49 protein-coding genes, 1 tRNA gene and 1 pseudogene (2 of these 51 running past the window's edge) are annotated in these 57,193 nt (G+C 65.0%); 35 read left to right on the forward strand and 16 right to left on the reverse strand.

Annotated features, from left to right (window positions below; all coding sequences use genetic code 11):
• The 14 genes from AB0H22_RS17795 to AB0H22_RS17860 form a co-directional block, all read left to right on the forward strand.
• On the forward strand, window positions 1-634 hold the 3' portion of the coding sequence (locus AB0H22_RS17795) for a hypothetical protein (RefSeq protein ID WP_180751410.1). It extends 341 nt beyond the left edge of the window; only the last 634 of its 975 coding nucleotides appear in the window; the start codon falls outside the window, past its left edge; it ends in the stop codon at window positions 632-634.
• A complete protein-coding gene (locus tag AB0H22_RS17800) occupies window positions 631-2,559 on the forward strand; it encodes a penicillin-binding protein 2 (RefSeq protein WP_180751409.1) in 1,929 nt (642 codons plus the stop codon). The genes AB0H22_RS17795 and AB0H22_RS17800 overlap by 4 nt, the downstream gene beginning before the upstream one ends.
• Before the next feature lie 168 nt (window positions 2,560-2,727).
• Window positions 2,728-4,215: a UDP-N-acetylmuramoyl-L-alanyl-D-glutamate--2,6-diaminopimelate ligase gene (locus AB0H22_RS17805; RefSeq protein ID WP_358147979.1), complete on the forward strand. Its 1,488-nt coding sequence runs from the start codon at window positions 2,728-2,730 to the stop codon at window positions 4,213-4,215.
• Complete coding sequence (gene murF / locus AB0H22_RS17810) at window positions 4,208-5,722, forward strand: UDP-N-acetylmuramoyl-tripeptide--D-alanyl-D-alanine ligase (protein WP_358147739.1); 1,515 nt, start codon at window positions 4,208-4,210, stop codon at window positions 5,720-5,722. Before AB0H22_RS17805 ends, murF begins: the two co-directional genes overlap by 8 nt.
• Complete coding sequence (gene mraY, locus AB0H22_RS17815) at window positions 5,719-6,798, forward strand: phospho-N-acetylmuramoyl-pentapeptide-transferase (RefSeq protein WP_180751406.1); 1,080 nt, start codon at window positions 5,719-5,721, stop codon at window positions 6,796-6,798. Before murF ends, mraY begins: the two co-directional genes overlap by 4 nt.
• A 6-nt stretch (window positions 6,799-6,804) precedes the next feature.
• Window positions 6,805-8,253, forward strand: coding sequence for a UDP-N-acetylmuramoyl-L-alanine--D-glutamate ligase (murD, locus tag AB0H22_RS17820; protein ID WP_180751405.1), 1,449 nt, complete (start codon window positions 6,805-6,807; stop codon window positions 8,251-8,253).
• A gap of 12 nt (window positions 8,254-8,265) precedes the next feature.
• Complete coding sequence (ftsW, locus tag AB0H22_RS17825; RefSeq protein ID WP_180751404.1) at window positions 8,266-9,813, forward strand: putative lipid II flippase FtsW; 1,548 nt, start codon at window positions 8,266-8,268, stop codon at window positions 9,811-9,813.
• Window positions 9,814-9,846: 33 nt separating this feature from the next.
• A complete protein-coding gene (gene murG / locus AB0H22_RS17830) occupies window positions 9,847-11,019 on the forward strand; it encodes an undecaprenyldiphospho-muramoylpentapeptide beta-N-acetylglucosaminyltransferase (protein WP_358147742.1) in 1,173 nt (390 codons plus the stop codon).
• On the forward strand, window positions 11,016-12,488 hold the full coding sequence (murC, locus tag AB0H22_RS17835; RefSeq protein ID WP_358147745.1) for a UDP-N-acetylmuramate--L-alanine ligase: 1,473 nt from the start codon (window positions 11,016-11,018) through the stop codon (window positions 12,486-12,488). Before murG ends, murC begins: the two co-directional genes overlap by 4 nt.
• A complete protein-coding gene (locus AB0H22_RS17840) occupies window positions 12,485-13,429 on the forward strand; it encodes an FtsQ-type POTRA domain-containing protein (protein ID WP_358147747.1) in 945 nt (314 codons plus the stop codon). The genes murC and AB0H22_RS17840 overlap by 4 nt, the downstream gene beginning before the upstream one ends.
• Before the next feature lie 264 nt (window positions 13,430-13,693).
• Window positions 13,694-14,848 (forward strand): cell division protein FtsZ, encoded by a 1,155-nt coding sequence (gene ftsZ, locus AB0H22_RS17845; RefSeq protein WP_180751400.1) that lies wholly within the window; start codon window positions 13,694-13,696, stop codon window positions 14,846-14,848.
• Between the two features lie 20 nt (window positions 14,849-14,868).
• Entirely contained in the window at window positions 14,869-15,579 is a 711-nt protein-coding gene (gene pgeF, locus AB0H22_RS17850) for a peptidoglycan editing factor PgeF (RefSeq protein WP_180751399.1), read from the forward strand.
• The gene (locus AB0H22_RS17855) at window positions 15,576-16,286 is read left to right on the forward strand and encodes a YggS family pyridoxal phosphate-dependent enzyme (protein ID WP_358147749.1); all 711 of its coding nucleotides are present in this window, start codon (window positions 15,576-15,578) and stop codon (window positions 16,284-16,286) included. The genes pgeF and AB0H22_RS17855 overlap by 4 nt, the downstream gene beginning before the upstream one ends.
• 88 nt (window positions 16,287-16,374) lie before the next feature.
• Entirely contained in the window at window positions 16,375-17,001 is a 627-nt protein-coding gene (locus tag AB0H22_RS17860) for a cell division protein SepF (protein ID WP_180751397.1), read from the forward strand.
• Window positions 17,002-17,073: 72 nt separating this feature from the next.
• Here AB0H22_RS17860 and AB0H22_RS17865 read toward each other — a convergent pair whose 3' ends face one another.
• From AB0H22_RS17865 to AB0H22_RS17875, 3 genes are read right to left on the reverse strand one after another with little or no spacing between them, the layout of a single operon-like run.
• Window positions 17,074-17,832, reverse strand: coding sequence for a DUF899 domain-containing protein (locus tag AB0H22_RS17865; protein WP_180751396.1), 759 nt, complete (start codon window positions 17,830-17,832; stop codon window positions 17,074-17,076).
• Between the two features lie 3 nt (window positions 17,833-17,835).
• Window positions 17,836-18,246 carry a metalloregulator ArsR/SmtB family transcription factor gene (locus AB0H22_RS17870; RefSeq protein WP_358147752.1) on the reverse strand — a complete coding sequence of 137 codons (411 nt, stop codon included), beginning with the start codon at window positions 18,244-18,246 and terminating at the stop codon, window positions 17,836-17,838.
• Complete coding sequence (locus tag AB0H22_RS17875) at window positions 18,243-18,707, reverse strand: SRPBCC family protein (protein ID WP_358147755.1); 465 nt, start codon at window positions 18,705-18,707, stop codon at window positions 18,243-18,245. The genes AB0H22_RS17870 and AB0H22_RS17875 overlap by 4 nt, the downstream gene beginning before the upstream one ends.
• 210 nt (window positions 18,708-18,917) lie before the next feature.
• Here AB0H22_RS17875 and AB0H22_RS17880 point away from each other — a divergent pair, with 210 nt between their 5' ends.
• The 4 genes from AB0H22_RS17880 (at window position 18,918) to AB0H22_RS17895 (ending at window position 21,408) form a co-directional block, all read left to right on the forward strand.
• On the forward strand, window positions 18,918-19,211 hold the full coding sequence (locus AB0H22_RS17880; protein WP_180751596.1) for a YggT family protein: 294 nt from the start codon (window positions 18,918-18,920) through the stop codon (window positions 19,209-19,211).
• Between the two features lie 229 nt (window positions 19,212-19,440).
• Window positions 19,441-20,268 carry a DivIVA domain-containing protein gene (locus AB0H22_RS17885; protein WP_180751393.1) on the forward strand — a complete coding sequence of 276 codons (828 nt, stop codon included), beginning with the start codon at window positions 19,441-19,443 and terminating at the stop codon, window positions 20,266-20,268.
• A 45-nt stretch (window positions 20,269-20,313) separates the two neighbouring features.
• Window positions 20,314-20,790 (forward strand): hypothetical protein, encoded by a 477-nt coding sequence (locus AB0H22_RS17890; RefSeq protein ID WP_358147757.1) that lies wholly within the window; start codon window positions 20,314-20,316, stop codon window positions 20,788-20,790.
• A gap of 15 nt (window positions 20,791-20,805) precedes the next feature.
• The gene (locus AB0H22_RS17895; protein ID WP_358147759.1) at window positions 20,806-21,408 is read left to right on the forward strand and encodes a M15 family metallopeptidase; all 603 of its coding nucleotides are present in this window, start codon (window positions 20,806-20,808) and stop codon (window positions 21,406-21,408) included.
• Window positions 21,409-21,574: 166 nt separating this feature from the next.
• Here the strand turns inward: AB0H22_RS17895 and AB0H22_RS17900 are convergent.
• A tRNA-Leu gene (locus tag AB0H22_RS17900) sits at window positions 21,575-21,660 on the reverse strand.
• A 133-nt stretch (window positions 21,661-21,793) separates the two neighbouring features.
• Between AB0H22_RS17900 and AB0H22_RS17905 the strand changes: the two genes are divergently transcribed.
• Together AB0H22_RS17905 and AB0H22_RS17910 are read left to right on the forward strand one after the other, a co-directional pair.
• Complete coding sequence (locus AB0H22_RS17905) at window positions 21,794-23,149, forward strand: M20/M25/M40 family metallo-hydrolase (RefSeq protein ID WP_180751390.1); 1,356 nt, start codon at window positions 21,794-21,796, stop codon at window positions 23,147-23,149.
• Window positions 23,150-23,182: 33 nt separating this feature from the next.
• Window positions 23,183-23,704, forward strand: coding sequence for a YbhB/YbcL family Raf kinase inhibitor-like protein (locus AB0H22_RS17910; protein ID WP_180751389.1), 522 nt, complete (start codon window positions 23,183-23,185; stop codon window positions 23,702-23,704).
• A 73-nt stretch (window positions 23,705-23,777) separates the two neighbouring features.
• Here AB0H22_RS17910 and AB0H22_RS17915 read toward each other — a convergent pair whose 3' ends face one another.
• The 3 genes from AB0H22_RS17915 to AB0H22_RS17925 are packed head-to-tail and all read right to left on the reverse strand — an operon-like array spanning window position 23,778 to window position 26,154.
• On the reverse strand, window positions 23,778-24,839 hold the full coding sequence (locus AB0H22_RS17915) for a quinone-dependent dihydroorotate dehydrogenase (RefSeq protein ID WP_358147762.1): 1,062 nt from the start codon (window positions 24,837-24,839) through the stop codon (window positions 23,778-23,780).
• Window positions 24,839-25,099 (reverse strand): DUF5703 family protein, encoded by a 261-nt coding sequence (locus AB0H22_RS17920; RefSeq protein ID WP_180751387.1) that lies wholly within the window; start codon window positions 25,097-25,099, stop codon window positions 24,839-24,841. The genes AB0H22_RS17915 and AB0H22_RS17920 overlap by 1 nt, the downstream gene beginning before the upstream one ends.
• Window positions 25,096-26,154 (reverse strand): hypothetical protein, encoded by a 1,059-nt coding sequence (locus AB0H22_RS17925; protein ID WP_358147764.1) that lies wholly within the window; start codon window positions 26,152-26,154, stop codon window positions 25,096-25,098. Before AB0H22_RS17925 ends, AB0H22_RS17920 begins: the two co-directional genes overlap by 4 nt.
• 89 nt (window positions 26,155-26,243) lie before the next feature.
• Between AB0H22_RS17925 and AB0H22_RS17930 the strand changes: the two genes are divergently transcribed.
• From AB0H22_RS17930 to AB0H22_RS17960, 7 genes are all read left to right on the forward strand, one after another.
• On the forward strand, window positions 26,244-26,558 hold the full coding sequence (locus tag AB0H22_RS17930; RefSeq protein WP_180751385.1) for a hypothetical protein: 315 nt from the start codon (window positions 26,244-26,246) through the stop codon (window positions 26,556-26,558).
• A 56-nt stretch (window positions 26,559-26,614) separates the two neighbouring features.
• Window positions 26,615-27,445, forward strand: a complete 831-nt coding sequence (locus AB0H22_RS17935) for an undecaprenyl-diphosphate phosphatase (RefSeq protein WP_180751595.1) — start codon at window positions 26,615-26,617, stop codon at window positions 27,443-27,445.
• Window positions 27,442-28,134, forward strand: a complete 693-nt coding sequence (locus AB0H22_RS17940; RefSeq protein WP_358147767.1) for a histidine phosphatase family protein — start codon at window positions 27,442-27,444, stop codon at window positions 28,132-28,134. The genes AB0H22_RS17935 and AB0H22_RS17940 overlap by 4 nt, the downstream gene beginning before the upstream one ends.
• Before the next feature lie 21 nt (window positions 28,135-28,155).
• The gene (locus AB0H22_RS17945) at window positions 28,156-28,743 is read left to right on the forward strand and encodes a DUF3090 domain-containing protein (RefSeq protein WP_180751383.1); all 588 of its coding nucleotides are present in this window, start codon (window positions 28,156-28,158) and stop codon (window positions 28,741-28,743) included.
• Window positions 28,727-29,518, forward strand: a complete 792-nt coding sequence (locus AB0H22_RS17950; protein WP_180751382.1) for an SCO1664 family protein — start codon at window positions 28,727-28,729, stop codon at window positions 29,516-29,518. Before AB0H22_RS17945 ends, AB0H22_RS17950 begins: the two co-directional genes overlap by 17 nt.
• Window positions 29,519-29,588: 70 nt before the next feature.
• Window positions 29,589-30,467 (forward strand): hypothetical protein, encoded by an 879-nt coding sequence (locus AB0H22_RS17955; protein WP_180751381.1) that lies wholly within the window; start codon window positions 29,589-29,591, stop codon window positions 30,465-30,467.
• Window positions 30,468-30,561: 94 nt separating this feature from the next.
• Window positions 30,562-30,894, forward strand: a complete 333-nt coding sequence (locus AB0H22_RS17960) for a DUF732 domain-containing protein (RefSeq protein ID WP_180751380.1) — start codon at window positions 30,562-30,564, stop codon at window positions 30,892-30,894.
• 3 nt (window positions 30,895-30,897) lie between these two features.
• Here the strand turns inward: AB0H22_RS17960 and AB0H22_RS17965 are convergent, their stop codons facing one another.
• Window positions 30,898-31,743, reverse strand: coding sequence for an LLM class flavin-dependent oxidoreductase (locus AB0H22_RS17965; protein ID WP_358147770.1), 846 nt, complete (start codon window positions 31,741-31,743; stop codon window positions 30,898-30,900).
• Between the two features lie 55 nt (window positions 31,744-31,798).
• Between AB0H22_RS17965 and AB0H22_RS17970 the strand changes: the two genes are divergently transcribed.
• Window positions 31,799-32,563, forward strand: a complete 765-nt coding sequence (locus tag AB0H22_RS17970; RefSeq protein ID WP_180751378.1) for a 3'(2'),5'-bisphosphate nucleotidase CysQ — start codon at window positions 31,799-31,801, stop codon at window positions 32,561-32,563.
• Here the strand turns inward: AB0H22_RS17970 and AB0H22_RS17975 are convergent.
• Together AB0H22_RS17975 and AB0H22_RS17980 are read right to left on the reverse strand one after the other, a co-directional pair.
• The gene (locus AB0H22_RS17975; protein ID WP_358147772.1) at window positions 32,560-32,958 is read right to left on the reverse strand and encodes a DUF2834 domain-containing protein; all 399 of its coding nucleotides are present in this window, start codon (window positions 32,956-32,958) and stop codon (window positions 32,560-32,562) included. The genes AB0H22_RS17970 and AB0H22_RS17975 overlap by 4 nt on opposite strands.
• A gap of 4 nt (window positions 32,959-32,962) precedes the next feature.
• A complete protein-coding gene (locus AB0H22_RS17980; RefSeq protein WP_358147774.1) occupies window positions 32,963-34,681 on the reverse strand; it encodes an NAD(P)/FAD-dependent oxidoreductase in 1,719 nt (572 codons plus the stop codon).
• Between the two features lie 220 nt (window positions 34,682-34,901).
• Here AB0H22_RS17980 and mshC point away from each other — a divergent pair, with 220 nt between their 5' ends.
• From mshC to AB0H22_RS17995, 3 genes are all read left to right on the forward strand, one after another.
• Window positions 34,902-36,140 (forward strand): cysteine--1-D-myo-inosityl 2-amino-2-deoxy-alpha-D-glucopyranoside ligase, encoded by a 1,239-nt coding sequence (gene mshC / locus AB0H22_RS17985; RefSeq protein WP_180751375.1) that lies wholly within the window; start codon window positions 34,902-34,904, stop codon window positions 36,138-36,140.
• Between the two features lie 9 nt (window positions 36,141-36,149).
• Entirely contained in the window at window positions 36,150-37,019 is an 870-nt protein-coding gene (locus AB0H22_RS17990; protein WP_358147777.1) for an SDR family oxidoreductase, read from the forward strand.
• Between the two features lie 67 nt (window positions 37,020-37,086).
• A complete protein-coding gene (locus AB0H22_RS17995; RefSeq protein WP_358147779.1) occupies window positions 37,087-37,467 on the forward strand; it encodes a hypothetical protein in 381 nt (126 codons plus the stop codon).
• Here the strand turns inward: AB0H22_RS17995 and AB0H22_RS18000 are convergent.
• Entirely contained in the window at window positions 37,464-37,709 is a 246-nt protein-coding gene (locus AB0H22_RS18000) for a DUF1942 domain-containing protein (RefSeq protein WP_358147782.1), read from the reverse strand. The two genes, AB0H22_RS17995 and AB0H22_RS18000, sit on opposite strands and share 4 nt — an antisense overlap.
• A gap of 196 nt (window positions 37,710-37,905) precedes the next feature.
• Here AB0H22_RS18000 and AB0H22_RS18005 point away from each other — a divergent pair.
• Window positions 37,906-39,846 (forward strand): annotated as a pseudogene (locus AB0H22_RS18005) (heavy metal translocating P-type ATPase).
• Between the two features lie 3 nt (window positions 39,847-39,849).
• Here the strand turns inward: AB0H22_RS18005 and AB0H22_RS18010 are convergent.
• Genes AB0H22_RS18010 through AB0H22_RS18030 form a run of 5 tightly spaced genes read right to left on the reverse strand, consistent with a single transcriptional unit; the run spans window position 39,850 to window position 46,095 of the window.
• Window positions 39,850-40,407, reverse strand: coding sequence for an RES family NAD+ phosphorylase (locus AB0H22_RS18010; protein ID WP_358147784.1), 558 nt, complete (start codon window positions 40,405-40,407; stop codon window positions 39,850-39,852).
• The gene (locus tag AB0H22_RS18015) at window positions 40,408-40,887 is read right to left on the reverse strand and encodes an MbcA/ParS/Xre antitoxin family protein (protein WP_358147786.1); all 480 of its coding nucleotides are present in this window, start codon (window positions 40,885-40,887) and stop codon (window positions 40,408-40,410) included. It abuts the gene before it with no gap.
• A gap of 36 nt (window positions 40,888-40,923) precedes the next feature.
• Window positions 40,924-44,016, reverse strand: a complete 3,093-nt coding sequence (gene nbtC, locus AB0H22_RS18020) for a nocobactin polyketide synthase NbtC (protein ID WP_358147788.1) — start codon at window positions 44,014-44,016, stop codon at window positions 40,924-40,926.
• Window positions 44,009-45,334, reverse strand: a complete 1,326-nt coding sequence (locus tag AB0H22_RS18025) for a polyketide synthase (RefSeq protein ID WP_358147790.1) — start codon at window positions 45,332-45,334, stop codon at window positions 44,009-44,011. The genes nbtC and AB0H22_RS18025 overlap by 8 nt, the downstream gene beginning before the upstream one ends.
• The gene (locus AB0H22_RS18030) at window positions 45,331-46,095 is read right to left on the reverse strand and encodes an alpha/beta fold hydrolase (RefSeq protein WP_358147793.1); all 765 of its coding nucleotides are present in this window, start codon (window positions 46,093-46,095) and stop codon (window positions 45,331-45,333) included. The genes AB0H22_RS18025 and AB0H22_RS18030 overlap by 4 nt, the downstream gene beginning before the upstream one ends.
• Before the next feature lie 229 nt (window positions 46,096-46,324).
• On the opposite strand from AB0H22_RS18030, the gene AB0H22_RS18035 reads away from it, so the two are divergent.
• The 3 genes in view from AB0H22_RS18035 to AB0H22_RS18045 are tightly spaced (at most 19 nt apart) and all read left to right on the forward strand, a layout consistent with a single transcriptional unit that may run on beyond the window.
• Window positions 46,325-51,364, forward strand: a complete 5,040-nt coding sequence (locus tag AB0H22_RS18035) for an amino acid adenylation domain-containing protein (RefSeq protein ID WP_358147795.1) — start codon at window positions 46,325-46,327, stop codon at window positions 51,362-51,364.
• Window positions 51,361-55,929, forward strand: coding sequence for an amino acid adenylation domain-containing protein (locus AB0H22_RS18040; RefSeq protein ID WP_358147797.1), 4,569 nt, complete (start codon window positions 51,361-51,363; stop codon window positions 55,927-55,929). Before AB0H22_RS18035 ends, AB0H22_RS18040 begins: the two co-directional genes overlap by 4 nt.
• A gap of 19 nt (window positions 55,930-55,948) precedes the next feature.
• On the forward strand, window positions 55,949-57,193 hold the 5' portion of the coding sequence (locus AB0H22_RS18045; protein ID WP_358147799.1) for an amino acid adenylation domain-containing protein. 2,232 nt of this gene lie beyond the right edge of the window; the window shows 1,245 of its 3,477 coding nt (coding positions 1-1,245); the start codon lies at window positions 55,949-55,951; its stop codon lies off the right edge, out of view.

Raw genomic sequence — 57,193 nt, forward strand, 5'->3', positions numbered from 1 at the left:
CGCGCTTGGCGTCGGCCTGGCGATCACGCTGTGGTTGTCGACCGATGCCGCGGAGCGCTCGTATCAGCTGGGTAGCCAGCGTCGCTCCAACGAGCAGCTGCTCCAGCGCAAAGAGGCCCTCGAACGTGATGTCTTACGCGCGGAATCTGCGCCTGTGCTGGCAGATTCGGCGCGCGATCTCGGCATGATCCCGTCTCGCGATATTGCGCACCTGGTGCGCGACGAGCGGGGCAACTGGCTGTTAGTGGGTGCTCCGAAGCCGGCTGAAGGTGTCGCGCCGCCGTCGCTGAACACGACTATCCCCGATGATGCCGATGCCGTTCCGAAGCCCGGTAATTCGGTCGAGATGCCGGTCCAGCTACCGCCCGTGCCGCCTCCGGTGGCGGTGGTGCCGCATATGGCCCCACCGGCGGTCGTGCCCGCACCCGTCGCGGAAGCACCTGCCGCACAGGAACCCGTCCTCGCGCCGCCCGCGGCTCAGGCGCCCGTGCCGGTTGTGGCCGTGCCGGATCTCGCGGCAGCGATACCGCCCCCCGTGGCCGACGCGCCGCAAGCATCAAATATCACGAATTCTCCAGTGAGCGGGGAACAATTCAATCCCGTGGCAACAACGAATCCCCACCCGACGGCGTGAACCGGCAGGATCGATCGCGGCCAGTCGGCGCCCGCCGCACCCGGCGGCCCGTCGCTGCCGTATCGCGGACAGCCGGATTCGCCTTCCGGCACCGTACGGGCAACATCATCATCTTCCTGACGCTGGCCATCGCCGCCATCCAGCTGTTCACCCTGCAGGGGCCCCGTGCCGCCGGTCTACGCGCCGAAGCCTCGGGCCAGCTGAAGGTCACCGAGACCGAGAAGGCGTTGCGCGGCACCATTGTCGACCGCGCGGGCAACAAACTGGCCTTCACCATCGAGGCGCGTGCCCTCACCTTCCAGCCGAAGAAGATTCGCGAACAGCTCGCCAAGGCCTGGGAAAAAAGCCAAATGACCCTCAAGGACCCTGGGAAGAGCGACGCCGATAAGGCCGCGGCGGCGAAAATAAGGGCCGTTGAGCCGGAACGGCGGCTGCAGGACATCGCGGCCGGGGTGTCGGCCAAGCTCGGCAACAAACCCGATGCGAAGAGCCTTCTGAAGAAGCTCCGTAGTGACGACAACTTCGTGTACCTGGCGCGCTCGGTCGATCCGGCGATCGCCGCCGAGATCATCAAGGAATTCCCCGAGGTCGGCGCGGAGCGGCAGGACATCCGTCAGTATCCCGGTGGCTCGCTGGCCGCCAACATCGTGGGCAGCATCGACTGGGAGGGTTACGGTCTTCTCGGCCTTGAGGATTCCCTGGACAGTGCGCTGGCGGGTAAGGACGGAGCACTGACCTATGACCGTGGTTCCGACGGCGCGGTGATCCCCGGCAGCTATCGGGATCGCCACGACGCCGTCAACGGGTCCACCGTCGAACTCACGCTCGACAACGACATCCAGTACTACGTGCAGCAGCAGGTCCAACAGGCCAAGGACCTCTCCGGCGCGCGGAACGTATCCGCGGTCGTGCTCGATACCAAGACCGGTGAGGTCCTGGCGATGGCCAATGACAACACCTTTGACCCGTCACAGAACCTTGGCAAGCAGGGCGACCGTGAGATGGGCAATCTCTCGGTCTCCTCGCCATTCGAGCCGGGATCTGTCAACAAGATCATCACCGCCTCGGCGGTCATCGAGAATGATTTATCCAATCCCGATGAGGTGCTACAGGTTCCGGGCTCTATCAACATGGGTGGGGTCACCGTCCGCGATGCCTGGGTGCACGGAACCATGCAGTACACCACCACCGGAGTATTCGGAAAGTCTTCCAACGTGGGCACGCTTATGCTGGCCCAGCGGGTAGGGCCGGAGCGCTTCATGGATCTGGTGGACAAGTTCGGTCTGGGTCAGCGCACCGGCGTCGGTCTGCCCGGCGAGAGCGAGGGCCTGGTGCCGCCGATCGAGCAGTGGTCGGGTAGTACTTTCTCGAATCTGCCTATCGGCCAAGGCTTGTCAATGACGCTGTTGCAGATGGCGGGCATGTACCAGACGATCGCCAACGACGGCGTGCGGATACCGCCACGCATCGTCAAAAGCGTCACCGCGCCCGATGGCACGCGTAAGGAAGAACCGCGCCCCCAGCCGGTACAGGTGGTCAACGCGGGTACTGCGCGCACCGTCCGGAACATGCTGCGCGCGGTACTGCAACCGGATCCGCGCGGCATCCAGAACGGAACCGGGGCACCCGGGGCGGTCGAGGGCTACCAGCTGAGCGGCAAAACCGGCACCGCCCAGCAGATCAACCCGGCCTGCGCGTGCTACTTCGACGACGTGTACTGGATCACCTTCGCGGGCATCGCGACCACGGATGATCCCCGTTATGTCGTCGGCATCATGATGAACGCGCCGCACCGAGCCGCAGATGGTCGCCCGGGTAACACCGCCGCGCCGTTGTTCCACAACATCACGTCCTGGTTGATGCGGCGCCAAAACGTGCCACTGTCACCCGATCCCGGACCACCACTCGTTCTCCAGGCCGTCTGAGCGCGTCCTTATCCGGTCGGGGACGGCCGTACACGCCCGGTAGTGTCGTTTGACGCCCGAGGGACACGGGGCGGCACAATACGCAGGAGGTGATCGCAGGTGGTGGCATCCGGAACCCGCCGGTTCCTCCCGCTGACGCGCCCGCACCCGGTCACCGACCTCGCCTCCTTGGTATCGGCCGAACTGCGAGGAGGGGGCGCCGCCACGACCGTCTCCGGCGTCACGCTCAGGGCACAGGACGCTCGCCCGGGTGATCTCTTCGCGGCGTTGCCCGGCAGCAGTGCGCATGGCGCGCAGTTCGCGTCCGAGGCGGTCGCTGCGGGTGCGACGGCCGTGCTCACGGACGAGGCCGGAGCCCGGCTGCTGGGGGAACAGGGCTCGGATATCGCGGTGTTGGTCCACCCGATCCCGCGTGCGGTTCTCGGCACGCTCGCAGCCACTGTCTACGGGGACCCGTCTCGGCACCTGCGGGTGGTAGGTGTCACCGGAACCTCTGGCAAGACCACCACCACCTATCTGGTGGAGGCCGGTCTGCGGGCAGCCGGGAAACGGGTGGGTCTGATCGGTACGGTCGGGGTGCGGATCGACGGCGAGGATGTCCCCAGCGCGCTGACCACCCCCGAGGCTCCGGCGTTGCAGGAACTGCTGGCGGAAATGGTGCAGCGCGGCGTGGACACCGTGGTCATGGAGGTGTCCAGCCATGCGCTGGCGCTCAACCGTGTTGACGGCACCCACTTCACGGTGGGGGCGTTCACCAATCTTTCGCGAGATCACCTCGACTTTCATCCCAATATGGAGGATTACTTCGCCACCAAGGCCCGCCTGTTCCAGCGTGAGTCGCCGTTGCGGGCGCAGCGTTCCGTTATCTGTGTCGACGACGACGCCGGTCGCGCTATGGCCGATGTGGCGCGGTCGGGTGGCACCCAGGTGCTCACGGTGAGCTCGCAGGCCGGCGCCGTCGCAGACTGGATATGTTCGGGAGTGGCGGTGGGCTACGACGGCGGTCAGCGGTTCGTTGCGAATGGTCCGGAATGCAGCGCAGAACTCGATATCGCGCTACCGGGTCACTACAATATCGCCAATTGTCTTGTTGCCGTTGCTATCTTGGATCTGCTCGGGGTTTCGGCCGCGACCGCGGCGCCGGGCATCGCCACCGCCGGGGTGCCGGGCCGCATGGAGTCGGTGGTCGCCGGCCAGCCTTTCCTGGCCGTCGTTGACTACGCCCACAAGCCCGGCGCACTGCGCGCCGTCCTGGAGAGCCTGCGCACGCACCGCAAGGGCCGGCTTGCCGTGGTCTTCGGTGCGGGTGGCAACCGCGACCGCGGTAAGCGTGCCGATATGGGGCAGGTCGCTGCGGAGCTCGCCGATCTCGTGGTGGTTACCGACGATAATCCGCGGGATGAGGAACCGGCTGCGATACGCGCCGAGATTCTTTCCTGTGCAACGGAATCGGCCGGAACTACGCAGATCGTCGAGATCGGGGATCGGCGCGCGGCCATCGACTACGCGACCCGCTGGGCACAACCGGGGGACACCGTGTTGGTTGCCGGGAAGGGGCATGAGAGTGGGCAGCGCGTGGGCGCGGTCACCGTCCCGTTCGACGACCGGGTGGAGCTGCGCGCGGCGCTGGAAGGGCTTGGGAACATAGATGATTGAGTTGAGCATCGCCGAGATCGCCGAGATCGTCGGTGGGCGTCTCGACGGGATCAGCCTCGAGGAGGCTCGGAACACGCGCGTCACCGGCACCGTCGAATTCGACTCTCGCGAGATCGGTCCGGGCGGGTTGTTCCTGGCACTGCCGGGAGCCCGCGTCGACGGGCACGACCATGCCGAGGGTGCCATCGCCTCCGGGGCAGTCGCCGTGCTGGCCGCCAGGCCAGTGGGGGTGCCCGCCATTGTGGTGTCGCCGACCGGCGTCGCGCGCACCGAAGTGTCGGCACTGGAACATGATTCGGATGGTTCGGGTGCTGCGGTGCTCGCCGCGACGGCCGCGTTGGCGGCTGAGGTGGCCCGTCGGCTCACGGCGCAGGGACTGCGCATCGTCGGAGTCACCGGGTCGTCGGGAAAGACGTCGACAAAGGATCTCATTGCCGCGGTACTCAGCCCGCTCGGCGAGGTGGTGGCTCCTCCCGGATCCTTCAATAACGAGCTCGGCCATCCCTGGACGGTTCTGCGCGCGACGGAATCGACCAAATTCCTGGTGCTGGAGCTTTCGGCCCGGCGTCCCGGAAACATTGCGGACCTGGCCGCCATCGCACCGCCGTCGATCGGGGTTGTGCTCAATGTCGGCACGGCTCATCTGGGCGAGTTCGGATCCCGCCAGGCCATTGCCGATACGAAGGGTGAACTACCGCAATCGCTTTCGGGTGACGGTGTGGCGGTGCTGAATGCCGACGACTCCGCGGTGGCTGCGATGGCTCACAAGACATCGGCTCGGGTGGTGCGCACCAGCGTGAACAACCCTGCCGATATCTGGGCGGCCGAGGTGAGCGTCGACGACCTGGCCCGGGCTCGATTCACCCTGCACTACGGAACAAGCTCGGTGCCGGTCGAGTTGGCGGTGCATGGCGAGCATCAGGTGAGCAATGCGCTGGCGGCCGCCGCGGTCGCGTTGGAATGCGGCGCCACGCTCGCGCAGGTCGCCGCCGCGCTCGCGGACGCCGGTCCGGTGTCGCGGCGGCGCATGGAGGTGAGCACCCGCGCGGACGGCGTGACCGTGATCAACGACGCCTATAACGCCAACCCGGATTCGATGATGGCAGGGCTGAAGGCCCTGGTCTCCATGGCCCGCCACGGCCAACAGGCGCGTCGCAGCTGGGCGGTGCTGGGTGAGATGGGCGAGCTGGGTCCGGACGCCATATCTGAGCACGATCGCATCGGACGGGCCGCTGTGCGATTAGATGTCAGTCGGTTAGTTGTCGTCGGAGCCGGGAGGTCACAGCGGGCAATGCATGCGGGTGCAGTGATGGAGGGGTCATGGGGGTCCGAGGCGGTGCTGGTGGACGATCCTGCGGCAGCCGCCATACTGCTGGCCGATGAACTCGCCGCGGGCGATGTGGTGCTGGTCAAGGCATCGCGGTCCGCGGGTCTCTGGGTAGTCGCCGATGAACTGCTTGCGCGAAGAGGAAGCGGTCCCGACGCCGTCTTGGAGGACAGCCAATGAGGCAGATCATCATCGCCGCCGGGATCGCGATCCTGGTCTCCATCATGCTTACCCCGGTGCTCATCCGGGTGTTCTCGCGGCAGGGCTTCGGCCAGGAGATCCGTGACGACGGTCCACAGCATCACCAGAAGAAGCGCGGCACCCCGTCCATGGGCGGTGTCGCAATTCTGGCCGGGATGTGGGCGGGGTACTTCGGATCGCACCTGGTCGGTATCGCCTTCGGAGCCGAAGGGCCGTCGGCCTCGGGACTGCTGGTGCTGCTGCTGGCATCCATGCTCGGAGGCGTCGGTTTCATCGACGACTTCATCAAGATCCGCAAGGCGCGCAACCTCGGGCTGAACAAGACCTCCAAGACCGTCGGCCAAATACTGTCGGCGCTCGTCTTCGGCATTTTGGTGCTGCAGTTCCGTAACACCGACGGGCTCACCCCGGGTAGTCCGCAGCTGTCCTATGTACGCGAGATCGCCACCGTCGCGATGCCCGCAGTGGTTTTCGTGTTGTTCTGTGTACTGCTGGTGATGTCCTGGTCCAATGCTGTCAATTTCACCGACGGCCTCGACGGCCTGGCCGGTGGATGTATGGCGATGGTGACGGGCGCCTATGTGATCGTCACCTTCTGGCAGTACCGCAACGCGTGCTCCACCCATCCTGGTGTGGCCTGCTACAACGTGCGTGACCCGCTCGATCTGGCCGTGATCGCCGCGGCGACCGCGGGCGCGTGCATCGGCTTCCTGTGGTGGAACGCCGCGCCCGCCAAGATCTTCATGGGGGACACCGGCTCGCTGGCTCTGGGCGGCATTATCGCCGGCCTCTCGGTGACCACCCGTACCGAGCTACTCGCCGTGGTGCTGGGCGCGCTGTTCGTCGCCGAGATCGTTTCGGTGGTTCTGCAGATCGCGGCATTCCGAACCACCGGCCGCCGGGTGTTCCGAATGGCACCGTTCCATCATCATTTCGAGCTGATGGGGTGGGCGGAAACCACGGTCATCATCCGGTTCTGGTTGTTGACGGCGATCGCCTGCGGGTTGGGTCTGGCGCTGTTCTATGGCGAGTGGCTGGCGACGATCGGTGATTAGCCGGTCATGATTCCCCCGGAACTGGCTAGCGGCACAAAGGTTCTGGTCTGTGGTGCGCGTGTCACCGGCGACGCGGTTGTCGCGGCGCTGGCCGATTACGCGTTGCGCATCACCGTCTGCGATGACAATGAGGAAGCCCTGCGGCGCCACCGTGACGCCGGGCGGGTGGCGCTCACCACCGCCGAGGCGCAACAATCCATGGCTGACCAGGACTTGGTGATCGTGAGCCCCGGATTCGGTCCGTCCGCGCCCATCGTGCTGGCTGCCCAGCAGGCCGGATTGCCCATCTGGGGTGATGTCGAATTAGCTTGGCGCCTGGACGCTTCCGGCCGATACGGCACGCCCAAACGGTGGCTGGTGGTGACCGGAACCAACGGAAAGACCACCACCACGGCGATGGTCCACGACATGCTGACAGCAGCGGGCCGCACCAGTGCGTTGTGCGGGAACATCGGCGACCCGGTGGTTACCGTGCTGGCGCTGCCCGTTGAATACCTCGCCGTCGAGTTGTCGAGCTTCCAGCTGCATTGGGCCCCCTCGGTGCGACCGGCCGCTGGCGCGGTGCTCAACGTGGCCGAGGATCACCTCGACTGGCACGGCGGCATGGCGGCCTACACGCGGGACAAGGCGAGGGCGCTCGATGGCGAGGTCGCGATCGTCGGTCTCGATGACGCGGTGGCCGCGGACCTCCTTTCTGGCGCCGCCGCACCGGTCAAGGCGGGGTTCCGCGTCGGTGAGCCCGCGCCCGGTGAGCTCGGGGTGCGCGGTGGCCGGCTGGTGGACCGGGCGTTCGGGGACGACATACCGCTGGCGGAGGTGGCGAATTTGCCAGTCGGCGGTCCCATCGGAGTGCGTAACGCGTTGGCGGCCGCCGCGTTGGCCCGCGCGGTGGGCACACCTGCGGAGGCCATTGCCCGGGCGCTGGGGGCCTTCCAGGTGGGCCGGCATCGGGCCGAGCTGGTGGCCTGCGTCGGAGAGGTGGCCTACGTCGATGATTCGAAGGCCACCAATCCGCATGCGGCTGCGGCGTCCATCGCGGCCTATCCGCGGGTCATCTGGATCGCCGGGGGGTTGCTCAAGGGAGCAGCGGTGGATGACCTGGTGCGCGATTGTGCCGACCGGCTCGGTGCGGTTGTGCTGATCGGCCGGGATCGAGGCTTGATTGCTGATGCTTTGGCGCGACACGCGCCGGATGTACCCGTAGTTGCCGTTGTTACGCGCGAGGATGCTGAGGTGCAAGAGGCAAATGTGGTTCATGTGACTGATGAGGCGGATGGGGGTGGCGCTGATTTGGGTACTCGAGTCATGGCCGCGGCTGTCCGGCACGCCAGCACATTGGCCCAGCCTGGCGACACCGTGCTGCTGGCTCCGGCCGGCGCGTCCTTCGACCAATTCAGCGGGTACTCCGAGCGTGGCGACCGTTTCGCCGCGGCGGTGCACGCACTTACCGGTTAGGTGACCAGAGCTGTGTCGACCCTGACCGCCCCCTTCACCAAAATTTTCCGTTCTGCGAACCGCACCGCCTCGAAGACCACAAGCACGCCGGCCAAGAAGTCCGCCGCCGCCAAGACCGACGGGCTGGTGGCGCGCACTCGTCTGGGTGCCTGGCTGAACCGGCCGATGACGTCGTTTCATCTGATTGTCGCGACGGCTGCACTGTTGACCACTCTCGGCCTCATCATGGTGCTGTCCGCATCCGGCGTCGAGTCCTACGACCTGGACGGATCGGCGTGGGCTGTCTTCGGTAAGCAGGTGCTCTGGGTCTGCGTGGGCCTGGTCGGTTTCTACATCGCGCTACGCACTCCGATACGGGTGATGCGCAAGTACTCATTCCCGGCCTTCGTCTTTACCATCGTCTTGATCACCTTGGTGCTGGTACCCGGAATCGGCACGTACTCCAACGGTTCTCGCGGTTGGTTCGTCTATGGCGGCATGTCGATGCAGCCCTCGGAGCTCACCAAGATCGCCTTCGCGATCTGGGGTGCGCACCTGCTGGCCACGCGCCGCATGGAGAAGGCATCGATGCGCGAGATGCTCGTTCCGCTGGTGCCCGCTGCGCTGATCGCGCTCGTGCTCATCGTCATCCAGCCCGACCTGGGGCAGACGGTCTCCATGAGCATCATTTTGTTGGCGCTGCTCTGGTACGCCGGGCTGCCGCTGAAGGTGTTCCTCAGTTCGGTGGTCGCCGCCGTGCTGGCGGCGGCCATCCTCGCTGTTTCGGCCGGATATCGCTCCGATCGGGTCAAGGCCTGGTTGGATCCGTCGGCAGACCCGCAGGCGACCGGGTATCAGTCCCGGCAGGCCCGCTTCGCACTGGCCCAGGGCGGTTTTTTCGGCCAGGGCCTGGGCCAGGGCTCGGCCAAATGGCATTACCTGCCCAACGCCCACAACGACTTCATCTTCGCGATCATCGGCGAGGAGCTCGGTTTCGTCGGCTGCCTCGGAGTGCTCGCACTGTTCGGTGTGTTCGCCTACACCGCCATGCGCATCGCCAGGCGCAGTGCCGACCCCTTCCTGCGGATGCTCACCGCCACTGCCGGCATGTGGGTCATCGGCCAGTCCTTCATCAATATCGGATACGTCATCGGGCTGCTTCCCGTTACCGGTATCCAGCTGCCGCTCATCTCCTCGGGTGGAACAGCCACGGCGACGGCGCTTTTCATGATCGGACTGATCGCCAACGCGGCGCGCCACGAGCCCGAGGCGGTTGCTGCTCTGCGTGCGGGATCCGGTGATCGAATGAACAGGCTGCTACGGCTTCCGTCGCCGGAACCGTACGTGCCGCCGCGGATCGATAGCGCACGCGATCGGCTCCGCGCCAAATCAACCGGGCAGAGCACCGGGACGGCTCAACGGCAGCCCGAGGCCAAGCGCAAGCCACGTGCACGCGCCGACAGCGACGCAGGGCATCATAGGCAGGTACAGCAGGTGCGCCAGGCCTCGAGCACGCGGGCGAGCGGTCGTTCCCGTGAACAATCCCGGGCCGGGGGCTCACAAGCCCGAAGCCATCGATAGCCACTGACCATGTGACCGCGGCCGACCGAAAGGATGCTCTCTCCGGTGAGTGATGATTTTCGGCCGCTCTCGGTGGTGCTGGCCGGTGGCGGTACCGCTGGTCACGTTGAGCCGGCCATGGCCGTCGCCGATGCGTTGCGCGAGCTCGATCCGTCGGTGCGGATCACCGCGCTGGGTACCGAGCGCGGTCTGGAGACGCGGCTGGTGCCCGACCGTGGCTACGACCTGGAACTGATCGTCCCGGTGCCGCTGCCGCGGCGCCTCACGGGTGATCTGATTCGGCTTCCGGTACGGGTGCGCCGGGCGGTTCGGCAGACGCGGGCGGTGTTCGACAATGTCGAGGCCGATGTGGTGATCGGATTCGGCGGCTACGTGGCGCTCCCGGCATACCTGGCCGCCCGACGTGGACCGCTGCGCCGCAGGCGCATTCCGGTGGTCATTCATGAGGCGAACGCACGTGCCGGCCTTGCTAATCGAGTCGGGGCGCGCGGAGCGCAGCGCGTGTTGTCCGCGGTTTCGGATTCGGGACTGCGGCGTGCGGAGGTGGTCGGTGTCCCGGTTCGTGGGTCGATCACCTCGCTGGACCGCACCGCGTTGCGTCACGAGGCACGCGCCCACTACGGGTTTGACGACGACGCGCTGGTGCTGCTGGTGTTCGGCGGTTCCCAGGGGGCGGTGTCGTTGAACAATGCTGTCTCGGCTGCGGCCAACGACCTTGCCGCCGCAGGGGTTTCGGTGCTGCATGCGCACGGGCCGAAGAACTCCGTCGAACTTCCGGGCCGAACGCCGGGGGCAGAGCCCGGTGCACCCCGCTATGTCGCATTGCCGTACCTGGACCGCATGGATCTGGCGTATGCGGCGGCAGATATCGCGGTATGCCGATCGGGCGCGATGACCGTCGCCGAGGTCTCGGCCGTCGGGCTGCCCGCCATCTACGTGCCGCTGCCCATCGGCAACGGTGAACAGCGGCTCAATGCGCTACCGGTGGTCGACGCCGGGGGCGGTGTCATCGTCGCGGACCGCGACCTCACTGGAGAGACATTGGCGCGCATGGTGATCGAGATCATGGCTGATTCCGACAGGCTCGCCGCGATGACCTCGGCTGCCGCGTTGTCCGGGCACCCGGACGCCGCGCGGCAGGTGGCTCAGGTGGCGCTCGACGTGGCTCGCGAGCAGCGATCTCAGAAACGGAGCACCCCGCGATGAGCGTCGGTCCACTTCCCGAGCACCTGCGTCGCGTGCACATGGTCGGTATCGGTGGCGCCGGAATGTCCGGTATCGCCAGGATTCTGTTGGACAGGGGAGCGCAGGTATCCGGCTCGGATGCCAAGGAGTCGCGCGGAGTGCTCGCGCTGCGTGCTCGCGGTGCCCTCGTCAACATCGGCCACGACGGTGCGGCACTGGATCTGCTGCCGGGTGGTCCCACCGTGGTCGTCACTACTCATGCCGCCATTCCGAAGACGAATCCCGAACTGGTGGAAGCGAATCGGCGGGGGATACCGGTACTGCTACGTCCGGTGGTATTGGCGGACCTGATGACCGGGTACCGAACTCTCATGGTGACCGGAACGCATGGCAAGACCAGCACCACATCCATGCTCATTGTGGCGCTGCAGCATTGCGAATACGACCCGTCCTTCGCGGTCGGAGGTGAGCTCAACGAAGCCGGTACCAACGCCCACCACGGCAGCGGGCAGGTTTTCGTCGCCGAGGCCGATGAAAGCGACGGCTCCCTGCTGCAGTACCGGCCCGATCTGATCGTGGTCACCAATATCGAAGCCGATCACCTCGATCATTTCGGCAGTGTCGAGGCCTACATCGCGGTGTTTGACAAGTTCACCGAAACTCTTGGGCCCGAGGGTGTCCTGGTGGTGTGCCTGGATGATCCGGGTGCCGCCGCGTTGGCCCGCCGGGCCCATGAGCGTGGTGTGCGGGTGCTTGGTTACGGCAGCAGCGAGCAGGCTGACGTCGCGGATGTCCCGGTCGCCGGTCGCCTCCGCGATTGGCAGTTCCAGGACACCGGTGCCATCGCTCAGATCCAGTTGGCGGGCGAGAGCACCCCGCGCACCATGCGATTGTCGGTCCCGGGCCGGCATATGGCGCTCAACGCGCTGGCCGCGGTGGTGGCGGCGGCCGAGATCGGCGCCGTCGTCGACGATGTGCTGGACGGGCTGGCCGGATTCGAGGGTGTGCGTCGCCGATTCGAATTGGTGGGATCGGTGGAATCGGTACGGGTGTTCGACGACTACGCGCACCATCCCACCGAGGTGCGCACGGTGCTGCAGGCGGTTTCCGGGATCGTCGCGCAGCAGGGGCATGGCCGCTCCGTTGTCGTCTTCCAGCCGCACTTATACTCGCGCACAGCTGCTTTCGCGACGGAGTTCGCCGACGCGCTGAGCATCGCGGACGTGGTGTTTGTGCTCGATGTGTACGGGGCGCGGGAACAGCCGCTGCCCGGTGTCAGCGGCGCGCTGATCGCCGAGCGGATCTCCGGAGTTCCGGTGCATTACCTGCCCGACTTGTCGGCGGTGGCCGAACAGGTCGCCTCGGCCGCCGCGCCGGGCGATCTGGTGGTCACCATGGGTGCGGGCGATGTCACGCTGCAGGGCAAGGAGATCGTCCGTGCATTGCGCGCGCGTGCCGCTGACTGGCCGCCGCCGAGGAATGGTCAATGAGCGAGCCGGACAAGACTTCCGAGGGTTCTGCCGAGGACACAGTGGAGTCGAACCCGGTACCCGCCGAGGCGGTGGAGGCCGGTACCGAGTCGGGCGACGAGGACACGGCTGCCGCGGATGACTCCGACGAAGGACCGCGAATGCGGGCCAGGAGGGAGCGCGCGGAACGCCGGGATGCGCAGCGGCGCGCGATCGCCCTGGAGCAGGGGCGACAGGAGGCGAAGGCTGCGGCCAAGGGCAAGTACGTCGACCAGGGCAAAGGCTCGGGCCGAGGGAAGGTGCAGGGTCTGCAGACCGTGCTGCTCGCGGTGCTTCTTGCGCTGATTGCGGTGGGTCTCGGAGCGATTCTGTATTTCACGCCGCTGATGTCGGTGCGTCAGACCGTGGTGACCGGTACCGGTGTCGTCACCCAACAGGATGTCCTTGGTGCACTGAATATTTCACAGGGCACCCGGCTGCTGCAGATTGACACTGCCGCGGCCGCTGATCGGGTGGCGAGTATCCGCCGGGTGGCCAGCGCCCGAGTGCAATGCGAGTATCCGTCCACGCTGCGCGTCACGATCGTCGAGCGGGTTCCGGTCGCGGCATGGGGGGGCGGAGACGGTACGCACCTCATCGACCGCGATGGTGTGGACTTCGCCAACGAACCGCCGCCGCCCGGAATCCCGGCGCTGGATGTGGTGGCCCCGGGTCCGCAGGATCCGACGACCAAGGCGGCCCTGCAGGTGCTCACCTCACTGGCGCCTGATCTGGCACGGCAGGTCGCAAAGGTGGCGGCGCCGTCCGTGTCGTCGATCACGCTGACCCTCGATGATGGGCGCACCATCGTGTGGGGGACCACCGATCGCACCGCGGAGAAGGCGGAGAAGCTCGGGGCGCTGCTGACGCAACCCGGTCGCACCTACGACGTGTCCAGCCCCGACCTGCCCACGGTCAAGTAGGGGACGCGTTTCTCTCGCGAGCAGACATGTAGTGCACGCGGATCGCAGGTCGCTTGTGCACTAAGCGTCTGCTCGCGACGTCTGGAAATAGCCACGGGAAATTCTCGGCATCCTTCGGCGCGCCTCCCGGGTGCGGTATCCCGCCCCCCCTACCGTTCTGTTTCAGCGGGACAACCTGACATAACTCTAAGCCTGAGGTAGAGGTTGAGAGTTTGCGAGGCCCCACTTGGCAGACCACAGCAGCAACCAGGGAGGAAGGCGACCATGACGCCTCCACACAACTACCTCGCGGTGATCAAGGTCGTCGGCATCGGTGGCGGCGGCGTCAACGCCGTCAACCGGATGATCGAACACGGCCTCAAGGGGGTCGAGTTCATCGCGATCAACACCGACGCGCAAGCGCTGTTGATGAGCGACGCCGACGTCAAGCTCGACGTCGGCCGCGACTCGACCCGCGGCCTGGGCGCAGGTGCGGACCCCGATGTGGGGCGCAAGGCCGCCGAGGACGCCAAGGACGAGATCGAGGAGCTCCTCAAGGGCGCCGACATGGTCTTCGTCACCGCCGGTGAGGGTGGTGGTACCGGTACCGGTGGCGCGCCCGTGGTGGCCAGCATCGCGCGCAAGCTCGGTGCGCTGACCATTGGCGTGGTCACCCGGCCCTTCTCCTTCGAGGGGAAACGCCGCAGTGGTCAGGCCGAGAACGGAATTGGCTCGCTGCGCGAGAGCTGCGACACCCTGATCGTCATCCCCAACGATCGGCTGCTGCAGATGGGCGATGCCGCGGTATCGCTCATGGACGCGTTCCGTAGCGCCGACGAGGTACTGCTCAACGGTGTCCAGGGCATCACCGATCTCATCACCACTCCGGGTCTGATCAACGTCGACTTCGCCGACGTCAAGAGTGTTATGCAGGGCGCCGGTAGCGCGTTGATGGGTATCGGCTCGGCGCGCGGTGACGGCAGGGCGCTCAAAGCTGCTGAGACCGCGATCAATTCGCCGCTGCTAGAGGCATCCATGGAGGGTGCCCAGGGTGTGTTGATGTCAATCGCCGGCGGCAGCGACCTGGGCCTGTTCGAAATCAACGAGGCCGCGACACTGGTACAGGAATCCGCGCACCCCGAAGCCAACATCATCTTCGGTACCGTCATCGACGACTCGCTCGGCGACGAGGTGCGGGTCACCGTCATCGCCGCCGGGTTCGATGCCGGTGGGCCCAGCCGCACTCCGATCAGCGGAACGGCGGCCCCGGGTGCGGTGGCCCCCGGTAAGGCCGGTGCGGTCAACGGGTCTCGCTCGAACGCCAACAGCATCTTCGACACCATCGACGCCCAGAGTCTGCCCAGAGACACCAACGGTGCCACGGTGACGCTCGGCGGCGAAGAGGACGATGTCGACGTGCCACCGTTCATGCGGCGATGAACCGAACTACCCTCTGAGGTATGGGTTTTCGAGTTCGGCGCGTCACCACTACCCGCAAGGGCGGGGTCTCGCGTGCACCGTTTGACAGTTTCAATCTCGGCGATCACGTCGGCGATACCCCGGATGCCGTGGCGGCCAACCGATCGCGGCTGGCGGGCGCGCTTGGCCTGCCCGACGATCACCTGATCTGGATGCAGCAGGTCCACGGCAGCCACGTGCACCGGGTCGAAGGCCCCGGAGGAACGGTTATCCCGGAGACCGACGCATTGCTGACTACCGAACCCGGTATCGCACTGGCGGTTCTGACCGCAGACTGTGTCCCGGTGCTGTTCGCCGACGCGGCCGCGGGTGTGATCGCGGGGGCACACGCCGGGCGGGTGGGGGCGAAGCTCGGCATAGTCTCCAAGACGATCGAGGCCATGGTGGCGGCCGGCGCCGAGGTGGGGCGCATTTCGGCCTTTCTCGGACCGGCGGTGAGCGGTCGTCACTACGAGGTGCCCGCCGATATGGCAGCCGATGTGGAGGAGGACCTGCCGGGCAGCCGCACTACGACCTCCACCGGCACCCCTGGCCTGGATCTGCGCGCCGGCATCGCCCGGCAACTTTCCGGATTGGGTGTGACAGCCATCGATATCGACCCGCGGTGCACTGTCGAGGACCCCGATCTGTTCAGTTATCGCCGGGAGCCACGAACCGGTCGGCTGGCCTCGGTGATCTGGCTCAGCCGATGACCCGTTCCCAGGAATTGAGTACCGCCCTGGCGGCGGTAAAGGAACGGGTTCACGTCGCCGCTGACGCCGCCGGTCGCGACCCGGATGAGATCGAACTGCTGCCCGTCACCAAGTTTTTCCCGGCCACCGATATCGAAGAGCTGTACCGATTGGGCTGTCGCGCGTTCGGGGAATCAAGGGACCAGGAGGCGGCCGACAAGGTATTGGAGGTCGGCCACGCGGACATCCAGTGGCACATGGTGGGCAACCTGCAACGCAACAAGGCGAAATCGGTTGCTCACTGGGCATATTCGGTGCACTCGGTCGATAGCCCGCGGCTGGCAGCCGCGTTGGACACGGCCCGTGGGGCAGGGGAGCGGCGAGAGCCGCTGCACGTGTATCTACAGATCAGTCTCGACGGCGACACGGCTCGAGGTGGGTTGGATATCGCCGACCTTGCCGGGGTGGACGAGTTGTGCGCCCAGGTGGCCGCCAGCGAGCATCTGGAGCTGGCCGGGCTGATGGCTTTGCCGCCCCGCGAGGCCGATCCCGACCAGGCGTTTCGTGGGCTCCAGCAAGAACACGAACGCGTCCAACAGTCCTATCCGCAGGCGAATCGCTTGTCGGCGGGAATGTCCAACGACCTGGAGACCGCCATTAAATATGGGTCCACTTGTGTGCGTGTCGGTACGGCGTTGATGGGGCCACGACCGCTAACGTCACGGTAGATCGTCACTCCAGTCACATTTGCAACACAGCTGTAGAGACCGAGCGAACAACTGAACTCCATTTAGCCCAGTCACGGAAGGTCACGCGATGAGCACGCTGCACAAGGTCAAGGCCTACTTCGGCATGGCTCCGATGGACGACTACGACGACGAGTACTACGACGACGCCGACGCTCCCGCGCCCCGCCGCACGGCCGTCGAGGATCGCCGGTACCCGCGTCGTGGCGAGCGGTTCGCCGACGATGCCGAGTACGGCTACGACGAGCCCGGCTACCGTCCGGCTGGTTATGCCGACGAAGAGCGCTTTGCATCTCGTCATCCGGCGTCACGCGAATTCGACCGTTCGGCACCGCGTTTGGGCTCGCTGAGAGGTAGTGCCCCCACGCGTGGCGCACTAGCGATGGATCCGCGTCGTGCTGCGATCTTCGAAGAGGGCAGCCCGTTGTCGAAGATCACCACGCTGCGTCCCAAGGACTACAGCGAGGCCCGCACCATCGGAGAGCGTTTCCGCGACGGCACCCCGGTCATCATGGACCTGGTGTCCATGGACACCGCCGATGCGAAGCGGGTTGTGGACTTCGCGGCCGGGCTCGCGTTCGCGCTGCGCGGTTCGTTCGACAAGGTAGCCACGAAGGTCTTCCTGCTGTCACCGGCCGATATCGACGTCAGCGCCGAGGAGCGCCGCCGGATCGCCGAGAGCGGGTTCTACCAGTAAACAGCTTGGCCGAGTGGGAATTTGGCGCGGATCTCGATCACCGCGCCAAATTCCCATTCGTCGTTTGTGGGGCTAGCCGCTGCAACACCCCTCGGCCTTGGCGGGCCTCGGATCGTGCGGATCGTCGGGGTCCGGGTCGCCGAACCACCGCGAGGGCTTATGTGAGCCGTATTGGTCGTGCCAGTCCCACCATTCATATGCGGGGGACTGCGGATAGCCCTTCGGCGAGTCCTCCCAGGTCTCCTGGCGCCCCAGCGCCGTCATATCGAGGAAGGTCCAGGTGTTGTTGAACACCTCGTCCCCTCGGTTGTTGATGAAGTAGGTGCGGAATACGCGGTCGCCGTCTCGGATGAACGCGTTGTGGCCGTGCCAGTCGTGGACGCCGAAGTCACGGTCGAAGGTGCTCTCGGAAACCATGGTGTACCAAGGGATCTGCCATCCCATGCGGGCCTTGATACCCTCCAGGTCGGCCTGGGACCCACGGGAGGCATAGACGAGGGTGGTGTCGCGGGCATTCAGGTGGGCCAGGTTGCCGATGTGGTCGGCCATCAGTGAGCAGCCGATGCACCCGTGTTCGGGCCAGTCGCCGGTGCCGGGGTCGATGAACGCGCGGTACACGATGAGCTGGCGGCGCCCCTGAAACAGATCGAGCAGGCTCACCGGGCCCTCGGGTCCTTCGAACCGGTACGAGGTGTCCACCGCGGTCCAGGGCATGCGCCGGCGCTTGGCGGCCAGCGCGTCGCGGGCCCGGGTGAAAGCCTTCTCCTCGACGAGCAGCTGCTGGTGCGCGGATTCCCATTCCTGTATCGACACGATCGGGGGTGTCCTCATGTCTTATCCCTGGTTCTTCTCGGTGCTTGTGGCGTTTTCGAGGCTCTCGGCGATCCGCTTGATCCGCGTCAGCCGTCGATCCCAGGCCGCCCCCACAGCGGTGAGCTGTTCGGCGATGCGGGCCACCTGCTCGGCATTGGCGCGATATCGCTTCTCCCGCCCGTTGGGGGTGGAGTGGACCAGGCCAGCCTTGTCGAGGACCGCGAGATGTTTTGTCACAGCCTGACGGGTGACCGGGAGCCGATCGCTCAATGTGGTGGCGGTCGCGATTCCGTCGGCGAGGATGAGGTCGAAGACCCGCCGCCGGGTCGGGTCGCCGACGGCCGCCCACAGCTCGTCGTCGATGACGGCGCTGGATCCTCTGTGCGCAAGCTGGGGGTACCGCCCACTTGTGGGGGACTCATCAGCCGTCATGGACGGCCCGCCAGCTCGCCCACGCACGGCGCGATACGGGGCAGGTGCCGCGCCCAGCCCTCCACGTGCGACTCGTACTGTTCGGCGACCTCAGCCTCGGTTCGACCCTGGTCCCGGAAGCCGATCTCGGTCATCCGCAGCAGGGTGCCCGAGCCGGACGGCGTGAGATCAAATGTCACCAGTAGCGAATTTTCAGGATTCGCCACATGTGCCTCCGGATAACACCAACGGAATGAGAACCGTCGCGGCGGGTCCACGTCGACGAGCGTGAGCCCGAAGACGTGAACCTCACCGGGTTCGTCGCCGATGAAGGAGATCTCGCCCCGCTCCCCGGGGGCCGGAGCGAACTCGGCCTCATCCGGCCACCACTGCTTCATATGTTCCGGGTGGCTGATGACGGCGAAGACGACCTCTGGTGAGGCCTCGATGTGGAGCTGCCGCTCGATTCGTTCGTATGACATGTCTCTCCCCATTCGCAATAATCGGTTGCGTATGAGGCTAGCGCGCATCCGGACGATATGCAACCACTAGTTGCGGATGGCAGCGTCGCGCGGCGCGGTCCAGGGGATTCTCTGCGGGACAGTCGGTCCGGTGAGGGTCGCCGGTAGACTGAGGCTGCTGTTGTCAGTAGCCCGTGCGTGAGAGTTCACGCCTAGCCGGTGAGGGATCCGTTGGCACTCTTCTTTGAGATCATTGGCTATGCGCTTTTGTTCTTCTGTTTGCTGCTGTTTGCGCGCGTAGTGATCGAGACCATTCAGTCCATTAGCCGTGATTGGCATCCGCGAGGCGCCACGGTGGTGATTTTGGAGCTCATCTTCACCATCACGGACCCGCCCGTGCGGTTATTGCGCCGCCTCATTCCACCGCTCTCGCTTGGTGCGGTGCGATTCGACTTGTCCATTACTTTGCTGCTTTTGGTCGGATTTTTTGGCATGCGGGTGGCGTTCCTGATGGCGGCTGGCTAAGCCCGGAGCATCCCCGAATTTCGGTATTCAACTCACATCGATCTGGATACGAAAGCGCGTCATAACCAAAGCCTCAGAGTATTTTTATGCACGTCAGAGGGATACTTAACAAGCTCTGCTGCGACCGGCGGGTCGGATGTGACAGGATGGACGCCAGTTACAGTGGGACGGCATGTTCGTTTTACACTGCAATACGATTCCAGACGTCGAGACTTGATAGGGGCAGGCAATGCCGCTTACACCAGCTGATGTACATAACGTCGCGTTCAGTAAGCCACCCATCGGTAAGCGCGGATACAACGAGGACGAGGTTGACGCGTTCCTCGACCTGGTGGAGAACGAGCTGGCCCGCCTGATCGAGGAGAACTCGGATCTGAGCCAGCGGGTTCAGGAACTGGACCAGGAGCTGGCCGAGGCCCGCAAGGGTGGCGGCGCCGCCCCTGTCTACGAGGCCCCCAAGCCCGAGAAGAAGCCCGAGCCCGCTAAGCCCGAGCCCGTACCGGCACCTGTGGTGGCAGCGGCTCCCGTCGCGCCGTCCACCGAGGAACATCATGTGCGCGCGGCCAAGATTCTGGGTCTGGCACAGGACACCGCGGACCGTCTGACGGGGAATGCCAAGTCCGAGTCGGAAAAGCTGCTCTCCGATGCTCGCGCAAATGCGGACCAGATTGTCAGCCAGGCTCGGGCCTCCGCCGACAAGACGGTCACCGAGGCACGGTCCAAGGCCGAGGCGCTACTCTCGGATGCCCAGACCCGTTCCGAGACCCAGCTGCGCCAGGCGCAGGAGAAGGCCGATGCCCTGCAATCCGATGCCGAGCGCAAGCACTCGGAGATCATGGGCACCATCAACCAGCAGCGCACGGTGCTGGAGGGGCGTCTGGAGCAGTTGCGTACATTCGAGCGCGAGTACCGCACCCGGCTCAAGACCTACCTGGAGTCGCAGCTCGAGGAGCTCGGCCAGCGGGGTTCGGCAGCTCCCGTCGATGCGGGTGCTTCGAACGAAAACGCGTCAAAGGAAGCCGGATTCGGCCAGTTCAACCGTGGGAACAACTACTGATTTAGATCGGTCTGTGCTCGCGACACGTATGAGGAGTGATTCGCGATGCTGATCGTCGCATTGGTGTTGGCCGCTGTCGGTTTGGCGGCCCTGGTGACGGCCGTGGTCACCAGTAACGAGGTACTGGCCTTCGTGTGTATCGCCGCGGCCGCCGTTGGCGTAGTGCTCATGATCATCGACGCCATCCGAGATCGGCATGCCGGCGCTCTGGAGGCCGATGAGGAGTCCGAAGAAGGCTCCGTAGACTCCGAGGGTCATGACGACGAGACCGAGGCGGATGGCCCCGGCGAGTCCGCTGCCGCTTCAGCCGATCATGCCGATGCTGACTCGGAAACCATTGTGGCAGAATCAGATTCGACCAAGACATCGGTAATTCCGGCGGTAAGCGAGAACGCGGGCCCGGCCGCCGCAGTCAGCCTCAAGGAGGCCGCCACCGCGGCCCATATCCATCCGTCTGCCGAAGAGACCTACGAGCAGTTCGATGTCGACGACGAGGACGAGGACGAGCCGCACCGGTCGTAACGGGTCCCTTGCCAGATGTCGCGTAGCGCAGTCGTGAGCGTGGCCGTCGCTGCGACACTTACCCTGTCGGGATGTCACGCCACCGACCCGGCCGTGAGCAGCCACCCGGCCGCGGTGGCCACCATTGTCCTGGTGACGGCCCAGACGACAGTCCCGCCACCCCCTCCTTCCGCCACGCTCGGCGAGGAGCCGGACGGAGGCGCGTTATCCGCTCCGGTCAGCCCGTTCGACACTTCCTCCCTAGCGGTCATCAGGCTGGACCCGCCGCTACTGCGTGCGGTCCAGGACGCTGCGACCAGCGCCTCGGCCGACGAAGTGCCACTTGTGATCACGTCGGGCTGGAGGTCGAGGGTTTTCCAGCAGCAGTTACTCGACGATGCGGTACAGACTTATGGGAGCCTGGCGGCGGCCCGGCAGTGGGTAGCCACTCCTGATGAATCGCATCATGTGCAGGGTAAAGCCGTCGATATAGGCCCCGCGTCCGCCTACGGCTGGATGCAAGCGCACAGTACACAATTCGGCCTGTGTCAGGTCTTCGCCAATGAGAAGTGGCATTACGAGCTGACCGCAGATGCCGAGGGAAGATGCCCGCCGCTGCGCACCAACGCTGCTGGTTGACCGGGACAGCCTCATCCTGACGCAAACATGCCAGGAACCGGGCAAGTCTATTCACTGGCTGGACAGTGTTTCTCAAGCTTTACAAGCGAATCAGCAGCCATCGCCCGTGGATAGTATCGGCGCATGAGGCCAGGCGATAGGCGACTGATACGTGTCGCCGATTGTGTGTCCGAGGGGGGACTTGAACCCCCACGCCCGTTAATAGGGCACTAGCACCTCAAGCTAGCGCGTCTGCCATTCCGCCACTCGGACAATCATGCTGCGATCGGACCACCAGGCCCGTTGGCTGCCGTCATAGGCTAGCGGAAACACTGGACCGAGCCCAAACCGGTTCCCGGCGCGTTGGCGCACCAGGAACCCGGCGGACAGTACGCAGTGTCCGACGATGGTAGGAAAGGTAGTTGTGACTTCTGATAACCCGGTGCCCGAGGATGAGGTAGTCGATCTGGTCAGCACGCTGATCCGCTTCGATACCTCTAACACCGGAGAGCTGGAAACCACCAAGGGCGAGGCCGAATGTGCCCGGTGGATCCAGCAGCAGCTGGAAGAGGTCGGATACACCTGTGAGTACGTTGAGGCGGGCGCTCCGGGGCGCGGAAATCTGTTCGCACGGCTGCCGGGGGCGAGTCCGGATCGGGGCGCCCTGCTTATCCACGGCCATCTGGATGTGGTTCCGGCCGAGGCCGGCGACTGGAGCGTGCACCCCTTCTCAGGGGCGGTAACCGACGGTTACGTGTGGGGACGCGGCGCTGTCGACATGAAGGACATGGTCGGCATGATGGTCGCCATCGCCCGGTACCTCAAACGATCAGGGACGGTCCCGCCACGCGATCTCGTCTGGGCGTTCGTCTCGGATGAGGAGAACGGCGGCAAGTGGGGCTCGCAATGGCTCGTTGACAACCGTCCCGACCTGTTCGAGGGTGTCACCGAGGCCATTGGCGAGGTGGGCGGTTTCTCGCTCACCGTGCCCCGCAAGGAGGGCGGAGAACGGCGCCTGTATCTGCTGGAGACGGCGGAGAAGGGCATCGCCTGGATGAAGCTGACCGCCAAGGCGCGGGCCGGTCACGGCTCGATGGTGCACGAGGACAATGCGGTCACGGCCGTCGCCGAAGCTGTCGCCAAACTCGGCCGACATCGGTTCCCCATAGTGCTTACCGAAGCGGTCACTCAATTCCTCGCCGCGGTGGCCGAGGAGACGGGCTATGACTTCGACGCGGACTCACCGGATTTGGAGGGTACGGTCGCCAAGCTGGGGTCGATCGGCAAGATCGTCGGCGCCACCCTGCGCGATACCGCCAATCCCACCATGCTCAAGGCCGGATACAAGGCCAACGTGATCCCGGCGACCGCCGAGGCCGTGATTGACTGCCGGGTACTGCCCGGCCGCCTGGAGGCATTCGAGCGGGAGGTCGACGAGATCATCGGCCCCGATGTCGAGCGCGAATGGGTGCAGCTGCTTCCCGCTTACGAGACCACCTTCGACGGGGACCTGGTCGACGCGATGAACTCCGCGGTGCTCGAATTCGATCCCGAGGCCCGCACGGTGCCATACATGCTGTCGGGCGGTACGGATGCAAAGGCTTTCGCCCGGTTGGGTATTCGCTGCTTCGGTTTCGCGCCCCTGAAGCTGCCTCCGGAGCTCGATTTCGCTTCGCTGTTCCACGGCGTCGACGAGCGAGTGCCCGTGGACGCGTTGACATTCGGTACCAAGGTTCTTCAGCACTTCCTGCTCAACCACTGATACTCAAACACTGAAACGATCGAAAGGACGCTCATGACTTCCCCGTACGACGCCCTGCCGCAGCTGCCGACCTTCACCCTGACATCCACCAGCGTCACCGATGGTCAGCCGCTCGGCCTCGACCAGGTGAGCGGGATCATGGGCGCTGGGGGACAGGACGTCTCACCCGAGCTCAGCTGGTCCGGATTCCCGGAGGAAACCCAGAGCTTTGCCGTCACGGTTTACGACCCGGACGCTCCGACCGCGTCGGGTTTCTGGCACTGGGCGGTGGCGAATCTGCCCGCGACGACGACGCAGCTGCCCGCCGGTGTGGGCGATGGAAGCGGATTGCCCGGTGACACAATCACCTTGGCAAATGACGCGAGTCTCAAGCGGTACATCGGGGCGGCCCCGCCTGCCGGGCACGGTGCGCACCGGTATTACATCGCCGTGCACGCGGTCAGCGTGCCGAAGCTGGAGTTGCCGGAGAACGCGACCCCGGCCTACTTGGGCTTCAACCTGTTCGGATACGCGATCGCGCGTGCCGTCATCCACGCCACCTACGAACAGAAGTAGCAGTCTTTCCAGCGAGCAGACGCTTAGTGCACGGCTGACCCGCGATTCGTGTGCACTAAGCGTCTGCTCGCGCTTAGGAACTGGATCCGACGGCTTCCTCCAGGCTGCTGAATCCGCCCTCGCGGAGACGTTGGGCGATACCGTCGTGAATCCGCTTGGCGTAGAACCCGCCCCGGTAGATGAAACCGGTGTAACCCTGTAGCAGTGAGGCTCCGGCGGTAATCCGCGCCCAGGCTTCGTCGGCATCCTCGATACCACCGACACTGACGAGCACCAGACGGTCTCCTACCCTGCGGTGCAGCCTGCGTAATACCTCCAGTGATCGCGCGGCCACGGGTGGCCCGGAGATACCTCCGGCGCCAAGGCTTTCCACCTCCGGCGTCTTCAATCCGGCACGGCTGATGGTGGTGTTGGTGGCGACGATTCCGGCGAGGCCCAGTTCTGCTGCCAAATCGGCGATCTCGTCGATATCGCCATCGGAGAGGTCCGGTGCGATCTTCACCAGCACCGGCGTGGTGGTCTCCTCGAGTACCGCGGAGAGGATCTTGCGTAGTTCGCCGATGGCTTGAAGATCGCGTAGCCCAGGAGTGTTGGGGGAGCTCACGTTGACCACAAGGAAGTCGGCGGCGGGCCCGACCAGCCTCGCGCTCACGCGGTAGTCCGAGGCCGCGAATGCGGCCTCCACGATCTTCGACTTCCCGATATTGGCTCCGATCGGCACCGTAGCGTTTCGGGTTGCCAGCCGGGGTGCCAGCGCTGCCGCGCCGTGGTTGTTGAAGCCCATTCGGTTGAGCAGCCCCCGGTCGGCCTTGAGTCGGAACAGCCGTGGTTTTGGGTTGCCGGGCTGCGCGATGGCGGTTACCGTGCCCACCTCGGCATAACCGAACCCCAACGGGCCCCACAGCTTGAGGCCCTCGCCGTTTTTATCGAATCCGGCGGCCAACCCCAATGGTGCCGGGAAGCGCCGCCCGAACACTTCGGTGGCCAGGATGGGATCGGTAGAGGTAAGTAGACGGTTCATCAGCCACCGGGTCGGCGCGAAAGCGGCCGCGGCACGCAGGGTTCCGAACACCAGGGTGTGCACACGTTCGGCTGGCACCAGGAAAAGCAGCCGCAGCAGGATCGTATGCAGCATCACATCACCGGGACCGACATTGGTCCGCCCGTTAGGCTGCCACGTGATTTCTTGCGGCGCAATAGAACTCGTCGACTCCCGTCGGTGTAGAGCCGCACGCGGGTCAATTCCCATCCGCCGAACTCGGCCTGAATCGAGAGCCGGAGCGAGGCGGTGATCCTGGTGATTTCCGGCGGCAATCGCAGCGGGTAGTAGTCGTACTCGTCATCGGAATCAGTTTCCCAACCCGGAGGAAAGCCACTGCGTGCGGCCCGCCTCATCCGACGCTCCTGATGTCGATCGCCTGTACTCCGTCACCTGCAGCAGATGCCACAAACAACGTGGATCCGTCGCTGACCAGTGAATTAGGTTGCCGCACAGTCGAGAATCGCGCCCTTTCCTCGGGGATGCCGGTGGAAAGATCGTAGCCAATAACTGTGTTCGTCGCCGTCTGTGACACCCAGGTGAGCTTGGTCGAATACGCCAGTCCGTATGGGGAGCCGGGCACGGGGTAGCGCTGCCGCAGGATGAGCGAGTCGGTCACCCCGAACACAAGCAGGGCGCCGCCGCGTGTGTCGGCGACCAGGAGGCGGCCCTTGTCGTCGGCGAGCATCGTCGTGGCGCCGTCGCCTGCTCGAAGTGCATGAACGGTGCGATCGCCCGAATCGGACAGTGTGGTCACCGAGCTCTGTGCGTGATCCAGAACGGCGATCGTGTTGCCTTGATAAGCAAGGGAATCGATGCGTGCGAAACCCTTGGCGTCTGCCGTGACGGCATTCTCGGCATCCAGGGTGAAAACCGTGCCGTCGGTGTTTCCCAACACGATTCGACCGTCCGGGCGACGAGTCACCGCCGAAAACTCGATGTGCTCCTGGCCTTGGATGTTGACCTTGTCCGCGCGCCCCGAGGCGATATCGAGTCGGAAATAGCCCCCCTTGGTGGACAGGTACAGCGTGCCGTTGCCGTCACCGACCGCCGCGGTGGCCGGCGACGCGAGCCGGATGATGTGACGTGGCACGTCGAGATTCTGCGGCGTGAACAACGTCACTGTCCGACCGTTATCGGACAGAATCGACACTGCATTGGCCGACTTGTCCCACAGCACACCGTCGGCAGCGCCCGCAAATCGGTGCACCGTTCCGGCAGGGGCGGTGGTCAATGGAGGTGCCTGCGCCGCGGAGGCCGGGGTAATAACGGGCGGATCAGCGGGATTGTCCTCGGACGTGCAGCCCGAAATGGCACCCGAGGCCACCGCGATGACGGCTGCTAGCGCGGCGACAGAGCCCCTCATACCGCGCACGCCGCGGCCCGGAAGACGATTCATCCCATCCATCATCGCAATTGACCTGGGGTTGCCGCGCAGCACATGACTTTCTCGGCGCGTTTGGTGCTAGCAGTCGGTAGCTGGGGGCTATCGTGGGGAACATGACGCTTGCCGACAATGCTGTCTTCACCGTCGAGGTTCTTGTGACGGGCGTGCACGCGAATGGATTTGGTGAGGTGGGCGATGGTCGTAGCTTCGCTTTCCGCATCGAGGATTCGTTGCTGCGGGTCGAGATCTATCGAGCCTTCCGAACCGAAGTGGTACCCGACGAGAGCGATGTCGTGGCCGTGGGAACCCGGCCGATCATCGATATCGACGTTACCGATGAGCGCAGCATCATCGCCGCGGTGCGTGATCTGGTCGCCGATGCGCAACCGGTGACGACTGGACGCTTCGCCCGGCTGCTGGCCGGCTAGGGCGATCCGCCGCCGCGTCCAGTACGGTCGCTGTCGTGGATACGGCGGTAGCGGCAATGTCCTGGTTGCAAGTGATCGTGCTGGCGGTGGTCCAGGGGCTCACCGAATTCCTGCCGATTTCGTCGTCAGGGCATCTGGCCATCGTGTCGCGGGTGTTCTTCAACGAAGATGCCGGCGCGTCATTCACCGCGGTCACCCAGTTGGGCACCGAGGCGGCGGTGTTGCTCTATTTCGCCAAGGACATCTGGCGCATTCTCCGCGCGTGGTTTGATGGCTTGTTCGTCAAGGCGCACAGGAACTTTGACTACTGGATGGGCTGGTACGTCATTGTCGGCACCATGCCCATCGGATTTCTGGGGCTTGCCTTTAAGGACGAAATCCGTTCCGGTGCAAGGAATTTATGGATCATATCGGCCTCGCTCATCGCCTTCGCAGTGGTCATCGCCGCCGCCGAGTACTACGGGCGTCAGGTGCGTCACACCGAACAGCTCACCATGAAAGACGCCGTGATCGTCGGCAGCGCACAGGCTTTGGCTCTCATCCCGGGAGTCTCCCGGTCGGGCGCCACCATCAGCGCCGGGCTGTTCCTCGGACTCGACCGGCCCGCCTCAGCCAGGTTCGGATTTCTGCTGGCGATACCCGCGGTGCTGGCCTCCGGCCTGTTCTCGTTGCCGGACGCCTTCCATCCGGTGACCGAGGGCATGAGCGCGACGGGCCCACAGCTGCTGGTGGCGACCCTGATCGCATTCGTCATCGGCTACGCCGCCGTTGCCTGGCTGTTGCGCTTTATCAGTAACCACAGCATGTACTGGTTCGTCGGATATCGGGTGGTCCTGGGCCTGACACTGATGGGCTTGCTCGCAGCCGGGGTGGTGAGTGCGTCGTGACGGTCATCCTGCTGCGTCATGGCCGCTCCACCTCAAATGTCGCGCATACTCTCGCCGGCCGCAGCCCGGGTGTTGAGCTCGACGAGAAGGGGCGAGTTCAGGCCCGCGGTGTGGTCGACCGTCTCGGCGCGGTGACGGTCCAAGCAATAGTCAGCTCTCCGCTGCTGCGATGCGAGCAGACCGTGGCGCCGTTGGCGACGGAGCTGAACCTGACGCCGGTCGTCGAGGATCGGCTCGCCGAGGTGGACTACGGGGAGTGGACCGGCCGCGGGATCGCCGAGTTGCTCGCCGAACCCCTGTGGAAAGTTGTCCAGCAACAGCCCAGCGCCGCACGGTTCCCGGGTGGCGAGGGGCTCGCGGAAGTGCAGGCGCGCGCGGTGGCGGCGGTACGCGAGCACGATCGGCGGCTGTCCGAGGAGCATGGCGGCGACTGCATCTGGGTGGCCTGCACTCACGGTGATGTCATCAAGTCGGTGCTCGCCGATGCACTCGGCACGCACCTGGATGCATTCCAGCGCATCGTGGCCGACCCTGCATCGATGAGCGTGGTGCGCTATACCGAGCTGCGGCCCTTCGTTCTGCACATGAACCACACGGGCCCAGACCTGTCGAGCGCACTGAGTGTCCGACCGCCGGAGAAGTCCGCCGGGGATACCTCTGACGCTCCTGTGGGCGGTACGACCGACTAGACCGGTACTTTTGGAGACATCATGCCGCGATCGATTCACGTATTCCGCAGCCCGGACCGGTTCGTTGCCGGAACAGTGGGGGAGCCGGGGAACCGTACGTTCTACCTGCAGGCCGTCCACGAGAGCCGCATCGTCAGCGTGTCGTTGGAGAAGCAACAGGTGTCGGTGCTGGCCGAGCGCATCGGAACCCTGCTGACGGAGGTCCGTCGCCGGTTCGGAACGGAGATCCCGCCCGAACCCGATGTGGTCGAAGATCTCAGCCCGCTGGTGATGCCCGTCGACGCGGAGTTCCGGGTCGGCACCATGGGGCTGGGCTGGGATGCCGAGGCGAACTCGGTGGTGGTCGAGCTGCTGGCGGTGAGTGAGAACGAGTTCGATGCCTCGGTGGTGCTCGACGATTCCGAGGACGGTCCGGACGCCGTGCGGGTGTTCCTATCCCTGGAGGCTGCGCGACAGTTCGCGACACGCTCCACCAGGGTGGTTTCCGCAGGCCGGCCCCCATGCCCGCTGTGCGAAGAGCCGCTCGACCCGGCTGGACATGTGTGCGTACGCACCAACGGCTACCGCCGGGGAACGGTACCCGGGGCTGTAGATGACGCCGAGTCCTGACGATCACGCCGCGGTCCGTGACGGCGAGCTCACCGTCATCGGCCGCATCCGGTCGGCGAGTAACGCCACGTTTCTCTGCGAGGTCGAGGGCGGCGTGCACTGTGTCTACAAACCGGTGCGGGGAGAGCGGCCGCTCTGGGATTTCCCGGACGGCACATTGGCCGGTCGTGAGGTGGCGGCGTACCTGATCTCGGCCGAGTTGGGCTGGAATGTGGTGCCGTACACGGTATTTCGCGACGGTCCCGCGGGTGTTGGCATGGTTCAGCGGTGGATCCACGAACCGGAGCTCGCCGAGGGCGCCCTCGATCTGGTCGATATCTGCCTGCCCGGAGCGGTGCCGGCGGATTACCTGCCGATCCTGCATGCATTGGACGCCGACGGTGCCGAGATCGTGCTGGTCCACGCCGATGACACCTTGCTGCGCCGCATGGCGGTTTTCGACACCTTGGTGAACAACGCCGACCGCAAGGGCGGTCATATCCTGCGGGGTGCCGATGGCGGTGTCTACGGGGTCGATCACGGCATCTCCCTGCACGCCGAGGACAAGCTGCGGACCGTTCTGTGGGGGTGGGCGGGCAAGCCCGTCGAGCCCGAGTTGCTTGCCGACGTGGTCCGTCTTGAGGAGGCGCTGCGGGGGGATTTGGGCGCCACCCTGGCGGCCCATGTCACTACGGATGAAGTGACGGCTTTACGTCAACGTGCTGCGATCACGCTGGATGAACCGGTGATGCCGATGCCGGATCGGAACAGGCCCATACCGTGGCCCGCGTTTTGATTGCCGATCGTCTAGCCTGGTCGGCAACGCGAGACGTTTCGGGAAGGAACGGGGCAGAGGGGGTGCTGATATGACAGGACCGTACGACCCGTACCAGCAGGGCGGAGCGGGGCAGTGGGGTGCACCCGAGGGTCAATGGCAGGGCGGGCCGCCGCCGGCTCCGTATGGGTATGCGCCGTCCGACTACCCGGACGATTCGATCGGCCGCCTGTACGACGGAGTCCCGCAGGACTATGCCGTGCCCCCCATGTATCCGGGCCTGCCGGGACAGGACCCCAATGCGCCACAGAAACAGTCCAAACCGTGGATCCTGATCGCCTCGATAGCGGGGGCTGTCGTCGTCGTGCTCGTGGTGGTACTGGTGTTGATCCTCAACAGGGACAGCGATCCGCGGCAGTCGTCGGCCTCGCCGAGCGCCACGGTGTCGTACGCGCCCCCTGAGTTGCCGACCGGTGCACCGACCTACCTGACGCCGACTGCGGAGCCGCCTCGTACACCGATGGCGCCGCCCCAGGCACCGGTACCACCCCCGACGGGTCTGCCAAAGGCTCCGGGGCAGATCGCGGCGGTCGGCGACTGCATCGCGCTAGCAGCTCCCTCGGACTACAAGGCGTTGGCGTGTACGGACCCCAAGGCCGCATGGCGCGTGTTCGAGGTGGTTCCCGGCGGCAAGTGCAAGCAGACCTATACGGGATTTACGGCCGGTGATTTTTCGTATTGCATTACCCCGCAACTGCGCATTGGCTCCTGCTATCAAACGGCTGTGGTGATGGGAAGCACCGTCTTCGTCGCCGCAGATTCTTGCCAGTCCCCGAAGGCGTTCGCGGTGTTGTTCGTGATTCCGGGGACGAAGGAAGCGGCGCAATGTAAGGGCAGGCCGGGCGTGGTCCATTCTTTCGCGTTTCCCGACCCGCCGATGGCGATCTGCACCGGGGAGTTCGCTCCGTGATCTTGAAATCTGGGATTGGTCGATAATTCGGAAAACGTCTCCCGCCAGCGGGTATCGCGCCATACGATGAGCTCCTCAATCACGAGGGGGCATCATGATCACAAATTTCCGCCGGTATTCGACTGCCGGTTTACTCGCTGCTTCGGTCGCTGTGGGGATCGGCCTTGCCGCACCGGCGCATGCTGATGGCGAGGCCGAGTTCCTGCAGCTCATCAACGACAACATCCCCGGGGCGAACCCCTATAACGCGGGCAGCGCCGCGATGTACGTGCACGCCGGGAACATGGCCTGCGGGGTGCTGCGTAACGGCGGGACGAAGGACGAGGCGATTGCGGCCGCCACCTTGCTCCCGTGGTCGCCAAAGTGGGCGTCGAAGGCAGTGGTCGAGTACGCCCCCCAAACCATGTGTCCCGACGTCAAGCACTGACCTTCAGCGGGGCGGCCCGTTCTCGATGCGGGCGCGCAGCGCAGTCAGCTGATCGTCGTGCTCGGTGTGCCAGTCCGAGTCCACATACCAGGTGTAGCCGCCGTCGTGCAGCGTGGCGATCTTCTCTCGGGTGGCATCCAGATCGTTCCAGTCGGTGGTCGCCTCATGTACCACGTCGTAGGTGCCGGTGTGGCCTAAATCGCTTCGTGCGGTGCGTATTTCGCGTGCGGCATCGAGCCAGAGTTGCAACGGCGGATTCATGTCGAACTGTCCGTCGGCGGTGGTGATATTCGGCAGCAGCCCATCGCAGCGGGCCGCGCGTGACATGGACATGCGCGAGCCGAGTAACCCCACACACCAGGTGGTGATGCGCGGCTCCTGCACCGGCGGATCGGGCGCCATATGCGTCGTCGGCGTCACCTGGTAGTGCTTGCCCTGGTAGCCGAAGGGCTGGCCTCCCCATAACCCGAACATGACGTCGAGACCCTCGTCGAGCAGTTCGGCCCGGGTCTTCTTGCCTTGGTCGCGTTCGAATGCCAGCCAATTGTCATGCAGCGCACCCATTCCCACCGAAAGGATGACACGGCCCCCGGACAACCGGTCCAGCGTCGCGGTGGTGGACGCCAGATCCCACGGCTTGCGGCGTGGGAGCGGAGTGAGCATCGTCCCGAGCTTTACCCGGGTGGTGCGCATCGCTGCCGCCGTAAGCGCCACCCACGCGTCGACACCCCAGACCGGCTCCCATCCGAAAACCGCGTCCCAACCCGCTTCCTCGGCGAGCGCGGCCAGCTCGGCGACATCGGCCGCGTCTCCGGTCGTCAGGACAATTCCGTACTGCATGCCGGTCATGCGCGTGAGTATGCCGACGGGGTACGACAAATCCGGGTCGGGTAATACTGAGTCGGTGACTACCACCGATGCCGCGCTCGCCGCCGAACTCGCCCACGATGCCGGACAACTGTTGTTGCAGGTGCGAGCTGAGCTCGGGTTCGACGATCCCAAGGGGCTCGGCGCGGCCGGTGACAAGCGCGCCAACACGCTGCTGCTGGACAGGCTCGCCGCGGAACGCCCCGCGGATGCTGTGCTGTCCGAAGAGGCGGTAGACGACAAGGTCCGGCTCGCCGCCGAGCGGGTGTGGATCATCGACCCGCTCGACGGCACCCGGGAGTTCGGGATACAGGGCCGCGACGACTGGGCGGTGCATGTCGCGCTGTGGCAGGCGGACGGTAACGGCGGCTCCATCACCGATGCGGCCGTCGCGCTGCCCGCCTTGGGCACCGTGTTTCGCACCGACGAGACGCGGGTGACCCCGGCGCCGCGCGGGGATTCGGACCCGATTCGGGTTGTGGTCAGCGCCAGCCGGGCACCCAAACTGCTCACCGAGATGGCCGAGCGGATGAACATGGAACTGATCCCCATGGGTTCGGCCGGCGCCAAGGCCATGGCCGTCGTCCGCGGTGAGGCCGACGCCTATCTACACGGCGGCGGCCAGTGGGAGTGGGACTCTGCGGCTCCTGCCGGGGTGGTGCTGGCGGCGGGGCTTCATGCCTCGCGGCTCGACGGCTCCCCGCTGAAGTACAACGAGCCGCACCCGTACCTGCCAGACTTGCTCATGTGCCGGCAGGACCTGGCACCGCTGCTGCTCGATGCGGTGGCCGGGCGCCTCTAACTGCTCTGTGCCGCGCCTTCGTCGAGGCGGAGCCGGCGCTCGCGTAGCCATAGGTAGAGGGGGATCCCGCAGCCGATTCCCACGAGAAGCGAAACCGGGAACAAGAGCCACCAATAAGGGGTCCGGGTGCGCCGATGGTCGGCAATCGCCCAGATCCAGAACGCCACCAGCACCAAGCCGATATCGCCGAATAGGTGCGAGGCGGGCCAATTGGCGAACCATGATGTGAGGAAGAGCTTCAGGTCGACGCCATGCGCTATGCAGAATCCGATGGCAGAGCCGTTGAGCGCCAGGAAGCTGATAACGGTCAGCGCGAGCATCACCCGCTCGAGTGTGCGAGTGCGTTGGCGCTGAGGGGTTTTGGGCCCGTTGGTGTGGGCTATCGAGTGGGTCATCGATTCACTCCGCTGCGCCGACGCCCAGTGGGCGATTTCGCACCGCGATTTCCTTACTGAACTCCAGTGCATCCCAACCGGTTTCGACCGGTGTCAGGTCCGTGGGGCTCACGAATTGCGCTCCGCCGCTCACTTCGCGCTGCAGGTCTCGCCCAGTGATCGCACTGGCCGCCCAGCGTCCGCTGAGTAGCGCTGCCTCGGTACCGGGACCCCACGAGGTGCTCGAGCCCACGAGGAACAATCCTCTAATCTCGGTGCGAACACCCGGTCGTAGCGGGCCGAATTGCCTTGTGTTGAACTCGATTCCGTAGGCAGAGCCCTCCGAGGACCGGGTATAGCGTTCCTGGGTCAGCGGCGTGCTGGCCTCGCGGTAGACGATCGAGTCCTCGAAACCGGGGAACACCGTGGCAGCGCGTTCGATGAGGATGTCGGTGAGGTCTTCCTTCATCTGCTGGTATTCGGGCACACGCCGATATGAGGACTCCGATCCGGGCTCGATATGCCACAGCCGCGGGTTGTAGGGCAGGGGCAGCATGATCTCCACCGACGAGTGTCCGGATGGCGCATAGCGGGTCCCGTTGGGATCCTTCAAGTTCGAGCAGTGGATGTACACCGGGGCGAAGTCGCGGATCAGGTTCAGCCATTCCTGCGGTGTCAGCCCGGGGGCGCTGATTCGCCGCTCCAGTTCATCGAAATCGACAAGTGTCGGGAAAACGAACGCGTCGCGTGGCGGGGTTGTCTCGGCGAGATTGAGGCTAGAGCCGATGTACACGTTGAAGAACGGCAGGGCCATCCGGTACTTCTCGACGCGCCGCAGGGTGCGCCGGTTCAGGTGCTCGTGCCCGACAAGATCGCGGTACGTCTTCTTGATGTCGGCGTTGGAGACCACAACGGCTGCGGAGAATTGCTGACCGTCGTCGAGAGTTACGCCGGTGACCGCGCCCGACTCGATGGTGATCCGGGAGACCGACGCGCTCGTGAGCACCATGCCGCCCGATGAACGGACGACATCGGCGAGGTGCGCGGAAAGTACCTGGCCACCACCGTTCGGGTACCAGGTGCCGCCCTCAATGAACATGCACTGGAACACCGCGTAGATGGCGAAGGGGAGTCGGCTGGGTGGCGCGTCGACGCTGCCAAACGGCGGGGACAGGACGATCTGCAGGGCTGGGGAAAATCCGAAGAGCCGGAAGACTCTCGACATGGGCAGGCCCAGCAGCGGGGCGGCGATACCCGAGTGCAAAACTCCCGCAGCGGTACGGCTAAGGCTGGACAGACCCCGGTCCCGGTCCAGCCCGCGGCCGGCGCGGCGAACAAGCTTGACGAACCGCCGGATCTTTCTCTCCTCGTCGGGAAACGTATCGATCAGCCGGGCGAGGTAGTTGTCCCATCCGCGCGGAGTCGTGAATGTGTGCCCAGGCAGCGTGTACGTCTCGACACCCTTGCGGTCTAGTTCGGCAAATTCCACGCGCCCTTCGCCGCCCAAGCTCTTGAACAAGGCGGGCAGGATGCCGCCCGGGCCGCAGTCGCCCATGTGATGCACCCCGACATCCCATTCCCATTCACGTTTGCGCCGGAACACGTGAGACGAGCCGCCGATGACGTCGTACTGCTCCAGGACCAGCACCTTTTGGCCAACAGCGGCGAGGTGGGCGGCCGCGGAGATGCCGCCGAGGCCAGATCCGATGACGATCGCGTCCCACTTTTCTGCTGCCCTCTGCATTGAGGTTCCTCCGGTGCTCGTGATGATGTGGCGCTCATGGCGACCGGCGACTAGGAATACCGATCGGTATACCGGAAGTAGACCAGTCGATATACTTGCGGTCAAGCGCTGGACGCACGCGGGAAGCGGTGGAGCGCCGACACCGGCCGGTTTTCCCGCGGTCTGGCCGGTACCGGACCTCATGCATCACCGTCCCCGGGCGGCCCAATACAGTGGTGGCATGCAGTCCTGGGCGTCGGCGCCGGTTCCTGAACTCGACGGGCGTGGGCCGGAGCTGAGGCTCTACGACACGGCCGACCGTCAGGTGCGGCCTGTAGCCACCGGGCCCACCGCCACCATGTACGTGTGTGGCATCACTCCGTATGACGCGACCCACCTCGGCCATGCCGCAACGTATCTCACCTTCGACCTGATCTATCGGCAGTGGCTGGATGCGGGTCTGGACGTGCATTACGTGCAGAATGTCACCGATATCGACGACCCGCTCTTCGAGCGTGCCGATCGTGACGGCCTTGATTGGCGTGAGCTCGGGGATCGTGAGACCGAGCTGTTCCGGGGCGATATGACGGCCTTGCGCGTGTTGGCGCCGCGTGAGTATGTGCGGGCCACCGAGTCGATCGCCTGCATCATCGAGTTGGTCGAGAAGATGCTGGCTTCGGGTGCCGCGTACGTGGTGGATGACCCGGAGTATCCGGACGTGTACTTCCGGGTCGACGCCACCGAACAGTTCGGCTACGAGTCGGGATACGACATCGAGACAATGTCGCGGCTCTTCGCCGAACGTGGTGGCGATCCTGATCGGCCCGGTAAGGCCAACGAGCTCGATGCACTGCTGTGGCGTGCGGCCCGGACGGGAGAGCCGAGCTGGGACGCCTCATTTGGCGCCGGACGCCCCGGATGGCATGTGGAATGTTCGGCGATTGTGCTCCGGGAGCTGGGTGCGGGCATCGACATCCAGGGCGGCGGCAGCGACCTGATCTTCCCGCACCACGAATACAGTGCGGCGCACGCGGAGGCTGTGACCTCGCAACGCCGTTTCGCTCGGCACTATGTGCATGCCGGGATGATCGGGTGGGACGGGCACAAGATGTCCAAGAGCCGGGGGAACCTGGTGAAGGTGTCCGGATTGACCGCTGACGGTGTGGATCCGGCGGCGATCAGGCTCGGGCTGCTGACCGGCCATTACCGCGCGGATCGGTCCTGGAGCGATGCGGTGCTCTCCGATGCGCAGGGCCGCTTGGCCCGCTGGCGGCATGCGGCGGAGCTGCCCACCGCGCCGAGCGCGCGTGATGTGGTGTCACGGGTGCGGCGCTATCTCGCCGACGATCTTGATACGCCGAAAGCGCTTGCCGCCCTGGATAACTGGGTAACCGATGCGCTGGCCTACGGCGGTCATGACGTCGAGGCGGGCGCCCAGGTGCGCAACGCGGTGGACGCCCTGCTGGGAGTGCGGCTGTAGCGTCGGGCCATGGGAACGATGGCAGGTAAGACCGTCCTGATCACCGGTGGTGCCGGTGGAATCGGTGTGGAACTCGCGCACAGGCTGCGCGCCAAGGGCGCCAATCTCGTGCTCACCGACCTGGACGAGGTCAAACTCACCGCGATTGCCGACGAGCTGGGCCCTGATCACGTGCTGGTGGCGGTTGCCGATGTCTGCGATCTGGCGGCCATGGAGAATGCCGTCGCACGAGCAGTGGAGCGGTTTGGCGGGATCGACGTGGTGCTCGCGAATGCCGGCCTGCTGGCGTTCGGCTCGGTGCTGCAGATCGACCCGGCTGCCTTCAAGAAGCTGATCGATGTCAACGTGCTCGGGGTATTTCATACGGTGCGCGCGGCCCTGCCCTCGGTGATCGAACGGCAGGGGTACGTGCTCATCGTGTCCTCCCTTGCCGCGTACGCCGCGGCTCCCGGTGTCACGGCCTACAACGCTTCCAAGGCGGCCGTCGAACATTTCGCGAACGCCCTGCGTCTGGAGGTGGCGCACCGCGGCGTCGATGTCGGTTCGGCGCATATGTCGTGGATCGATACCTCGATGGTGAACGACCAGAAGGCCAACCTGTCGGCGTTCTCGGAGATGTTGACCCGGCTGCCACCGCCACTGGGCACCGTGACCTCGGTCGAAGCGTGCGGCAAGGCGTTCGTCAAGGGCATCGAGCGCCGCCGTCGACGCATCAACTGTCCCGGCTGGGTAGGGGTCACCCACTGGATCAAGCCGGTGCTGTCGACACCGCTCGGCGAGCTCCCCGTGCGGGGCATGATCCCCGAGATCCTGCCGCGTATCGACGCCGAGGTGGCCGCGCTGCAGCGCGCCACGCGCGGCGAGGTGGCTGGCGGCTAGCTACCTTCTTTGAGGGCCACCATTCTATACCCATTACGGGTATGGGGTGTCGGCGTAGGGTGGTGTCATGGTGCGCATCATCGCCTTGGCCACATCATCGTTGACAGTGCCTCGCGCCGCGTTCAGTCGTCGCGTCGGCGGCCTCGCGACGGCGGCGGGGCTGGCCCTCGCATTGGCCGCCCCCGCCTCCGCATCTGTCCCCGCCTCCGTCGACCCGGCGCGACCAGGACCGCAGGTACCCGATAACGCCCAGGCCGTGATCACTGCGCTGAAGCGCCGCGGGGATCAGGTCATCATCAACCGCAACGGCCCCACCAAACCGCTGTCGCAGTGCATCGCCACCTCGGTACGCGTTGGTCGGCACATCTACAACCAGGTACCGCAGCGCAAAGGACCGCCCACTCGCTCGCTGGCTTCACACGTCATGTATGTCACCGTCCAGTGTTAGATAATCCTTGTGCGCGACAACTGTTTTCCTTGCTGCGCAGTTGGTCGGCGGTGGCCGTCGTCTGACGTGGGTGCGGGCATGTCCTGGCAGCATGGGCAGTCCTTCATCATCGCCGGGGTGGATCCGGCCGCGGCGTAAACCGCTGCCATCGGGTCGGGGCCGGTCACATCTAAGTAGACGGTGCCCGCCGATCTTTGGCCCTCGGTACTGGGGACGGTAGTCACACGCCTGCCGGCATACACGGTTGACCAATACCCCCTGGGGGTATAATTTGGCGATATGAGTTTGCATCCGGATCACGCTGAGCACGTTGGCGCACATGAGCATCACGGCCATCAGCACGACGAACACTCAGGACATACGGACCATTCGGGCGATGGCGACCACCACGGTGGCCATGGCGATCACGTGGGGCAGTTTCGCAGGCTGTTCTGGATCATGCTGGCGCTCTCGGTACCGGTCGTCGCGTTCAACGACATGTTCGCGATGGTCATCGGCTATGAGCTGCCCACCACCGGATGGATCCCGTGGGTATCGCCGGTGCTCGGCACCGTCATGTACTTCTGGGGTGGCAAGCCATTCCTGACCGGCGCGGTCGGCGAGGTCCGCGGTCGTAAGCCGGGAATGATGCTCCTAATCGCGCTCGCGATCACGGTAGCCTTCGTCGCGTCGTGGGGCGCCAGCCTCGGCCTGATCGATCACCAGCTCAATTTCTGGTGGGAGCTGGCGCTTCTCGTGGTGATCATGCTTGCTCGGTCACTGGATCGAGATGCGATCTTTGGCACAGACCACGTCGGCGCTCGATTCGTTGGCGGCACTGCTGCCCGACACCGCGGAGCGCGTCGAGGGAGATGTGGTGGTGCCCGTGGCACCGGCCGATCTTCGGGTGGGTGACATCGTCGTCGTTCGGCCGGGTGGGTCGGTGCCCGCGGACGGTCGGATCACCGAGGGCAGCGCCCATCTGGACGAATCGATGGTGACGGGGGAGTCTCGCGCGGTACGCCGTCACAGTGGCGATCACGTGGTTGCGGGCACCGTGGCCACGGACTCTGGTCTGCGGGTAGAAGTCACTGCGGTCGGGGACGACACGACACTTGCCGGGATTCGGCGTCTGGTCGCCGACGCTCAGGCGTCCAGCTCGCGCGCACAGCGGATCGCCGATACCGCTGCAGGCTGGCTGTTCTGGTTCGCGCTCGGTGCGGCGGCGTTGACCGCTGTGGCGTGGACCGTGCTGGGAGAGCCGGATACCGCGGTGGTCCGCGTCATCACGGTGCTGGTGATCGCCTGCCCGCATGCATTGGGTCTTGCCATTCCGTTGGTGGTTTCCATCGCCACCGAACGGGCGGCCCGGGGCGGGGTCCTGGTGAAGGACCGGCTGGCCCTGGAGCAGATGCGCACCGTGGACGTCGTGCTGTTCGACAAGACGGGAACTTTGACCAAGGGTGCCCCGACCGTGACGGGTGTGGAACCCGTCAACGGGCGCGATGCCGACGCCGTGCTGGCACTTGCGGCCGCGGCGGAAACCGACAGCGAGCATCCGCTGGCGCGTGCCATCGTGGAAGCCGCTCGCGGTCGCGGATTGAAGATCGCCGCAGCCGGCGGCTTTGCCTCCGAGCCCGCCCTGGGTGTGACCGCGGATGTCGGAGGTGTGCAGGTCGCCGTTGGTGGGCCTGCCTTACTGAAAAGTCATGGTGCACAAGAACTGTCGATCGCCGAAAAGTGGCGGACCGAAGGCGCGATCATCCTGCATGTCCTTACCGACGGGCAGGTCGCGGGAGCGCTCCGGTTGGCCGACGATATCCGGCCGGAGTCCCGGGACACCGTCGACGCACTGCATAGACTGGGTGTCTCGGTCGTCATGATCACCGGTGATGCGCATGCGGTGGCCAACACCGTCGCGGCCGAACTCGGCGTGGATCGGGTGTTCGCCGAGGTGCGGCCCGAGGATAAGGCATCAGCGGTGGTGCAGCTCCAAGCCGAAGGGCGCATCGTGGCGATGGTCGGTGACGGTGTCAACGACGCACCCGCGCTGGCACAAGCCGATGTGGGCATTGCTATCGGTGCAGGAACCGATGTCGCGATCGCCTCCGCCGGTGTCATCTTGGGGAGTTCCGATCCACGTTCGGTGCTCTCCGTCATCGAGTTGTCGCGGGCCAGCTACCGAAAATGAAGCAAAACCTCTGGTGGGCAGCCGGATACAACTTGATCTCGGTTCCCTTGGCGGCCGGGGTGCTGGCCCCGATCGGATTCGTGCTGCCGATGAGCATCGGAGCCATCCTGATGTCGGCGTCCACCGTGGTGGTCGCGCTCAATGCACAATTGCTGCGCCGCTTGGATCTTCGACCAGAAGAGAGCGTGCGGCGAATCCTCGGTAGGTGAGCGTCAGCGGCTGATCGGACGGTTCAGTGCCGCCGCCGCATCGATGATGGCCGGGTGGTCGAGGTCGAGGAGTTCGACTCGCTCCAGTTTCGGGCGGTGCCAACTTGCCAGCACCGGCCACGACGGGCGGTGATATGACCACCATCTGACGGCCTGCCACCGCTGGTCCCCGCCGTCAGCCATGGTCTCCGACCAGATCTGATGTCCCCACGCCTGGGTGATGGCGAGGTTCCGCGCTACCACCTGCGTAGGGCGAATTCCAAGCCTGACAAGTTGTTTCGCATCATCGAGATCGCATACCCGTAGGTTGTCGGGAAGGCTGAACACTCCGAGCGCCCTGCGGGTACCCAGCAAGGGGAACTCCAGTATCGAGTCGTCCCAGATCTGTAGATCGCCGAACACCTCTCCGCATGCCACCTCGGGTCGCGTTCCCAAGTACCAGACGTAGTAATCGGGATGGTCGATTCGGCCACTGCGTTGCGGTCGGTGCTGGTACAGCGGATGTCCAGGTTGTCCCGTCTTCGCGTCCGCGAGGTACGGGAAGATCCGGTAGGCCAGCATCTACGAAAAGGACCCCGCGGTAACCGCATCCAGCGCATCGAGGACCCGGCCCGGCCCCTCGCTCAGCAGCACATCCAGCGGGCGGGCGCCCCCGAGGTAGCTGTTCGCACTTTCCAGCCACGTTGTCGCGGCGGGGTCACCCCACACCAGACGCGCCCGGGACACAACATGCTCCAAGTCGATGATGAGGGGGGCGGTACGGCCGCCGGGGCGTTCCTCGCCGGAGATCCACCGTGACGGTTGCGACCGATTCACCCCGATAATCCGGGCCAACTGCGCGGCCCCGCCAACGGCGTCCACCAGGTAGGACACCCGCAGCGGAGCAAGCGGATCATCGGCCGGCTGTGTGGCGACCGCCAGGCCGCCGACCACCACACGTTGGGGCGTGCTCACCGCGCGAATCGCCGTCGACCCGCGTTTTTTCGCAGGCCCGGAAGCCACTACCGCCTTGCCGGTGGTGTTACGCCGTGTCGCTGCCATGTCATAAGTGTACCCAACAAGTTTGTTGGGCATAGGTCAGCGCGTCTGGGCTGACAGCACCTCGATGACGTGATCTACGGAGGCGCCGCCGAGTAGATCCTGTACCGGCAGCTCAAAGTCGAGTTCAGCCTGCACACGCCGTCGAAACTCCAGTGCCTGCAATGAATCCAGGCCCATCGCCACCATGGGCATGGCGGTGTCGATGGAGTCGGCGTGGTCGGCACCGATGACCTCGGCGAGCAACTGCACCAGATGTCCGGAGCGGTTCTCGGGCGCCACCGCTGCGGGCCGAATGATCTCGGTGTGCGCTACCGGCCTGCTGTTGTCCACAAGCTCGGAGAGCAATGGTCCGTACCCGAACAAACCCAGCACTTCGCGTGCCTGCGTGAGGTCGAACGCTCCGACCAGGGTGTTGCCGGTGTGTCGTCTCATCCCGACGGCAAGAGCATCGGCGGGCCGCATCGGATGGACCCCCGCGGCGGCCAGTTTCGCGATACCCGTGTCATCGAGATCGAGGTGCACGGTCCATTGGCCCCACTGCACGGATACGCAATCCAGCCCGGCGGAACGTTGACGGGCCGCGATCACGTCCAGCATCCGGTTGCCCGCCGCATACATCAGCTGGCCCTTGCCGCCGATCGTCGCTGCCAGCGATGAGCACAACATGACGCGGCAGGAATCGGTACGGGGCAGGGTGTCGAGAACATTCGTGATGCCCCCGACCTTGGCGCGTAACGCCTGTTGGAACTTCTCGGTGGTGACCTCGGTGAGCGGAACATCCGAATAGTCCACTGCGGCATGGATGATCAGGTCCGCGGGTGATTCGCGCAGCTCATCGGCGAGCTCGGCGACGGCGGACGCATTGGTCACATCGCAGGAGAGCACACGGACCACGGCACCGGTGCCGCGCCGGATGGCGTCGAGGCGTCCGGTCACCGCGGTTGTCTCGCCGGAACGGCTAATCAGGGTGATATCCCGGGTACCCAGGCGGGCATAGTGCTCGCAGAATTCCTGACCGAGTTTTCCGGTGCCCCCGGTGATCACGACGTGATCGGGTACCGCAGTGGCAGTTTCGCTGTCATCGTCCAGGCCGGCGTCCAGGATGCGCTTGGCGTACATGCCGTCTGCCCGGAGCGCCAACTCCGATTCTCCGGCCGATTGCAGGGCGGCCAAGACGACGCCGGCACTGTCCGGGTGCGCGATATCGAGCGTGAGGTCCAGATGTCGGAAGGCAACCCCTGGATGCTCGGCACCCATGCAGCGGAATCCGGCGGCGATCGCGGCATGCACCTGATGCGACGACGTGTCTGCGCTAGCGATCTCTTCGCCGCCGACCGTGACAATCCAGCATCCGGTCACGGAGCTCGATAACTCTGGCCACCATGTGCGGTCGCCGAAGAACTGTGCCACCGCGTCGGCGGCCCCGGGATCATCCGGTTGTCCCGCAGCAGGAAGCACGATCACCACCGTGTCGGCGTCGCCGGTACCGGATACCGCTGCGTTGCCGATGATGTGGGCCGATGAACCGAAATCCGATGCACCCTCGCGGAGTGCCTCGGTGAGCGCCCCGGCCTCGCCGGTGGCGTCGATGAATCCGTAGGACCTTGGCGGCATCATCGAACGCCGGGTCACCTTGGTCCAGGCCTCGCGCAGTAGCCGAGGATGTGCCGGAGACTCGACATGGTCTGCCGGACGATCGGCTTCCAGTGTGACGGGGGGCTGCTTGATAACGGAAACTCCGCTGTTCGCCCAGCGGTACGACAGCCAGAGCGGAACGTCGTTGTTCTGAACATTCGGGAACTCGCGCAGTGGCAGCGACACGAGTTCGGATGTCTCGGTGCGCAGCGCGTCCCAGTTGTAGTTGAGATCGTGGACGGCGAGGTTCGCGAGGTTGGCGGTGAACTCGGCAAGATCCGTTGCGGTCCGGGTGGATGTGCCCACCACGCACGCGCTGCGTTCGGAGTCTAGAGCCGCGAGGTTCTCGCGGATCGCCAGCTGCAAGGTGGGGTGTTCGGCCAACTCCACGAAGGTGTCGACCTGCGCCGTCACCGCGGTCGCGATGGCACGATCGAAGCGGACGATATTGCGCAGGTTCCAGAACCAATACTGATCCACGGGCACCTCAGAGGTAATCGGTGCGCCGAGTGTTGATCCGATGCAATCGATTTCAGAGGCGGCGAACTCGCTGACGCCGAGACTTTCGACAAGTGCCTTGCGAATCTTGGCACCGATAGAGGCGATCATGCTGGTGTGCGCCGGGTATCGCACCGGGATGATCCGCGCGAAGACCCCGTCTTCGGTGAGGCGCTCGACAATCTGCTGGACCGTCTCGCGTTGGCCCGAGATTCCCACCATCGAGGGGGAGTTGATCACCGAGAGTTCGGCCCAACCCGATTGCCGGGCAAGGAGTTCCTCGCAGGCGTCGCGATCGGCAGCGATCACCGCCATGACGTAGTCGTCTGCCGGGAATTCATCCGCGATCCGGGCCCGTGTGCCCACCACAGTCACCGCGTCGGCAAGGGACATGGCACCGGAGACATACGCCGCGGCTATTTCACCCTGACTGTGTCCGATCGCGACATCCGGGGTGACACCCACCGAACGCCACAGTGCGGCCAGGCCTGCCATCTGAGTGAACAGCGCGGGCTGGACAACACGTGCGCTGTCATCGGCGGGAAGGTGCTCATCGAGAAGATAATTCAGCGGTGAACGGCCGAACTGCGTGCCGAACAGTTCCGAGCAGCGGTCAACCTCGTCGCGAAAATCGGGGAACCGATCGTAGAAGAGTCTTCCCATTCCCGGACGTTGTCCGCCCTGCCCGGGGAACACGAATCCGCGTCGGCGAGAGGTCGCGGGCTCGGTATTGCGGACCACGTGGGGGTGGTTCGCGCCAGTAACCACGGCCCGCAGGGCGGCTACCAGTTGATCGTGGTCTTCGACGGTGATCAGCGCACGATACCGGCGCGCGGCCCGGGTTCGAAAGATCATGCCCGCAATGCGATTCGGGGCGATTCGCGGGTGGTCAAGCACGTACGCGAGGAGCGCCGAGGCTTCCCGGCGCAATACCTCTGGGGTGTCCGCGGAGAGCAGGACGGGGGTGGTGCCGTCGGGTAAGCGGTGGCTAGACATCGTCGCCGTCCTCTCCCACTGCATCGCTGGCGGGCATCGCGATGATGGCGTGCGCGTTGGCGCCCCCGGCCCCGAAGGAGGAGACAGCGCCGTACCGGATGCCGTTCTTCGGCTCCCAGCGGTGCAGCTTCGTGGCCAGGCGGATCCCGGTCATCGACCAGTCGACCTTGGTGGTGGGGTTATCCGCGAACAGCGTCGGTGGGACGTGTCCATGCTGACCGGCCAACAGCAGTTTGATCAGGCCCACCATTCCCGCCGCCGATTGTGCATGTCCGGCATTGGATTTCGCAGATCCCAGCAGTGCGTTGGAGCCTCCGGCTCCGTATGTGCTCTGCAGCGCCATGATCTCCAGCGGATCGCCGGCGCGAGTGCCGGTGCCGTGTCCTTCGAGCATCCCGACATCGGCGGGATCGACACCGGAGGCGGCGATGGTCGCTGCGACCAGTTTTGCCTGGGCGCGCCCGCGTGGCACCAGGATGGGTTTACCCCCGCCGTTGTGATTGGTGCGGATGGCCATGATGCGCCCGTACACCCGGTGCCCCAGGGTGCGTGCGCGTGATTCACGTTCCAGCACAACCATTCCCACGCCTTCGCCCCAGAGGGTGCCGTTGGCCTCATCGGAGTACGAGCGGCAGTGCCCATCGGGGTCGAGTGCGTGCATCCGAGAGAACTCATAGAACCCGCCGGGTGAGCCCATGATGCAGACGCCGCCGGCGATGGCCCACTCGCATTCGTCGGCCCGAACCGCGGTGGCGGCGACATGCAGCGCGGCCAATGAGGACGCGCACGCCGAGTCGATGCACATGGACGGCCCGATGAGTCCCAATTGGTGCGAGATACGACCGGCGGCGCCCAATTGTCCTCGACCGACCACACGCATTCCGCTGTGGGCGTTGACTTCACCGACCGGCGGCCCGTACTCGTTGGGGGAGATACCGATGAAGCAACCCGCCTCGGAGCCGTCGAGTGCTCCAGGGTTGAGGCCGGTGTTCTCTAAAGCCTTCCACGCCGACCGCATGGCCACCCGTTGCTGCGGGTCCATGGCGACTGCTTCGCGCTGCGTAATGCCGTAGAAAGTGGGGTCAAAAGTGCTTGCACTGGAAAGGAATCCGCCGGCGTCGGAGACCCGGCCCCAGCCGTCGAGATTGGACAGCGACAACAGCTCGTCGACGGGCCAATCGCGATCGCGGGGGAAAGGGCAGACGAGCTCACGACCGTCGGCCAATGCGTTCCAGAACGCTGCGGGGGTGTCGATTGCCCCGGGCATCTCGATCGCCATCCCGGAGATGACAACGGGATCGGCGTCGGCGACGCTCATCGTTGCAGCGAGTTCGCGCGGGCTGCGTTCGCGGTCAGCAGCTCAGCCAGAGCCTCGGTCTGGGAGTTCAGGAAGAAATGTCCGCCATCGAACAACGTCACGTCGAGTTCGTTGGTGTGCTTGCCCCAGCCGTAAAGGTCGCGCATGGTGATCATGGGGTCTTGGTCCCCACCGATCGAGTGGATACGTGCCGCAACCTTGACTTCCTCGATGCATCCGTACGCGTTGAAGGCCCGGTAGTCACCCTTCATGACCGGTAGTGCCATCCGCATGACGTCGAGATTGCCCATGATCGCGGAATTCGTACCGTCGAGGGCGCCCATATGCGCCAGTACCGCGTCATCGTCGGTCGGCAGGGCGGGCTTGTCAGCGATATTGGCCGGCGCCACCGCCGAGGAGACGGTCAGTTGACGCACGTCCAGTCCGGCGGCCTCTGCCAGTCGGACGAACTCGAAGGAGACCACCGCGCCCATGCTGTGGCCGAACGTATGGATCGGAAGGCCGCGATTGTGTTCCGATGACTCGAACTCGGCGAATGCTCCCGACGCAATATCAGGGAGTGTTGGCAGGGCCGGCTCACCCGCGCGATCTTGGCGCCCGGGGTATTGAAATATCACGACATTGAAATTTGCTGAAGCAGCCTTCGAGAGTGTGCGATATGCCGAAGCGCCAGCACCTGCATGCGGAAAGAGTAGTAGTAATGGTGCATCGGGTGACTCCGGCTTATGGAACTGCCTGATCCATCCGAGTTTGCGATCCACGTCGAGCTTCCTTCCAACTTGCAGATAGTTAGATTAGCCTAACGTAACCCGCCATTGGGTATGTGGCCCGCGTCCGGGGCGTGGTGATTGACGGCATCGATGGGGCGTCACCCGCTGCTGCCGACAGACATTAAGGTAAGGCTAGGCATAGTTCCTAGATTGAGGTGGTTCATTTCATGCGCGCGGAGTCGTTCGGATTCCAGGCTTTCGTCCTGAGTGGTGGTGCTCGGTGAGTGGAGATCAGTTGTCCGCACTGGACCGCCGGCGGGAGCTGCTGCGCAAACGGCTTGCCGAAAGCGGCGTCGAGGCACAGGCCGCCACCGATGCGGCCCCGCGAGTCCAAGCGGGCGATCGACGCGAACTCGGACCAGGTCAGCGGCGTATGTGGTTTCTGCAGACCAAGGATGAGGCAGATACCACGCTGAACGTCGGTGTCGCGCATCGGATGCGAGGTTCTCTCGACGAGATTCGGCTGCGGGATGCCTTCGCGGCGATTATCCGGCGGCACGATATCCTGCGCACCACCTATGGTGTCGACGCCGCCGGAGAGCCATATCAGGTCTTCGCCGAGGATGTCGAACTTCCTTGGACCACTATAGATTTAGGGAATCTTGAGGAGGGTGCGCGCGAGCGTGAGATCCAAGCTCTGGCAGGCCGTGAGCTCGGCCGTCCGTTCGACCTGACTGTCGACCTGCCGCTACGGGTCACGTTGCTCCGTATGGGTGAGCAGGACTTCGTTCTGCTGTTGGTGGTGCATCACATCAGCTTCGATGACAACTCTTGGGAGGTGTTCTTCGCCGAGCTGAGCGAGTATTACAACGCCCGCCCGATTGAGGGTGACGCCCCTCAGTTCATGGTCGTGGGGGCGGCCGCCGCTCGGTCATCGGACGTCGGCATCGACTACTGGCGTCAATCCCTGACGCCGCTTCCGGAGCACCTGGACCTCCCAGGCTCGTCGTCGTCAAACCTGACCTCGCGAACTGCGCGGCGACGAGCGATTCCGCTGTCCGCCGAGACTGCGACGCGGATGGAGGAGTTTGCCCGAGCGCACTCGGCGACGCCGTTCATGGTGCTGCTGGCGGCCTTCGGAACGCTTGTTCATCGATACACAGCGGCAACCGATTTCCTGATCGCTATCCCAGTAGTGGAGCGCAAGGCCAACGCGGAAAAGGCAATTGGCTATTTCGGTAACACGGTGCTGGTGCGAGCTGGGGTGGATCCGAGGGCGGGTTTTGCCGCATACGTGGCCGCTGTGCGCGAGGCGTGCCTGGGAGCCTTTGGGCACCAGGACATCGGAATCGACGAGGTGGTGCGCGAGGTCAATCCGAGCCGCGGCGCCGGCCGCGATGGACTGGATGAGCTGGTGCGACTCGGCTTCAGTATGCGCAAGGACCCCAACGGATATCGACTGGCGGGCGTGGATACCACCCGACTCGACCTCGATGCGGGTGCCGCGCAAGTGCCACTGGCTCTGGCGATTGCGACGGACTCGACTGGCACTGTGGTTGAGATCGAATACCAGACCGATGCGTTACCACAGTGGCTGGCAGATCAGCTCCTCGCACACTATGGGCGGCTGCTTGAGGATGGCCTGACTCGCCCGGAGGAACCACTCTCACTGTTGGACCCCTTTGGTGCCGAGGAGCGTTCGGCCGTGCTGGCACAGTCGCACGGAGTGCTGTCCGATGTTCCGCGCGCGACGCTCGTAGATGTTCTTCAGGTGGCCGCTCGGGAGAGACCGGATGCATTGGCGGTGGTATCCGATGAGGTGGAACTCACGTACGACGCGCTGCACCGTCGCGCGAACCGTTGTGCACGGTGGCTCATCGCGCAAGGGGTTGGCACCGAGGATGTGATCGCCCTCGAGATGTCGACATCGGTCGAGTTCATCGTTGCGATGTTCGCGGTCCTGAAATCGGGTGCTGCCTACATGCCCATTGACCCTGCGCTTCCCGAGGAGCGCATCGAGTATCTGACCACCGATGCGAGGCCCCGGATGGTGTTGGGCGCCCGGGAGTTCCAGGCAGCCGAGGAGAAGGCCGCCGACCTTCCCGATTCCGCGGTTGTTGACACCGATCGGTTGCGCCCGCTGCTACCCGAGAACGTGGCGTACGTGATTTACACCTCGGGGTCCACTGGACGACCCAAGGGCGTTGCCGTTGCGCATGCGGCGATCGCCGAGCACGTGGTGTCCTTCACGGCTGACTGGAGCATGACCGCTGAGGATCGGATGCTGCAGTCGACCTCGGTGAGCTTTGATGCCTCGCTGGCCGACATTCTGTGCCCTTTGTCCTTGGGGGCGCAGGTCGTTGTTCCGAAGCCAAATCCGTTCTCCGATATCGGCTATGTGATCGATCTGGTTCGGCGTCGGGGCGTGACGGTGCTGCACATGGTGCCATCCCTGCTCAATTCGGTGATGTTGATGCCCGAGGCCCGTGAGCTGCGCGGGCTGCGGCACATCCCCGTCGGTGGTGAAGCGCTTCCCGGCGAGGTAGCGGACAAGTTCGCCCTCATGTTCGACGTGGAGCTGAGGAATCACTACGGGCCCACCGAGGCCGTGGTGTGTTCGACGTACATGCCTGTTGAAGGCCCCCAGGGTAATTCGGTCGTGCCGATAGGCCTTCCGAATCGAAACGTCTACGCCTACGTGTTGGACGAGACGCTCGAGCTGGTGCCTGCCGGCGTCGTCGGCGAGTTGTATCTCGGCGGCGCGCAGCTGGCCCGCGGTTATCGCGGCCGGCCCGTGCTCACGGCGGAGAGGTTCGTAGCCGACCCGTTCAGTCCCGGAGGTCGGCTGTACCGCACCGGTGATCTGGTGCGCCGCAATGTCTCCAGCCAACTCGAGTTTGTCGGCCGCGCCGATGAGCAGGTTAAGGTCCGCGGATTCCGCATTGAGCTGGGTGAGGTAGAAGGGGTTATCGGCGCCGATCCGCGAGTCGGTCGCTGTGTGGTCACCGTCGTGGAGGATGCGCAGGTGGGTCCCATGTTGGCCGCCTATGTCGTGCCCGCTGCCGACGGGCCCACCGCAGAGATCGACTTGGACGAATTGCGCGCTCGCGCTCAGGAAATGCTGCCGGCGTACATGGTGCCCAGCGCATTCACGGTCATTCCCGAGATTCCGCTGACCACCAGCGGCAAGCTGGATAAGCGGGCGCTACCCGCCCCAGACGCAATGGCGGAGAGGGTATTTCTAGCCCCGACTACGCCCACCGAACGCCGAATGTGTTCGATCTTCTCCAACTTGTTCGGGCGTGACGCGGTCAGTGTCGATGATTCGTTCTTCGAGCTGGGTGGCCATTCGCTACTGGCCGCGCGCCTCGTCGCACAGATCCGCGCTCAGTTCGGCATCGACCTCACGGTGCGCACGGTTTTCGACAGTCCCACTCCGGCGGGACTCGCCGAGCACCTCGTGACGTACTTCCGCGAGGAGTTCGAGATCGAGCTCGACGAGTTGGACCTCGATGACTCCGACGATATGGAGGTCGCCCCCCAAGACGGTCGTCCGGATCTCGTCGAAACCGTGCGTCCGGAGCGTCTCCCACTGTCCTCGTCCCAGCTGTCTATGTGGTTCGAGTGCCAGATGGAGGGTGTAACCGATATCGGCAACATGTGGCTGGCGTTGCGCTTGGACGGTCCCTTGCAGACACCCGCGTTGATCGCGGCCCTCAACGACCTGGTCGCCCGTCACGAGACGTTGCGCACCAACTTTGCGATTCATGAGGGCGGGCCATACCAGATCGTGCATCCGTCGCGAGAGCTGTCGGTCCCGATCCTCCGGACCGATCCGGAGAACCTCGCGGACACCCTGGCGGAGCTGCGACACCATATTTTCGGGCTGGAGTCGGAGTCGCTGTTCCGTCCCTCCATTGTCGAATTGAGTGCCGAGGAGCACGTGCTGGCCCTGGCCGTGCACCACCTGGTGGTGGACCACGTCTCGTTCACCGTGATCGTCGATGATCTGGTGGCCGCGTACCGCGCCCGCATCGCGGGACAGACACCACAGTGGGATCCGCAACCGGTGCAATACGCGGACTATGTTTTGTGGCAGCGTGCTGCATTCGGCGCCGGTAGCGAGTTCGGGCAGGCGGAGGTCGCGTGCTGGCGTGAGCTGCTGGCCGGCGTGCCGATCGAGATTGCGGTGGCACACGATCGCGCTCGGCCGCAGATCCTCGGAAAGCGCGGTGAGGTAGAGAGATTCACCGTGCCGCCCGAGCGCAGGCAGGCACTGACTCGGATGGCCGAGCAGCATGGTGTCACCGAATTCATGGTCTACCAGGCGGCACTGGCCGCCGTTCTGCATCGCCTCGGCGGCGGCACGGACATCGTGATCGGTAGCCCGGTTGCCGCCCGAGTACACCCGAATGTCGCGAATCTTGTTGGGCTATTTGCCAACATGGTGGCGTTACGGAACGATTTGTCTGAGGATCCGACACTGCGCGAGGTGTTGAAGCGGAGCCGTGATGCCACGCTCAACGCGCATGCACACCAGGAACTGCCGATCGAGAAACTGGTGGAGGCCATCAATCCGCCGCGTTCGCTTTCCTGGAATCCCTTGTTCCAGACCATGGTCAATTTCCGTGGCGCGGATTGGGGCACGGAAGCGCGAGATCTGACCGGGTCCGGCGAGATCTCATTGGTACCGCTGCCCATGGAGGTGGACGTCTCCTATCTGGATCTGAACTTCGCGCTGAACGTCACCCCGTCGGGCGGGCTCGACGTGTCGGTGGTTGCCAACGCCGATCTGTACGACCCCGAGACCACCCGCCTGATCGCACGTGCTCTGGATGCGGCGTTCGATGCGTTCGCGATCGATCAGGACCTACGGGTTTCCGAGATCGCGCTGCTACCGGCGGATGCCATGGAACGGCTGTTGGCTCCGCCGGCCGCCGCGCACGAACGTATCGCGGCGCCAGTGAATGAGGGGTCCGAGGAGACCAAACTCGCGCTCATCGCCATCCTGGAGGAACTGCTGGAGATCAGCGATATCGACCCTGAGGACAACTTCTTTGCTCTTGGCGGCGACAGCGTCATCTCCATCCAATGGTCGACCCGCGCCGCCGAACGAGGGCTGGCGATGACCCCGCAGATGGTGTTCGAATGTGCGACGATCGCCCAGCTGGCGGGCGCCGTCGATTCCGCTGACCAGGTTGCGACAGAAGAGAATTCGGGTATCGAAAGTTCAGCAGAGTCCAGTGCTCCGATGAGTGCTTCGGGTTTGAGTGCCGAGGCGCTCGCTGAGCTCACCGCGTCGTGGCAGGCGCAGCCATGACGGGAACCGAACAGCAGCCCCAGATCGAGGATGTACTGGCGCTGAGTCCCTTGCAGGAGGGCTTCTTTGCGCTGTCCCAGCTCGCCGACGAGAGCGTCGATCTGTACAGCATGCAGTTCGTCGCCGATATCGACGGTGGTCTCGATGTCGATCTGCTACACCGCAGCGCTCAGGCACTCCTGACGCGGCATCCCAATCTGCGTGCCGCCTTCTGGGACCGCGGGCTGCCCAAACCTGTGCAGATCGTGCCTGCTCACGCGGACATTCCGTGGGAGGAACATGAGGCACAGCCAAAGGAATTCGACGATATCGCGCTGAGCGAGCGGCGCCGCCCGTTCGACCTGGGCAAGGGGCCGGCGATCCGTATCGTTTTGCTCAGCGTCCCGGGCGAATCACGGCACCGAATGATCGTCACCACCCACCACATCCTCATGGACGGCTGGGCGATCGCCATCTTCTTCAGTGAGCTCCTCGCGGCCTATCAGGCAGACGGGTCTGTCGACGGCTTGCCGGCGGTGCGGCCCTACCGCGATTACATCGCATGGCTCAACGCGCAGGACACTGCCGCGGCGACCGAGCGATGGACGCGCTACCTGAGCACCGTGTCCGGGCCGCTCATGCTTGCCGACGGTGTCGTCGCCGCGCACGACAGCGTGCCCCAGAAGTCGCAATTCCTTTTGACCCCAGAGGAAACCGTGCGGCTTCGCCAGTGGACGGCCGTGAACGGGCTCACCCTCAACACCGTAACGGCGTTCGCGTGGGCGCTTGTGCTCGGCAGGCTGACCGACCGCACGGATGTGGTGTTCGGCACCATCGTGTCCGGACGGCCCAAGGAACTACCCGATGTGGAACGGATGGTCGGGCTCTTCATCAATTCGGTGCCGATGGTGCATCACATCGACTACTCGACTTCGGTGATCGAGCAGTGCGCACAGTTGCAGCGCGAAGCGGCGGCGATGCGCGATATCGGGTATCTGAGCCTGTCTGCGCTGCAACGGGGCGAGGGCAGCGCCGCGTTGTTCGACACCCTGTTTGTCTTCGAGAACGCCCCGATTGGCGATGCGGCCCAGGCTGTCGAGATGGCCGACGGCGCTCGCTTCCGTCCAGTTGAGATGGAAAGCCTGGCTCACTATCCGTTGACCGTGGTCTCGCACATGCACGGAGACTCGCTGCTGGTGCTCATCGAGGCAATTCCCGAGGCGATACCGCATGTTTCGGGTGCCAGCATCGGCGAACGCGTGATCTCGGTGCTACGTCAGCTGCCGGAGATCGGTGACCGGACACCGGATGCGCTCGACGTGTTGACTGCGCGTGAGTGCGCCGAGATCGTCGTCATGCCCTCGGCGGCCGACCCGTCGGCCGCTTCGGTGTGGGAGCTGTTCGCGGCGCAGGCGGCCGAGAATCCCGATGGTCTTGCGCTCACGGTGCAGTCGACGGAGGCCGACAAGCGTTACACCTACGCGCAGTTGCATGCCGATGCGAGTCGGTTGGCGGCCGAACTGGGCGCCCACGATATCGGCCCAGAAAGTACTGTGGCCCTGGTACTTCCACGCTCCACCGATGCAGTCGTCGCTATTCTTGCGGTCCTGGCCGCGGGTGCCGCGTATGTTCCCGTGGACATCGGACTACCGGCGGCACGCATCGAATCGATTCTGCGTCAGTCTGATCCGAAACTCATCATCACGGTCGGCGAACATCGCGACATCGCCGGCGGGGGATATCCCGTTCTGGCGCTCGATGAGCCGGTGAGTATGGAGCGTATTTCCGGGCGCCCCGCCACGGTTCCTGCCGTCGGCGGACACCGTGAGCAGAGCGCATATCTCATCTTTACTTCCGGCTCGACCGGTGAGCCCAAGGGTGTCATCGGCACGCACGGTGCGCTGATGAGTTACTTTGCCGACCATCGTGATCGGGTGTATCGACCTGCCACTGCGCGGCTCGGGCGCAAGCTTCGGATCGCCCATGCCTGGTCGTTGAGCTTCGACGCCTCATGGCAGCCGATGATCGGTCTGCTGGACGGGCACACCGTACATCTGTTCGACGCCGAGTCCATGCGGGACGCGCACCGACTGGTGCACGGCATGGCCGAGCACGGTATCGACATGATCGACACCACGCCGTCGATGCTGGCTCAGTTGTCCGCCGCGGGGCTGCTCGATCGGGAGCTTCCCGTGTTGGCGCTGGGCGGCGAGGCTATCGAGACAGCGTTGTGGAACCGGCTGCGTTCGTTGAGCGGTACTGCCGTCTACAACTGCTACGGCCCCACCGAGACGACGGTAGAAGCCGTTGTGGCACCGGTGAAGGACTATTCGGAGCCCACCATCGGAACGCCCAATCAGGGGATGGCCGGGTACATCCTGGATTCGCGGCTGCGGCCGGTACCGGACGGTGCCGTGGGTGAGCTCTATCTCGCCGGTGCCCAACTGGCCCGCGGATACGCGGGTAAGCCCGCGGTGACGGCGGGCGCCTTTGTCGCCGATCCGCAGCGGCCGGGTCAGCGCATGTACCGGACGGGCGACTTGGTGCGCCGCCTGCCGCACGGAGGTTTCGCGTATCTGGGCCGGGCCGACTCTCAAGTGAAGATCCGCGGCTACCGGGTCGAGGTCGGCGAAATCGAATCTGCGTTGCGTCTGCAACCGGGCGTACAGACCGCCGCGGTGACCGTGGTGCGCCGCGCGGGCGGCGCGACTCTCGTGGGTTTTGTTGTTTCCCAACAGGAAATGGCCGAATTCAACTCCTCCCGGACCCTGATGAGCCTTGCCGATCGGTTGCCGTCTTACATGATGCCGTCGCGGCTGGTCGTGCTTGAGCGGCTGCCCGTCACGGTGAATGGCAAGCTGGACGGCGATGTGCTGGAGCGGCTCGCGCTGGACGCCCTGTCCGGCGGTGCCGCTGAGGGTGCGGCGGCGCAGCCAGGCAGCACTACCGAATGCGCTCTGTGCGAGTGCTGTGCCGAACTGTTCGACGGAACCGCTCCAGGTATCGACGAAGACTTCTTTTCCCTTGGGGTGGACAGCATTGTCGCGATTTCGCTGGTGAACAAGGCGCGTAAACGCGACCTGATGATTACCCCGCGCATGGTGTTGGCCGCGCCCACCATCCGGCAGCTCGCGGCCCTCATAGACGAGCGAGCCGATCGGGTCAACCGATCCGAAATCGTTGATTCCCTAGCCGGAGAAGCGGACTACGGCGAGGTCCCGCCACTGCCGGTGGTGTCGTGGATGTACGAAAGCGAAACTTACCGTCGGCTCTCGTTGTCGGTGCTTGTCCGGCTGCCCGAGGGTATTGATAGCCCACGGATCGAGCAAATGCTCCAGCTGCTTCTCGATGGATACGCCATGTTGCGGTCGACGCTGGTGGATACCCCCGACGGGCCTCGGGTGGTCACCCGCGAACCTGGGGTAGTGCGCGCCGAAAGTGTGCTCAGCCGAGTGGAACTGCCCGCGAGAGAAGCCACTCACGCCGCGATCACCACTGCGGCACGGGACGCCTTTGACGCCCTGAACCCGTGGTCGGGTGCCATGATGCGGGCAACCTGGCTCGCGGACGCCGAGGCGGGCGACGCCCTGCTGCTGACCGTCCACCACCTGGCGATGGACGTGGTGTCCTGGCACATTGTGCTGGGCTACCTCGCAGATGCGTGGCACACGGTGGAATCCGGCGGAGTGCCCAAGACACCCATGGAGTTCACCTCGTATCGGCAGTGGAGCCAGCTGATGCAGCAGCGCGCCTCGAGCGCGGACGTGTCACGTCAGCGGGACTACTGGCGCGCACAGGTCTCGGGCGCCGATCCAGAGCTGGGGTCGCGGCACGCCGACCCGGTCCGCGACACCTGGGGGACCTTGCAGACCACCGCGATACCGACACCGGTCGATATCACCGCGCGCCTGCTGGCCTCGCTGAACAAGCCCGAAGGTGTCTACGGGTTCCTGCTGGCGGCGCTGGCGGTCACGGTGGCCAGCTGGCGTGCGCAGCGCGGACAGGACCCGGCCGCGGGCACCCTGGTCTCGCTGGAGGGCCATGGCAGGGCCGATGCGGAGCTCGACACCGACACCAGCGGCACCGTCGGCTGGTTCACCACCGTCTATCCGGTGCGCGTGGGCGGCGGTGAGGTGGCCATAGACGTCGATCAGGCGGAGAACGACAGCGCTGCGGCCGGGCGGCTCTTAGGTGCGGTTGCCGCGCATATCAGCGAGATTCCGCATCAGGGACTGGATTACGGTTTGCTTCGCTATGCGGAGCGCAGCGTGGAGCTGGCTTCGGCGCGGGACCCGCAGATCCAGTTCAATTACGTGGGCCGGATGGACATCAGCGGTATCGACGATCGGCCGTGGTCGCTCATCACGGGTTCGCGAAGTCTCGCCGTGCCTCCGGATTCCGAACCGGATCTACCGCTGCGATTCGCCATCAACATCGGTTCGGCGGTGATGACAACCGCCGAGGGACCGCAGTTGGTCACCAACTTGCAGTGGAGCTCAAACCTTTTCACCTCGGCGGATGCCGACCAGCTGGCGCGGCTGTGGCAACGGAGCGTTGCCGCGCTGGCTCGGGCACTCGACGTATAGCGACAGGAAGACAGCACGGATGGAATCAATCAGCAGGGACGAGATCAAGGCGACCGTCGCCGACCTCATTGGGCTCACCCCCCAGGAGATCTCGGACGTGGACGACCTCATCACGCTCGGGCTGGACTCGATCCGCATGATGACGCTGGCCGGTGGATGGCGCAAGCGGGGGAGCCGAATCACCTTCGCGCAGCTTGCGGCCGAGCCGTCGGTCGAGTCCTGGCATGCGCTGTTGGGGGACGGCGCGGAACCGGTCTCGGACGTCCGTGACGATATCGCAGCAGCCGCCGGTACCACGGAAAACACGGCGGAGGATGCGCCCTTCCCGCTGGCCACCATGCAGCACGCCTATTGGATCGGTCGTTCGGAGGATCAGGAGCTCGGTGGCGTCGCCGCGCACCTGTACGTCGAGTTCGACGGTGGAGCAATTGATCCCGAGCGGCTGCGGCTGGCGGTCGACCTGCTCGTGGCGGCACATCCGATGCTGCGCACTAGGTTTCTGCCCGACGGCACCCAGCAGACCTTGTCAGCCCCGGAGCGCGATGTGTTCAGCGTGATGGATCTGCGTGGACGTGCGGACGAGGAGATCGAGGCGGCACTGACCGAGCTCCGTGAGCGCAAGACGCATCAGCGCCTGGCGATCGAGGACGGCCAGGTGCTCGATGTCACCCTGACCCTGCGCGACGAGACGAGTAGCCGGCTGCATCTGGACGTGGACATGCTGGCCGGTGACGCGATGAGCTACCGGGTGCTGGTGTCCGATCTGGCGGCGCTGTACCACGGTGCCGCACAACCGGAGTTGGGATACACCTACCGGCGTTATCGTACCGAGCAGCGCGGTGATGAGTCGGCGCGCGAGCGTGATCGTCAATGGTGGAGCGAGCGGCTGGATGACCTGCCGGGTGCGCCGGAGCTGCCCACCGTGCCGGTGAGTGAACGTACCGAACCGCACCGCACCGTCCGGTACGACTACTGGCTTGAACCGCAGGCCAAGCAGCAGCTGCTGGCTGCCGCACACCAGCGCGGCATCACCCCCGCGATGGCGATGGCCGCGGTCTTCGCCGAGACGATCGGAGGGTGGTCCGCGCAAAGCCGCTTCCTGCTGAATGTCCCGCTATTCCATCGTGAATCGGTGCACCCCGATATCGACCGGGTTATCGGTGATTTCACCTCCTCGATCATGCTGGACGTCGATCTCACCGACCAGATGTCGGTGACCGACCGGGCTCGCGCCTTGCAACGCAGCATGTATGAGAGCGGAGCG

This window comes from Mycobacterium sp. NPDC050853, from assembly GCF_040653875.1.
Lineage (GTDB): Bacteria > Actinomycetota > Actinomycetes > Mycobacteriales > Mycobacteriaceae > Mycobacterium.

What these genes read in the sequence shown, in the direction of transcription:
- AB0H22_RS18010 (WP_358147784.1), bottom strand. Translation starts at nt 40,407, where the DNA reads ATGCTGGCCTACCGGATCTTCCCGTACCTCGCGGACGCGAAGACGGGA.
- AB0H22_RS17945 (WP_180751383.1), top strand. Translation starts at nt 28,156, where the DNA reads ATGCCGCGATCGATTCACGTATTCCGCAGCCCGGACCGGTTCGTTGCC.
- AB0H22_RS17910 (WP_180751389.1), top strand. Translation starts at nt 23,183, where the DNA reads ATGACTTCCCCGTACGACGCCCTGCCGCAGCTGCCGACCTTCACCCTG.
- AB0H22_RS17955 (WP_180751381.1), top strand. Translation starts at nt 29,589, where the DNA reads ATGACAGGACCGTACGACCCGTACCAGCAGGGCGGAGCGGGGCAGTGG.
- AB0H22_RS17995 (WP_358147779.1), top strand. Translation starts at nt 37,087, where the DNA reads ATGGTGCGCATCATCGCCTTGGCCACATCATCGTTGACAGTGCCTCGC.
- mshC (WP_180751375.1), top strand. Translation starts at nt 34,902, where the DNA reads ATGCAGTCCTGGGCGTCGGCGCCGGTTCCTGAACTCGACGGGCGTGGG.
- AB0H22_RS17950 (WP_180751382.1), top strand. Translation starts at nt 28,727, where the DNA reads ATGACGCCGAGTCCTGACGATCACGCCGCGGTCCGTGACGGCGAGCTC.
- AB0H22_RS18040 (WP_358147797.1), top strand. Translation starts at nt 51,361, where the DNA reads ATGACGGGAACCGAACAGCAGCCCCAGATCGAGGATGTACTGGCGCTG.
- AB0H22_RS17915 (WP_358147762.1), bottom strand. Translation starts at nt 24,839, where the DNA reads ATGCTGCATACGATCCTGCTGCGGCTGCTTTTCCTGGTGCCAGCCGAA.
- murG (WP_358147742.1), top strand. Translation starts at nt 9,847, where the DNA reads ATGCTCTCTCCGGTGAGTGATGATTTTCGGCCGCTCTCGGTGGTGCTG.
- AB0H22_RS17935 (WP_180751595.1), top strand. Translation starts at nt 26,615, where the DNA reads ATGTCCTGGTTGCAAGTGATCGTGCTGGCGGTGGTCCAGGGGCTCACC.
- AB0H22_RS17865 (WP_180751396.1), bottom strand. Translation starts at nt 17,832, where the DNA reads ATGAGGACACCCCCGATCGTGTCGATACAGGAATGGGAATCCGCGCAC.
- AB0H22_RS17930 (WP_180751385.1), top strand. Translation starts at nt 26,244, where the DNA reads ATGACGCTTGCCGACAATGCTGTCTTCACCGTCGAGGTTCTTGTGACG.
- AB0H22_RS17925 (WP_358147764.1), bottom strand. Translation starts at nt 26,154, where the DNA reads ATGATGGATGGGATGAATCGTCTTCCGGGCCGCGGCGTGCGCGGTATG.
- AB0H22_RS17975 (WP_358147772.1), bottom strand. Translation starts at nt 32,958, where the DNA reads ATGACCCACTCGATAGCCCACACCAACGGGCCCAAAACCCCTCAGCGC.
- AB0H22_RS17885 (WP_180751393.1), top strand. Translation starts at nt 19,441, where the DNA reads ATGCCGCTTACACCAGCTGATGTACATAACGTCGCGTTCAGTAAGCCA.
- AB0H22_RS17855 (WP_358147749.1), top strand. Translation starts at nt 15,576, where the DNA reads ATGACCCGTTCCCAGGAATTGAGTACCGCCCTGGCGGCGGTAAAGGAA.
- nbtC (WP_358147788.1), bottom strand. Translation starts at nt 44,016, where the DNA reads ATGTCTAGCCACCGCTTACCCGACGGCACCACCCCCGTCCTGCTCTCC.
- AB0H22_RS17890 (WP_358147757.1), top strand. Translation starts at nt 20,314, where the DNA reads ATGCTGATCGTCGCATTGGTGTTGGCCGCTGTCGGTTTGGCGGCCCTG.
- murD (WP_180751405.1), top strand. Translation starts at nt 6,805, where the DNA reads ATGATTCCCCCGGAACTGGCTAGCGGCACAAAGGTTCTGGTCTGTGGT.
- AB0H22_RS17895 (WP_358147759.1), top strand. Translation starts at nt 20,806, where the DNA reads ATGTCGCGTAGCGCAGTCGTGAGCGTGGCCGTCGCTGCGACACTTACC.
- murC (WP_358147745.1), top strand. Translation starts at nt 11,016, where the DNA reads ATGAGCGTCGGTCCACTTCCCGAGCACCTGCGTCGCGTGCACATGGTC.
- ftsZ (WP_180751400.1), top strand. Translation starts at nt 13,694, where the DNA reads ATGACGCCTCCACACAACTACCTCGCGGTGATCAAGGTCGTCGGCATC.
- AB0H22_RS17960 (WP_180751380.1), top strand. Translation starts at nt 30,562, where the DNA reads ATGATCACAAATTTCCGCCGGTATTCGACTGCCGGTTTACTCGCTGCT.
- AB0H22_RS17870 (WP_358147752.1), bottom strand. Translation starts at nt 18,246, where the DNA reads ATGACGGCTGATGAGTCCCCCACAAGTGGGCGGTACCCCCAGCTTGCG.
- AB0H22_RS17875 (WP_358147755.1), bottom strand. Translation starts at nt 18,707, where the DNA reads ATGTCATACGAACGAATCGAGCGGCAGCTCCACATCGAGGCCTCACCA.
- AB0H22_RS17920 (WP_180751387.1), bottom strand. Translation starts at nt 25,099, where the DNA reads ATGAGGCGGGCCGCACGCAGTGGCTTTCCTCCGGGTTGGGAAACTGAT.
- AB0H22_RS18015 (WP_358147786.1), bottom strand. Translation starts at nt 40,887, where the DNA reads ATGGCAGCGACACGGCGTAACACCACCGGCAAGGCGGTAGTGGCTTCC.
- AB0H22_RS17840 (WP_358147747.1), top strand. Translation starts at nt 12,485, where the DNA reads ATGAGCGAGCCGGACAAGACTTCCGAGGGTTCTGCCGAGGACACAGTG.
- AB0H22_RS18025 (WP_358147790.1), bottom strand. Translation starts at nt 45,334, where the DNA reads ATGAGCGTCGCCGACGCCGATCCCGTTGTCATCTCCGGGATGGCGATC.
- murF (WP_358147739.1), top strand. Translation starts at nt 4,208, where the DNA reads ATGATTGAGTTGAGCATCGCCGAGATCGCCGAGATCGTCGGTGGGCGT.
- AB0H22_RS17860 (WP_180751397.1), top strand. Translation starts at nt 16,375, where the DNA reads ATGAGCACGCTGCACAAGGTCAAGGCCTACTTCGGCATGGCTCCGATG.
- mraY (WP_180751406.1), top strand. Translation starts at nt 5,719, where the DNA reads ATGAGGCAGATCATCATCGCCGCCGGGATCGCGATCCTGGTCTCCATC.
- AB0H22_RS17990 (WP_358147777.1), top strand. Translation starts at nt 36,150, where the DNA reads ATGGGAACGATGGCAGGTAAGACCGTCCTGATCACCGGTGGTGCCGGT.
- AB0H22_RS17965 (WP_358147770.1), bottom strand. Translation starts at nt 31,743, where the DNA reads ATGACCGGCATGCAGTACGGAATTGTCCTGACGACCGGAGACGCGGCC.
- pgeF (WP_180751399.1), top strand. Translation starts at nt 14,869, where the DNA reads ATGGGTTTTCGAGTTCGGCGCGTCACCACTACCCGCAAGGGCGGGGTC.
- AB0H22_RS17980 (WP_358147774.1), bottom strand. Translation starts at nt 34,681, where the DNA reads ATGCAGAGGGCAGCAGAAAAGTGGGACGCGATCGTCATCGGATCTGGC.
- AB0H22_RS17905 (WP_180751390.1), top strand. Translation starts at nt 21,794, where the DNA reads ATGGTAGGAAAGGTAGTTGTGACTTCTGATAACCCGGTGCCCGAGGAT.